Origin of the sequence: Agathobaculum faecis (genome assembly GCF_014287995.1) — a bacterium.
Classification (GTDB): domain Bacteria; phylum Bacillota; class Clostridia; order Oscillospirales; family Butyricicoccaceae; genus Agathobaculum; species Agathobaculum ammoniilyticum.
Genome location: NZ_JACOPL010000003.1, coordinates 217,377 through 267,334, shown reverse-complemented (window position 1 = coordinate 267,334; position 49,958 = coordinate 217,377). Strand labels below are relative to the sequence as shown.

Genomic DNA, 49,958 nt, shown 5'->3' with positions numbered 1-49,958 from the left:
ATCGCGTTATCCACCGGATTCTCCACCTTTTCCCCAAAGCTGTACAGGTTCAGGTGCAGCTTCCGCAGGGACTCGATATATTGGTCTTTGGTCATCATATCGATCAAGTATCCTTTCTTTTATCAGGTTGCTATAAAAACAGGGCGGGGAACGCGGGGGTCCCCGCCCTGTTCAGGCGATATGCTTACTGGGTTTAGAAGCACTCGCGGTATACGCGTTCGCTCAGCTCAATGCTCCACGGACGGTAAGAGTTGGTAATCAGGCGCTGCTGGTTCGCCTCGACCGAGAGTGGGAAGCTCTTGATATCCTCTTCCTTGAAGCCGTACTCATGCAGCGGCTTGAGCGGGAGGACCTTTTCGAGGGTCACATTCAGGGTGCGCAGCGCATCGTCCTTGGTGCAGCCGAGGCAGCGGGCGACGATCTCCTTGAACTTGCCAAGCTCACCGGCCGGCTCGTACTCGTCGTACAGCTCAAGGATCTTGCTGAACAGCGCATAGTTGGATTCGCCGTGCGGTACATGGTAGGTGCCGCCGAGCGGGAAGGACATGCCGTGTACGGTCGCGCAGCCGGCCTTGAGGAACGCGATGCCGGCGAACAGGGAAGCGGTGACAAACTCGCCAAGGTAATCGATGCGGGCGTCCGGCCCCTCGAGCGCGATGCGGCGGAAGCCTTCGAGGATCATTTCCATCGCCTTGACCGAGAACATCTCGGAGGTGACGGTCTTGCGGTGCGGGGACAGGAACGACTCGGTCGCATGGATGAGCGCGTCGATCGCGGAAGCGGCGAACGGCTTGTACGGCAGGGTCTTGAGCAGGTCGGGCACCAGACAGACCTTGTTCGGGATGATATCGTCGGAAACCAGGCCGAGCTTGGTTTCGCCGCCGGTCAGCTTACCGTCCTTTTCGTCCTTGACGATAGCGACCGAAATGTTGGTGACTTCGGAACCGGTGCCGCAGGTGGTCGGGATCGCGATGACTTCTTTTTCATGTACAACGGGCTCGCGCTTGAAATACAGTTCATGTACAGATGCCGGGCGCTTGCAGCCGAGCAGCTTGCAAAGGTCCATGATGGCGCCGCCGCCGACAGCGATGACGCGGTCGTAGGAGTCGTACGGGATCGCTTCGTACATGGTTTCGATCATGGCTTCGGAGGGTTCGCCTGCGCCGAACTTCTCCTGGAACACGAACTGGCTCTTCAGACCAAGCTCCGCCATAAAGGGCTTGTAGATGAACTCATTGGTCAGAACGACGTCGCGTTCGCCGAGCTTGAACTCCCCGGCGAAGTCGCCGAACGTTTCAAACTTGTAGATAGTGGGGGCAATGACGATCTCTCTTTTGTCCTTCATCAAAGAGGCACTGAAAGCATCCATAGCCATAGTTGAACATCTCCATTCATAAAATTTATAAAGGCCGTGCGGGCTTTTATGCGCATCATATCAGGCAATTTGCCCTGCGCTTTTATTGTAGCAAATCCCGTCCACAACTTCAACACAAACGAACAAAAAAATCACCAAAAAATAACCACCAAATCCTGTACAAAAAGACAATAAACAGCCCTGTATTTTGGAATACAGGGCTGTTTTAACGCATCGAAACCCGTCTGTAAAGAAAAAACGGGCAGAATAGCCGAAAAGAATGGGCGGATTCAAACAGGATTTAGTTGTTTTGCGAAAAACGGCTCAAAAAGGCGCGTGTACGCTCATTTTGTGTATTTTCAAACAATTCGCTGGGCGTGCCTTCCTCCACAATCACGCCCGCGTCCATGAACAGCACGTGGTCGGCCACATCGCGGGCGAAAGCCATCTCGTGCGTAACGATAATCATGGTGGTGTGCTGGTCCGCGAGCGAACGGATAACGCGCAGGACCTCGCCCGTCAGCTCCGGGTCGAGCGCGGAGGTGGGCTCGTCAAAGCAGAGGATGTCCGGCTGGAGCGCGAGCGCCCGCGCAATGGCCACGCGCTGCTGCTGGCCGCCGGAAAGCTGGTGGGGGTAGTGGCTCATGCGGCCCTCTAGGCTCATCTGGGCGAGCAGCTCAATGGCGTGGTTTTCAATCTCCTCATGGATGGCGTGCCGGTTCTGCTTGTAATCCGGCCGCTCCTTGGCGAGCATCAGGCTGGCCAGCATGACGTTTTCAAGCGCAGTGTACTGCGGGAACAGGTTGAACGATTGAAACACCATGCCGAAATGCAGGCGCCGGCGGCGGATTTCCGCGTCGCTCTTGGCGGCGCGGTCGGCGGCGTCAAACAGGGTTTCGCCGTTTACCAGGATACGGCCCGCGTTTGGGGTTTCCAGAAAGTTCAGGCAGCGCAGCAGGGTCGTCTTGCCCGAACCGGACGAGCCGATAATGGCCAGCGCCTTGCCGCGCTCCAGGGAAAAGCTGATGTCCTGTAGCACCTTGGTCGGGCCAAAGCTTTTTTCGATGTTTTGTACTTCAAGAATAGGCATTGCGGCTCGCTCCTTATACACGGAAATAGTCCATTTTCCTTTCCAGCCAGCCGAACAGCAGCGTCAGCACGCCGCAGAACACGAGGAAGAAAAGGGCGGTGGAGAACAACGGCCAGATCAGGCCGCGGTTGATGAATTCCTTGCTCATCATGATGATCTCCTTGGTGGCGATGATGTTGGCCAGCGCGGTATCCTTGATAAGCGTCATGAATTCGTTGCCCATGGGCGGGATCACGCGCTTGACGACCTGCAGCAGCGTGATCTTGAAGAAAATCTGCCGTTTGGTCATGCCGAGCACCTGGCCGGCCTCATACTGGCCGCGCGGGATAGACTGGATACCGCCGCGGAAAATCTCGGAAAAATAGCAGGCGTAGTTGATTGCGAACGCGGCGCAGGTCGCGACCACGCGCCCGTCCGTACCCATGGCGTTCCACGGCTGGCCCCAGTGCAGCAGGCCGGGGCCATAGTAGATGAAGATGATCTGCAGCATGAGCGGCGTGCCGCGGACGATCCACACAAAGAACTTGATGAGAAGGGCGATCGGGCGCAGCCCGACCAGCATGGCGCCCCATTTGCCGGACGCAAGGCGGCTGCCGCGCAGGCAGCGGAACGGTTCCCACCTGTTCATGGCGCCGAACGCCACAAGCAGGCCGACGGGCAGCGCGACCAGCAGTGTGACCACAAAGATCGTGCAGTTGATTCCAAAGCTTTGGAACAGATTGGTGAAGATAACCGAGGGGTTCATAGGATTCCTCCAAACAAAACCAAGCGGGGCAGCAGTAAGCTGTCCCGTTCGGTGTAAAATTTGTGTAGGTAAATTTGTTTATTCTGCTAGGGAAAGGCCGTATTTTTCAGCCAGAGACTGCAGCGTACCGTCTTCATTCAGTGTAGCCATGATCTCATTGACCTTGTCGCACAGGTCACTTCCCTTGCGGAAGCCGATGCCATACTGCTCCTCATGGAATACGCCGCAGATGGTCAGGTCCGCGAAGTCGGTACCCTCGCCGATCATGTTTTCCGCCATGGTCTGGTCAAAAATTGCGGCGTCCGCCGTACCCGACTTGACCTCGAGCAGCGCGTCGGTCTGCTTGCTGACCGTGACCAGGTTGGACTGGCTGAGGTTCTCGTCCTCCTCTGCCACGCTTTGTGCGGCCGAGCCGGCCTCTACCGCCACCGTCTTGCCGACCAGATTGGCGTAATCCGCGTAAGTATCCTTGTTTTCTGTCTTGGTGACGACCACCTGGGTATTCTGTACATAGGGGTCGGAAACCGAAATATTCTGCTTGAGGTCCTCCGTGATGGTCATGCCGTTCCACAGGCAGTCCACCTCACCACTTTCCAGGCTGACCTGCTTGGTATCCCAAACGATCTCGATGAATTCCGGCTCCACGCCGAGCTTTTCACAGACCGCCTGCGCGAACTCGGTGTCAAAGCCGGTGAATTCGCCGGTCTGCTCGTCGGTATAGTTCATCGGCTCATAGACCGTGTAGCCGATTTTCAGCTTGCCGGCGTCTTCGATCTGCGCCAGGTCGCTGTCTGCGGCGGCGGTGTCGGACGGATTGGCCGCGTCGTCGCCGCTCGTGGTATCGGCGGAGCTGTCGCTGCCGCAGCCTGCCAGCAGAGAGGCGCTCATCGCGCCGGCGAGCAACAGCGCCAGAAGCTTTTTGGTTTTCATGGGAATGCCCTCCTAAATTCATTGCATAATTACGGTACTGTGAAAGTCATTTATCATTGTACCACTTTATTTGAGAAAATCAAGAAAAACTTTCTGGTCACTTTCTGGGTGAATGGTTGTAAGTGTTGTAAATGGCAACTCCTTGCTTGACCTGTACAGGGGGAATATAGTATTATATACAATAGATATAATAGATAACAAGATTGTTAAAGAATAAACAAAGACGGAGGTTTGGGCAATCATGGATTACGAAGCTCTTTATCAGCAGAAGCTGACCACGGCGGATGAGGCTGTCAAGGTGGTCAAATCGGGCGACTGGGTGGACTACGGCTGGTGTACCGGCACGGCCTGCGCGCTGGACAAGGCGCTCGCCGGACGGATGAGCGAGTTGGAGGATATCAACCTGCGCGGCGGCATCCTGATGTGGCAGCCCGCTATATTCCAGATTCCGGACGTAGAAAAGAAGATCACCTGGAACTCCTGGCACATGGGCGGCGTCGAGCGCAAGGCCTGCACCGCGGGCTTCGGCTTTTATAATGCGCTGCGCTATTCCGAGCTGCCGCGCTACTACCGGGAGAATGTCAAGCACGTCAACGTGGCGATGTTCCAGGTTGCGCCGATGGACAGCCACGGCTACTTCAGCTTCGGCCCGAACGCGTCCCACCTGAAGGCAGTGTGCGACGTGTCCGACGTTGTCATCGTCGAGGTCAATAAGAACATGCCGCGCTGCCTGGGCGGCTTTGAGGAAGCGGTCCACATCTCCGAGGTAGATATGGTCGTCGAGGGTGAGAACCCGCCGATCGCGGAGTTGGGCGCCGGCGGTGCGCCGACCGACGTTGACCGCGCGGTGGCCAAGCTGATCGTGGAGGAGATCCCGAATGGCGCCTGCCTGCAGCTGGGCATCGGCGGCATGCCGAATACGGTCGGTTCCATGATTGCGGAATCCGACCTGAAGGATCTCGGCGTACATACCGAGATGTATGTGGACGCGTTTGTCGACATCGCCATGGCGGGTAAGATCAACGGCCTGAGCAAGGGGATCGATCGGGGCAAGCAGGTGTATGCGTTCGGCGCTGGCACCAAAAAGCTCTATGACTATATCGACAACAATCCGGAATGCTACGCGGCTCCCGTATCCTATACCAACGACGCGCGCACCATCGCCCAGATCGACAACTTCATTTCGATCAACAACGCAGTGGATATCGACCTGTTCGGCCAGGTGAACGCGGAAACGGCCGGCACCAAGCAGATCTCCGGCGCGGGCGGCCAGCTCGACTTTGTGCTGGGCGCGTACCTGTCCAAGGGCGGCAAGAGCTTTATCTGCTGTTCGTCCACATTCAAGCAGAAGGATGGCTCGATCGCTTCCCGCATCCGCCCGACGCTGGCGGACGGTTCGGTCGTGACCGACGCGCGCCCGAACGTACACTGGTTCGTTACCGAGTACGGCAAGGTGTGTCTCAAGGGCCTGTCATCCTGGCAGCGCGCGGAGGCGCTGATCTCGGTCGCGCATCCCGACTTCCGCGAGCAGCTCATTCAGGACGCGGAAAAAATGCACATCTGGAAGCGTTCCAACAAGCGCTGAGACGGAAAGTACCAGGCGGCCTATCTGCGGATGGGCCGCTTTTCTGCATGCAGTCTGGCATTATGAAAAATGTTTGATCTGGCGCTTTGTAAAAGGCCATACAGGGAGTACAATAGTACCAACAAAGGAAAAACAGAGAGGGTGTCACAATATGAAAAGCAAAAAAACCAGAACGATCATCCTTGCTGCTCTGCTCGCGGCGCTGACGACGGTCGCAACCATGATTATCCGTATCCCGACGCCGACGCTCGGCTATATTCACCTGGGCGACGGGCTGGTGCTGCTCTGCGGCATCCTGTTGGGGCCGGGGCTGGGCGCGGTCGCGGCGGGCATCGGCTCGATGCTGGCCGACCTGTTCGGCGGTTATATGGCCTGGGTGCCGGGTACGTTCGCCATCAAGGCGCTGACCGCGCTGGCGGGCGGCTGGCTCTACCACCACATGGCCGGACGGGAGCGGATGAATATGCCGGTACGCGTGGCGCTGTGCGGTATTCCCGCGGAAATCGTGATGGTCGCGGGCTATTATGTGTATGAGGTCGGCATGGAGCTGGTCGCGGGGAGCGCGGCGGGCGCTGCGGTTGCGGCTGTACTGGCCGGTGTGCCGTTCAATATCGTGCAGGGGCTGGCCGGCGTGATCGTATGCGCGGTGCTGTTGCCGGTGCTGGGGCATGCGAGCGCGGAGATGGGCGAACGCATCCGGACCTGAAGCACTGACCCGTTTTCCCAGATCGGTGAGGCGATGGAGATACGGGTATTCCTCGATGAACCATAAGAAGCGCTGTGGATCACTGTCCACAGCGCTTTTTCCGTTTACGAGAGCGTCAGGTACTGCTGCGGGTCAACCTTTTCGTCGTTGACCTGTATCTCAAAATGCAGGTGCGGACCGGTCGAATTGCCCGTGTTGCCGGAAAGCGCGATCCGGTCGCCCTTGGCGACCACGTCCCCGACCGATACCAGCAGCTCGGAATTATGCCCGTATAGGGTCTTGAAGCCGTTCTGGTGATCGAGGATGATATAGTTGCCGTACCCGTTGCCCGAATCCTCGGCAACGATGACCTTGCCGTTGTCCGCCGCGTAGACTGGCGTGCCTTCTCCCACCGCAAGGTCCACGCCGCCGTGCAGCCTGCCCCAGCGCCATTTGAACGCAGAGGTGAAGGTGTAGCTCGTCAGCGGCACGGAAAATTCGCCTGTGCCGATGCCGACATTCCTGGTGCCTACCTCGACGATCTCATTCCTCGCGTCGCTCAGCACCGTGCGCGCAAGGATGGTGCGGCCATGTTCCTGTCCGTCCACGGTTTCGATCTCGGCGGTGACGACCGCCTCGCCCGCGCAGCCCTCCTGCACGGTGGCGCGGTAGGTCTGGTCGAGCTGGTCGTTCTCGCGGGTGATCGTTTCATAGGGGATTTCCTCAGTATAGGTGACCGAGCGCGTCGCGGTCACATCCAGGCGGGGGGAGAGCGTGCTGTACAGCGCGCCGAAATCCGAAACCAGCGAGGTCTGGGCGACGACATTGTCCACACGCACCTCCTGCAGGAAGTCCGCGTCCTCATCGGTTGCGGTCGTGTACTGCGCCTTGACGCGGTCGAGCAGCGCCTGCGCCTCGTCCGCCGAGCGGCAGACGCCCGCCTGCTCGCCGTCGACCGAGATCACGGCAAGCGTGTCCAGTTCCCCGCTGGCGTCGATCAGCTCGGCCTTGAGCGTATCGCCGGTCAGGAATTGGTCCTCCAGTGCATAGGACGGTTTGGTTTCAATGCAGACGGGGAGCGTGTATTCCCCGCCCGCGAGCGCGCCCGCGCTCTGTTCGATTTCCGCGACCGCAGCGGAGAGCGTGTCCGCCTCCTCGACCAGGCCGAGCGGCCTGCCGTTCGCCAGTACCAGGGTGCCGCTGTGCAGCAGCAGCGCGCTGGGCACAAAGAACACGGGGAGGAACACGGCCGCTGCGCAGACCGCGCGCCGCTTTGCCGCCGCGCGGCATACGCGGGCAAGCGCCGCCCAGCAGGGCAGATCCCAGAACCAACAGATTAGGCGGTCAAGCAGCAATATGGCCCGCACAAGGGCAAATAACAGGCCGGAAAAAAGTCCGGCAAAAAATGATAACAGGTTTCGCATGACGGTAGTATGGAGAAAAGCGCTCCTCCATATTCCCTCCTTTCCAAATGTCCAAGGTTACAGTTTGGTAACAATGGATACCTTAACCGCTTTGGAGGGCGAAGTCATACGAAACCTGTCGATTGGCTCCAGAAAATTAAATTTACGTTGCAGCGCCGCAGAAATTCGTGGGGAAAAATCGCGGATCGAGGGGCTTTTGCTGATAATAGCGTTCGAGGACTGCGCGCTGAAGCGACACGGCGAGCGGCACGGCCGCGTCGAACAGGTCGCAGAAGGACTCGGTTCGTTCGCCGTTACCCGAGGACCAGGGGCGGTGCGACTGGTTGGCGCAGTCCGCGGCGAGCGGTTCGGCGGGACGGATCAGCGAGGAGGCGAGACCGGCCTTGCCCGCGAGCCGCTCCAGATGCACCAGGCGGCCGCGGATATGGCTGCCGCTGTGCGTCAGGTGCAGCACACGGCGCATGTCGTGCAGCGAGCGGTACACCGCGGCGGGGGAGACGCGCGCGCCGCACGCGCTTTTCGCCGCGCCGGCCAGCACGCGCGCCAGCACGGTGCATTCCGCGGCGCTGGGATCGAGCAGGCGGAACGCCTCAAACTCCGCGGGGGCGGCAGCGATGTAATTGGTGATCAGGATGCCGTCGATATCGCTTTCAACCAGCTTGCGCCGCGCCTCGGCGGAATAATTGGGCAGGTAGAGCGAGAGGCGGTCGGCCTGCGCCTCCAGGAAAGCGTGGGTCACGCGGTCGAGCGCGTAGTGTGTGCAGAAGCCGAATACATACGCGAGCGCGGCGGCGTCATGCTGCTGCACAGCGGCGTCGCACAGCGCTTCAAACAAAGCGCCGGGCGGCTCGGTGTGCATGCGGCGCGCCAGACGGCCCAGCGGGCCGGAGAATGGCGCGTGGTAATAGTAAAGCGGGTCCGGCCCCTGTGCGCCCCAGCGGTATCCCGCGGGGTAGGTGGCGGCGATGTGCGCGGCCGAGTCTCCTGTAACGCGCTGGACGGTCGCGGCAAAAATATGATGGGTGGCATAAGACGGCATAATGGTTCCCTTTCCGCAGCAGCCTGCAATGTTGATACCAGAAACGGTGACAATAGTATACCGCAAAAGATTGCAAAATGCCAGCGAAAGCGGTATACTATTTGCAAGACAAAAAACGGGGACAGGGCTTCCCTTATCCTAATTGGAGGAATGGCAATCATGAAACTCGGTATCGTCGGGCTTCCGAATGTCGGGAAATCGACTTTGTTCAATGCAATCACGCAGGCGGGCGCGGAGAGCGCGAACTACCCGTTCTGCACCATCGACCCCAACGTCGGTATGGTGGCCGTGCCGGACGAGCGCCTGCAGCCGCTGACCGACCTGTACCACGCGAAAAAGACCACCCCTGCGGTGGTGGAGTTTGTGGATATCGCGGGATTGGTGCGCGGCGCGAGCAAGGGCGAGGGGCTGGGCAACAAGTTCCTGTCCCACATCCGCGAGGTGGATGCGATCGTCCACGTCGTCCGCTGCTTTGACAATGAGAATATCGTCCACGTCGAAGGCTCGGTCGATCCCGCACGTGACATTGAAACCATCAACCTTGAGCTGATCCTGGCGGATATCGAGCATCTGGAGCGCCGCCTGGAGCGCACCCGCAAGGCTGCCAAGGCGGACAAAAAGCTGAGTCGGGATGTGGAGCTCCTCGAGGCGCTCAAGGCGCATCTGGAGGAGGGCAGGACCGCGCGCACGTTCGAGGGCTTCGGCGAGGATGAGGACGTTGACCGCGTGGTAAAAGAGAGCGACTTGCTTTCCGCGAAAAAGGTGATCTACGCCGCCAATATGGACGAGGCGGGCTTTACCGGCGACGCGGCCGAGAACGAGCGCCTGAAGGCAGTACAGGCGATCGCGGACGCGGAGGGCGCGATGGTGCTGCCGATTTGCGCCAAGCTGGAAGAGGATATCGCGGGCATGGACGCGGAGGAGAAGGAGATGTTCCTTTCCGAACTGGGACTGCACGAATCCGGCCTGGACCGCCTGATCCGCGTGTGCTACGACCTGCTCGGCCTGATGAGCTACCTGACTGCGGGAGAGCAGGAGGTGCGCGCATGGACGATTGAAAAGGGTACCAAGGCGCCGCAGGCCGCCGGAAAGATCCATTCGGATTTTGAACGCGGCTTTATCCGCGCCGAGGTGATCGGCTATCAGGATCTGATCGAGCTTGGGTCGCTGGCGGCGGCCCGCGAAAAGGGTCTTGTCCGCTCGGAGGGCAAGGAATATGTGATGCAGGATGGGGACGTCGTCCTGTTCCGCTTCAACGTATAAGGGAGTATTGCTCAAAAAGCGCCGTGAAAAACGGCGCTTTTTTGTATTTGAGGGTAGATTTGTTTACTTCTTGTGATTATATTGTGAATTTAACCGAATTGTTATTGCATATCCCACAAGCTCTGTATATAATGAGGATGGTATAGACCGTCGAAAAATGGCGAGCGGTGTGCTTGCCGTTTTATTTTGTATGATATTTTTCATTTACGCATATATAAAGACAGCGAAACAGGGGAAGATCATGTTAGAAAACCGGATCAATAAAACAAGGAAAGGGGCGCATATGGTGAAGCGTACGGCGAAGAGCGCCGCGCCGAAGGCGGAAAAGAAAACGCTCCGCGTGCCGCTCGCCCTGAAGATAGTCGGCGGCGTGGCAGCGGCTCTGCTGGTCCTGCTCTGCGGGTTCACCTACCTTTATCCGAATGTGTTCCCAGGGGTGACGGTCGGGCCGATCGCGGTCAGCGGGCTGAGCCGGAGCGCCGCCGCGGCGCAGATCGAAAAGCAGAGCGCGCCACTGTATGAGGACGCGGACGTTTCCGTCACAATTTATGAGCAGACCTACCGTATTCCGGTGCGCGACGTGCTGGAAAATGTGGACGCGGCGCAGTCCGCGGAGAACGCCTATGCGGTCGGACGCACGGGCAACCCGCTGGCCCGCATGTGGGATGTGGTCACAGCGGTTTTCGGCAGGGGCGAGGCGCAGCTGGCGGCCACCGTGGATGAGGAGGGGCTGAAAAAGGCACTGTCCGACATCGCCGCGGAGGCGTTGACCGAGCCGGTAGAACCCACTTGGGACATTGGCACGGATACCATGACCATCCATGCCGGCAAGCCTGGCGTACAGTTTGACACGGACGCGGTCGAGCAGGCGCTGACGGAAAAGATCCGCCTGATGGATTTCGAGCCGTATGAGGTTTCGACCGAGCTGACCGAGACGCCTGCGATCAATGTGGATAAGATCGCCGAGCAGGTGATCGGCGAGCCGGTGAGCGCGACGGTCAATAAAGAGGACGGCAAAACCATTGTGCCGGAAAAGCCCGGCGTGCAGTTCGATATCGACCAGGCGCGGGAGATCGTGGGGGACGGGACGGAGCAAAGCTATTCCGTCCCGATCACGACCACGCAGCCCAAGGTGACGGCGGTGGACCTGCAGGAAAAGCTGTTTCGGGATACGCTGGCGCAGGCGGTGACCTACCTGGACGAGAGCAATACCGCGCGCACCAACAACGTCAATCTGGCGTCGGCGGCCATCAACGGGACCATACTCAACCCGGGCGATGAATTTTCGTATAACGGTGTGGTCGGAGAGCGCACCGAGGCGCGCGGATATAAGCCGGCGCACGCATATGTCAACGGCCAGATCGTTGACGAGTTCGGCGGCGGCGTCTGCCAGCCCTCCTCCACGCTGTATATGGCCGTGCTGCGCGCGGACCTGGAGGTGACCGAGCGGTATAACCATTCCTATACAGTCGCCTATACGCCGCTGGGCGAGGATGCGACCGTGGATTACGGCAATCTGGATTTCCGGTTCAAGAATAATACGGATTATCCGGTCAAGATCCTGGCGCAGCAGAGCGGCGGGCAGATGGTTATGACGCTCGTCGGCACCAAGACGAGCGACAAGACGGTTACGACCCGCACCGAAGTGTTGGAAACCTATTCGCCGCAGACGATCGAGAAAAAGGATAATTCCATGAAGGTGGGCCAGACGCGCTTGGATGTGAGCGGCATCACAGGCTATTCCACCCGCACCTATAAGCAGATCACGGAAAACGGGAAGACGACCGAGGTGCTGGCGAACAGCTCGCGGTATGACAAGCGGGATAAGGTGGTCTACGTCGGCACGATCCAGCCGGAGCAGCCCAAAACCGAGGAACCGCCCAAGACGGAGGAGCCGTCCGGCGACGGCGGGGAAGCCGGAGAAACAGCGGAACAGGGCGCGTCCTCCGCAGCGGCGCCGGAAACGCCGGCGGGCGGCTCCGCGTGAGCGGACAGGGCGCGGTCCGGTAAAGACAGCGGGGAAACGATAGGAGGAAACAGCAGTTGCACGATAGAGTACAGGTGAGAAAGACGATCAAGCGGCAGTGTAAGCGCAGGGTCAAGGAGCAGATCGGCCGCTGTGTGGGGATACAGTTTTTGTATGCGGTGCCATATTTCCTGCTGGTGCTGATTCTGTACCTCACGATATTCGGAGATTTATTTGCGTTGTACGCAAATGGGTACAGGGGAAACGCGCTTAGCATGGCTATGGAGCGCAACCTGAATTCGGTATGGCTGGTGATATTCGTCATGCTGGTCGTCACCGGCCCGCTGATGTATGGCATGATGCGGTTTTATATTGGCCTTTTCCGTGGGGAGGAGCCGGGCGTTTCCGCGCTGTTCCAGCCGTTTACCTCGCTGCACTCGTTCTGGGCGGGTGTGCGGATGGAATTCTGCCTGTTTTTCCGGCAGCTCCTCTGGTCGGTCCTACCCACGGCGCTGTTTTTCTTTGTGGGCATGGGCCTGCTGGTGAATGCCGTTGCTTCGGGGCATTACCTGACGCAAACGGATTTGACGGTGGCGGTGGCGGTGCTTTATGTATTCTACCAGCTCGTGTTGATCCCGATCCGCATCAAGGTGATGACCTATCAGGCGGGCTGGGTCCTGATCAGCGAGCATGAGGCACTCGGCGCGTGGGATGCCACGCGCGACGGGAGCGGTGTGTTCCACGGGCATTATGGGAAGGTACTCCTGTTTGTTTTAAGCTTTTTCTGGTGGTATGTGCTGTCCGGCCTTGTCAGCGGGCTTTGCTGGCTGATTGCGATGTTCGGCTTTGTGTTTATCCCCGGCGCGTCGGGCTTCGTGGCGTTCCTGCTGGCGCTGGCCGCAGGGGCCTGCTTGGGCGTTGTGATCAACGGTTTTCTGGCGGCGTACATCAATACCTCTTTTATCGGCCTGTTTGAATTTTACGCGGGCAGGACACAGGATGTCAGTCAGCCTGAGCAGTAAGGGAAAAAACGGATAAAGCGGTGGCGGGAGCTGAAGGTGCCGCCGCTGTTTGCACGCTTGACAGGAAAATACCGTGATGCTATAATGGAACCGTTATACAGGTAAGTATGGCGATGAAAAGGAAAGTACGGCGTGGAAAACGGCAAAGCGAGTCTCGGATGGTGGGAGCGAGACGCGGGGGCCGCGGCAGAAAATGGCCTTGGAGTCCCGCACCGAGCCGCGGTACGCGGGTAGGCTGCGGCGGGTGGGCGCCCGTTACAGCGCTTCGGGTATGGAAGTACCTGATGAGGCGCGCCGCCGCGAGGGACGCGTGAAGCAAGGTGGTAACACGGAAGCGTTTTTGCTCTCGTCCTTGAATGGAAAACCATTCGGGAGGAGGGCTTTTTTCATGCCTGCCGCTCTGCGGACGTGGCGGCCTGCGCCCTAATGGCAAACGATGCGGGGGGCGGAAAACCTGAGGGACGTGTTCCCGTATCCATATACCGAACGGGACGCGCGTGATTGTAAGAATGGAGGGCTGCCGGATAGCGAGCTGTATGCGCTGGTGTGCGAAAGGAGATAAATGATTTTGCATCTGGAACGGTTGACAGATATACAGGATGGGCGGTATGATACTGCAATGGCTTTGTACGCGGAGAGCTTTCCACCGCATGAGCAACGACAGATAGCATCACAAGAGGCAATCCTGCGGGACAAACGGTATCGGTTTGAACTGGTCTTCGATGGGGTGGAATGGGTTGGCCTGTTACTGTGCTGGGAAACGAAAGACTTTATTTATGTGGAGCATTTCTGTATATTCCCTGAGCTGCGGAATCGCCATTACGGGCAAAGGACACTGTCGCTGCTACAGCAGAGCGGGAAGACCATTGTTTTGGAAATCGACCCCCCAGAGGACTGGGTTTCCTGTCGCCGCGCTGGTTTCTATGCGCGCTGCGGATACTGCACCAATCCGTATCCGCATGTACACCCGCCATATCATGTGGAAAACAGCGGACACAGACTGGTCGTGCTGTCCTTTCCGAAAGCGCTGACCGAGACGGCTTACCAATCATTCTACAAATTTTTGCAGGATGTGGTTATGTACGACTGTTTTTGATCTTATAAAATTTCATTTTCTATGAAGGAGAGCAAAGTGATGGACAAGAAACCCTATTATATCTCAACGGCGATCGCCTATACCTCGGCCAAGCCGCACATCGGCAACACCTATGAGATCGTGCTGGCCGACGCGATCGCGCGCTACAAGCGCCTGACCGGATACGACGTGTACTTCCAGACCGGTACGGACGAGCACGGCCAGAAAATCCAGGAAAAGGCCGAGGCCGCGGGCATCACCCCGCAGCAGCATGTGGACAACGTCGCGGGCCAGGTGAAGGACATCTGGGACCTGATGAACACCACCTACGACAAGTTCGTACGCACGACTGACCCCATGCATGAGAAAAAGGTACAGAAAATCTTCAAAAAGCTGTATGATCAGGGCGATATCTATAAGGGTGCGTACAAGGGCAAGTACTGCAAGCCCTGCGAGTCGTTCTGGACCGAGTCGCAACTCAAGGACGGATGCTGTCCGGACTGCGGCCGGCCGGTGGTGGACGCGGAGGAGGAAGCCTACTTCTTCCGCATGAGCAAGTACGCCGACCGCCTGATGAAGCATATTGAAGACCACCCCGAGTTCATACAGCCGGAGAGCCGCAAGAACGAGATGGTCAACAACTTCTTAAAGCCCGGCCTACAAGACCTGTGCGTGTCCCGCACCTCGTTCTCCTGGGGGATTCCGGTGGACTTTGACCCAGGGCATGTGGTTTATGTCTGGCTGGACGCGCTGACCAACTATATCACTTTCTGCGGCTACGATCCTGATGGGAACCACGATGAGCACTATAAGCGCTTCTGGCCCGCGGACGTGCATTTGATCGGTAAGGACATCATCCGTTTCCACACCATCTACTGGCCGATCTTCCTGATGGCGCTGGGCGAGGAACTGCCGAAGCAGGTGTTCGGCCACCCGTGGCTGCTCGTGGGTGAGGGCAAGATGTCGAAGTCACTCGGCAATGTGATCTACGCGGACGATCTGGTGCGCCTGTTCGGTGTGGACGCGGTGCGCTACTATGTGCTGCACGAGATGCCGTTCGCCAACGACGGCGTGATCTCCTATGAGCTGATTTGCGAGCGCATCAACTCCGACCTTGCCAACGTGCTGGGCAACTTGGTCAACCGGACAATCGCCATGACCAAGAAGTATTTCGGTGGCGTTATCCCCGCCCCGATTGCGGCGGAGCCGGTGGACGACGAGCTGAAAACGGTCGCGCTCGGCCTGCCCGCGGCACTCGAAAAGCGCATGGCCGACCTGCACGTCGCTGACGCGATCGACGAGGTGTTCACGCTTCTGCGCCGCTCGAACAAATATATTGATGAAACCATGCCCTGGGCGCTGGCCAAGGACGAGGCCAAGCGCGACCGCCTGGGTACGGTGCTGTATAACCTGCTGGAGTCCATCCGCTTTGCGGCGACCATGCTGCGCCCCTACCTGCCCGAAACGGCGGACAAGATCTTTGCGCAGTTGAACACCGCGGACAATGGTGTGGAGAGCCTTGCTTCGTTTGGCGGCATACAGGCGGGCGCGCAGGTGGGCGAGGCGTCCATCCTGTTCGAGCGCATCGACATCCCGAAAAAGCTCGCGGAGATCGAGGCGGAGAAGCAGGCCGCGCAGACGGCGGAGCAGCCGGTGGTCACTTTCCTGCCGGATATCCCGTTCGACGACTTCTGCAAGGTGGATATGACCGTGTGCAAGGTGCTCGCGTGCGAGAACGTCAAGAAGAGTGAGAAGCTCTTAAAATTCCAACTCGACGACGGATCGGGTACGCCGCGCCAGATCCTGTCCGGCATCGCCAAGTATTACAAGGCCGAGGAATTGGTAGGCAAGACGGTCGTTGCGGTCACCAACCTGCCGCCGCGCAAGATGATGGGGCAGGAGTCATGCGGCATGCTGCTCTCCGCGGAGAAGGACGGCAAGCTCGATCTGCTCATGCTGGATGATGGTATTGAAGCGGGTGCAAAGCTCTGCTGACAGAGTATAGTGGGCTTCACAAGCCCACTATATGCGAAAGGCGGTTCCAGTAGAAACCGCCTTTCGATACCCGAATGACGCCGCCTAAGGCGGCTGGGTCGGGGCATCCAAACACCCGGCATAGCGGGGGAGGGATGCGCGCTGCGGCGCGGTGGAACGGCGGTTCAGAGAGCCGCCGTTTTGCTGTTTGGAGGCGGGGATTGCAGGCGGCGCGAAGCTGTGCTACAATAAAAGAGCGAAGGGCTGCGGCTGGCGCCGCGGCTCGCTTTTTATGGGTGGGGGTCTGGATGATGTATCAAGACGAATACGTTTCGCTGTACAGGGGCGGCGGCTTTTGGATCAACAATGCGGAATGTAAGCATCGGAAAATTATCGACCGGTATGCGGCGCAGAGGTGGCGGTATGCCGGCTGTTTGCCGATAAAGCTTTCCGGCGATAGTGGCCTGATGAAAGAGGCCGATCTGGTGCTTGGAAGGCCTGTGGAGGATGAAAAATGAACGCGGCAAACATTCCGATGGCAGTCATCCTGTGCTTCTGCGCGGCGGTATTTGCTGTCGGCGGCTGCTGGGCGGCCATACGGCGCGACTCGATGCACTTCTGAGCGGGCAGCACGGTCAAACCGGAGGAAATCCGCGATATCCCAGCTTATAACCGCGTCTGTGCGCGGCTGTGGAGGGGGTACGGTGCGGGCTGGACGCTTTGATCGGCATTTACAGATATATCTACAAAAAATACAAGCGATAAGGATGAACCCATGCGAAAGAAATACCTCTTTTTTGATATTGACGGCACGCTGGCGACCGGCCTGACGACCGTGATGCCGGAAAGCGGGGCGCGCTGCCTGGAGCGGCTACGCGCGAACGGCCATTTTACCGCGATCGCAACCGGCCGGCTGCAGGCTTCCGCCGCCGTGGTCGCACAGCGGTACGGCTTTACGCATATCGTGGCCGACGGTGGTTACAGCCTGACGCTGGACGGAGAGGTCATTGAAATGCAGAGCCTGCCCGTGACGGATTGCGTCGCCCTGCTGGACCGGCTGGAGCGGCAGCGCGTCCCCTGGGCGGTAACGCTCGAAAACGAGCGGGTCTGCCTTACGGCGGATGAGCGGTATCTGGCTGTCGCGCCAAGCAATTATTTTCCGGTCACGGTCGATCCGGCCTTTGATTACCGCGGGATGGACAAGCTGTATAAGGTATATATCGCCTGCACGCCGGAAAACCAAGGGGAGATCGACCTCGGCGGCCTGCCGACGGTCCGCTACAACCAGGATGTGCTGTTTATCGAGCCGGTCTGCAAGCAGCGCGGCATCCGGCGCATGCTGGACGTGCTGGGCGTGCCGGATGAGGACGTCGCAGTCTTCGGAGACGGTACGAACGATGTTTGTATGTTCGGGCAGGGCTGGCTTTCGGTGGCGATGGGGAACGCCTGCGCGGCGCTGAAAGAAAAGGCGGATTACATTACGACATCGGTTGACCAGGACGGACTGTGGAATGCCTGCCGGCATTTCGGCTGGATATGAGGAGGAAAGTAAAACGATGCTGTTTGATACCCATGCGCATTATGATGACGAGCGCTTTGACGAGGACAGGGATGCGCTGCTGCCGGCCATGACGGAAAACGGTGTAGGGCTGATCCTCAACCCGGGCTGTGATTTGGAGAGCTCTCGCAAGGCGGTCGGCTATGCACAAAAATACCCTTTTATATACGCTGCCGTGGGGATACATCCTGAAAATATTGACGAAAATTGGAATAACGACCTTGCGGTCATCAAAGAACTGGCGCAGACGGAGCCGAAGGTGCGTGCGATTGGCGAGATCGGGCTGGATTATTACTGGGAAAAGGACGAGCGGGCGCGCGCGCGGCAGCAGGTGGTGTTTGCGCGGCAGATGGAGCTTGCGCGCGCGCTGGGCAAGCCGGTTATCGTGCATGACCGCGATGCGCACGGCGACTGCATGGAGATCGCGCGCCAGTATGCCGGCGTCACAGGTGTGTACCATTGCTTCGCGGGCAGCGTGGAGATGGCGCGAGAGCTGCTCAAGCTGGGATACTATCTGTCATTCACCGGTGTGATCACGTTCAAAAACGCGCGCAAGGCATTGGAGATTATCAGGGAGACACCGCTCGACCGGCTGATGATTGAAACGGACGCCCCCTATATGGCGCCCGAACCGTATCGCGGACGCCGCAATTCGTCGCTATATGTACACCGTATGGCGGAAACGATTGCGCAGGTCAAAGGGATGGAAGCGGAAGCGGTCGAAAGGATCACAACAGAAAACGGCAAAAGATTGTTTGGGATTGCGTGACGAAAAATTTGCATTTTTTCTTGACAGGGAAAGTGTATTTGTGTATAATATATTTCGTCGTCAGAACAAAGCGGACGACCTTTTGGGGGCGTAGCTCAGCTGGGAGAGCGCCACACTGGCAGTGTGGAGGTCATGAGTTCGATCCTCACCGTCTCCACCAGAAGCCGCACTTTTTCATTCCGAAAAAGTGCGGCTTTTCTTTTTTCGGAAGCCGGACCCCTACAAGGCGCCATGTGCTGCCCGGCAAGGCGGGGAAAGGGGATTTTTCCGTTCTTCATGTAAAATCCATAAAGCCCTGTTATACTACCGGATGAGGGGGGACTTGGATGAAACGCATATTGATTGTGGAGGACGACCTGGATATTCAGGAGCTACTGGACGCCTACCTGCGGGATGCGGGCTATGACACGGTACTGGCGTCGGACGGGGTGGAGGCGCTCGACCGCTTCCATGAAGCGCCGTTCGATCTGGCGCTGCTCGATGTGATGCTGCCCAAGATCGATGGGTTCGGCGTGTGCGAGCTGATCCGGCGGGAATCGCGCCTGCCAGTCATCATGCTGACCGCGCTCGACGGGGAGGCCGAGCAGCTCCGCGGTTTCGACCTGGAAATAGACGATTATATTGTAAAGCCGTTTTCCATGCCCATCCTGCTGCGCAAGGTGGCGGCGGTGCTGCGCCGCGTGGGAGGCGGGATCGGCGTTTCGCATGTGATACGTTACCGCGGGCTGACGCTCGATCCGGACATGATGGAGGCGCGGCTGGAGGGCCGCCCGCTGGAGCTGACTGCGCGTGAGTTCGAGCTGCTCCGCGCCTTTATATCCAGCCCAGGGCGGGTGTTCACGCGCGAGGTGCTGCTGGCCAAGATATGGGGCTATGATTTCTTTGGGGACGAGCGCGTGGTGGACAGCCATATCAAAAACCTGCGCCGCAAGCTCGGCGTGGATTATATTGAGACTGTGAGAGGGGTGGGCTACCGTGCTGCGAAAGAAAATCCGTGAAAGCCTGACCGCGCGTATCTTCCTGATGACTTTCGCCCTGCTGCTGGGCGCGGGCGCGATCACTTTCGGCTGCATCGCCTGGGCGACGCCGATCACCTATACGGCGGTCATAAGCAGCGCGATAGAGGAACAGATGAACGAATTGGTCGACCGGCTGGCGCAAACAGAGCGTGAGGACTGCGGGCCGCTGCTTGATGAATTTATCCGCAGCGCGGGCGCGGAAGCCATGCTGCTGGGTGCGGATGGCAAGGTGGTGGACACCGGCTCGCAGCTTGCGGTCTATTCGCTGTATGAAAACGACAATGTGGTGGTTGTGGCCGCGGAGGATAGCGGAAAAAGCGACGGTATAGCGTTTGGGATGGCGGACAGCATGTGGGAGGACAGCGTGCTGTCAATCACCGGAACGGCAACCAGCGCCCTGACTGCGGAGGTCACCTTCCTGCACGACGCCACCTCCTACGAGCTGTACGTCCAGCCGTATGCGCAGCCGGAGAATCAGGCGGTGCAGGCACTGCTGCGCGCCGCGCCATGGCTGCTGCTCGCAATGCTGGTGTTTTCGGCGGGCTGCGCGCTGCTGTATTCTCGCTACATCACGCGGCCGATCATCCGGCTGAGCGGCATCGCGCGCCGCATGGAACATCTGGATTTCGACTGGCAGTGCGAGGAAAAACGCCGCGACGAGATCGGCGTGCTGGGCCGCAGCCTGGACGGCATGGCGCAAAAGCTGAAGGAGGCCCTGACCGGCCTGCAGGCTGCGAATGAGGCGCTCCGCAGCGATATGGAGCGCGAGCGGAAGCTGGAACGGCAGCGACTGGCGTTTTTTTCCGCCGCGTCGCATGAGCTGAAAACGCCGGTTACGATCCTCAAGGGACAGTTGACCGGCATGCTGGACGGGGTTTCCGTATATCGGGACCGTGACAAATATCTCGCGCGGTCGCTTGCGGTGACCGCGCGTATGGAAGAGCTGATACGCGAGATCCTGACCGTTTCGCGGCTGGAATCGGACGGCGAGCCGGTAAAAATGGAGCGTCTCGACCTGTCCGAGCTGGTGCAGGAGCAGTTGGAGCAGGATGAAGCGCTGTTCGAGCAGCGCGGCCTGCGCTTTCGGGTGTCCCTGTCGGATGGGGTGACGGTGCTGGGGGAGCGCGCCCTGCTGGGCAGGGCGGTAGAAAACCTGCTGTCTAACGCCGCGCATTATTCGCCCGCGGGAGCCGAGGTCCGCGTCAGCACCCGACTACGGGCCGGCCGGCCGGTGCTGACGGTCGAAAATACCCGCGCGCACCTGTCGGAAGGGGATATCCCGCATCTGTTTGAAGCGTTTTACCGCGCCGAGCAGTCCCGCAACCGCCGGACGGGCGGTAGCGGGTTGGGGTTGTATCTGGTGCGTATGATTTTGCAGCGGTGCCATGCCGTTTGCACGGCCTGCAACACGCCGGAGGGGGTATCCTTTACCATTACGTTCCCGCCGCTCGATTGAGCGGCGGGCTTCTTCATATAAAACACACATTCGCTTCAAACTGGTTCCATGCGGCGCGTATATACTGGGCGTCAGAAATCGCAAGAAAGGACGCTGACATATGAAAATCAGTATCAACAGCCTGTCCATGACCTATCCCAACGGCAAGCAGGCGCTGCAGGACATCTCCCTTGAACTGGAAAGTCCCAGCCTGGTCGGCCTGCTGGGGCCGAACGGCGCGGGAAAATCCACCCTCATGAAGCTGCTCGTGGCAGGGCTGACCGAATCGGCAGGGACGATTCTGGCCGACGGCGCGCCGCTGCGGAAAAACGAAACCGCCTATAAGCGGCGACTGGGCTATCTGCCGCAGAGCTTCGGCCTGTATGACGAACTGACGGTCGAACGGTTTCTGGAGTACATGGCCGCCCTCAAGGGACTGCACGACCAGAAAAAGGCGGTGCAGGCCGTGCTGTCGGATGTCAATTTGGAGGAAAAACGGCGCGCGCGGATACGCACGCTGTCCGGCGGGCAGCGGCAGCGGGTCGGCATCGCGCAGGCCCTGCTGGGGGAGCCGCGGTTCCTGATCTTTGACGAGCCGACCGTCGGGCTGGATCCGGAGGAGCGCATCCATTTCCGCAACCTGTTTTCGCGCGCGGCGCAGGATAAGCTGGTGCTGCTGTCCACTCATATCATCGAGGATGTGCAGTCCGTATGCAACCGGCTTATCGTCATCCATCATGGCCGTATTCGCTTTTCGGGTACGCCGCAGGAGCTGATCCGCATGACGCGGGGACATGTCTGCACCTTTTCCGAACGGCCGGAGGAGGACGCGGCGCTGCATATCACCGCGCGCGTCAATACCGCGGACGGGGTCCAGTGCCGCGCGGTGGCGCGCACGCTGCCCGCCTACGCCCAGCCGGCTGAGCCGACGCTGGAGGACGCCTACCTCTACCTGATCGAGGAGGCGGAAACATGAGCCTGCGTGCATTGTTCCGCGTTGAGCTGGGTCGGCTGTTGTGCGGGCGGTTGACTTGGCTGGCGGTCGCGGCGACCCTGCTGGGGCCGCTGGCGGGATACGGGCTGTACCGACCGGCGTATGGGGATTCCATGGCGTCCCTGTATCTGGCCAACCCCATGCTGACCGGCGGGCTGATCGGGGCGGCGGCTTTCGCGCTGCTGATGCTGGCGAGCCTGGAAAAGCCGCGCCGCAGCCGGATCGCCGCAATCACCGACGCGGCGCTGTCACCGCTCCGGCTCGCAGCCGTGCGGCTGTTCTCCGTGCTGGCTATGGCCGTGTTGACCGTGCTGGCAACCGGCCTGCTGTACCTGCCCTATACCTGGTACAAGCTCGACATTGTCTTTTCCCTGGGGGATTACTGGCTCGCGACTGCGCTGATCCTGCTGTCCGGTCCGGTCATGGGAACGCTGCTGGCGGCGGCGGTCGATCAGTTCGCGTACCGGCTGGATATCAGCCTGGCTGTTGTGCTGGCATGCATCGTTTTCTCACAGGGCGCGTGGTGCAGCCGCTTTTTCCTCGCCCAGTGGTGCGTGCCGCTTGTTACCGCCTTGTCGGATGCGTTCGGCAGCGCGGTGATTTGGCGCACCGCACTGTACAGCCGTATCGTCTGGCTGTGTCTGCTGACCAGCCTGTACTTGCTGTCGCTGCTGGGGGTGCGGCAATATGGCCGCGGGCTGATAGGATCGTTTGCACGCCATCTGCGGTTTGCCGCCCTGCCGCTGCTGGCGGCCACGTTGGCGGCCGGAGGCGGCATCCTGTGGGCGCGGCAGCCGTTTATCGACCACAGCCCGGCGGATTGGATGAGCTACCAGCCGGAGGACCGCAGCAACACGGCTCTGACGTTGGCCGGCACGGAGATCGAAGCGCGTATTGAAAGCTACCTGCTGGGTACGCTGTCCGGCACAGCCTCCTATCGGATTACCAATACGTCGGGGGAGTCGCAGGAGCTGTATTTCGAGCTGGATTCCGGCTATCGGGTGCGGGAGGTCACGGCCAATGGCAACCCTGTGGAATGGGAGGATATGTGCAACGATTATATCGCCGCGCGCGAGGTGCGCTGTGTACTCCCCGCAGAGGAACAGATCACGCTGGTCGTGGAGTACGGCGGCATGCCGAAAATGTGGAACGCACAGGAAGAACTGATGAGCAGCGCCGGATTCATCAGCGGAAAAGGGATCGAGCTGTTCGGGTCGCATCTCGCCCCGTCCCTGCTCCTGCAGCTGGCGGGGGAGGAAACGCCGGTCACGCTGGATATCGCGCTGCGGGATTCGATGACGCTGGTGTCCTCCGGAACGACGCGCAGGGGGGCGCCGAATGGCGACGGGACGACCAACTGGCATGCCGAGGACGCAGGCGCAGGCGAACTACGCGTTTTCGCGGGCGACTATATGTGCCGGACGCTGGAGGGCGGCGGCTTCCCAATCGAATTCTGGTACAGCGCTAAATACGAGCCGCGCCTTGCGGGCGAGGGGATTGACATCATGCAGGAGGCGATTGACTATTGCACCGAACACTATGGCCCGCGTACCTTTACGCAGGACAAGCCGTTCAAGATTGTGCAGAGCACGGTGTTCCAGTTTGGCGGGAGCGCGAGTGGGAACATCAGCCAAATGGGGGAGAGCTATTTCAGCGATCAAAACCTGGCCTCTCCGGACAAGGGCGCGGACAGCGCCGAGGTGCTGGCGCATGAGATCATCCATCAGTGGTGGGGGCTGGGCGTTTCCCTGGCCGATATGGAGGACGCGAACTGGACGGACGAGGGCATGACGACCTACTCGACCTACCGGCTGATGGCTGAACTGAAAGGAGAGGAGTATGCCCGCGCAAATTATGTCGAAAAGTGGGAGCGCACCACGTCGCAGAACGCGCAGTCGTTTTATATGCGGCATCCGGAATATCTGGCGATCCTGCCTGAAGCATATGCGGCAGAGGTAAAGGCTGCAGCCGATTCGGTCAACTGGTACGACGGCACGGCGCTGATGATCTACCGCGCGGAGCAGAAGATCGGGCGGGAAAGGCTGGACGCGGCGCTGGCGCGGCTGTATACGCAGGGGGGCGGCGAGTTGCCGCCGTATATCACGCTGGGCGATTTTCTGAACGCCTGCGACTTGGAGGAAGGAGAGATCGGACGTGCGTAAGGTGTTTGTGTGCGAGCTGCGCCGGCTCCTGCTGAATAAATTTTTCTTCGGCATATTGGCGGCGGTGCTTCTCTACGGCTGGCTGCTACTTTCCGGAGAGGTGATACTGGGCGTTGCGTACACCGCGCCGTTCTCGCCGTGGAGCTTTGGATATTATCTGGCGCGGCTGCTGCCCCTTTTGTGGGTGGGTACGCTGTTTTTCCTGACCTTCTTCACCTCGGAGGGCGAACGGCGGACCGCGGTGCTGACCGGCGCGACTGCGGTGGACCCGCGCCGCTTTGCGGGCGTGCGCTGCATGGCGCTGCTGCTAGGGATGCTTCTGCTGCTTGGCGCCGCCGTGCTGCTGGCCGCGGTATTCTTTGCCTATACGCTGCACTGGCACGATTGGGGGAGCCTGCTGCTTCCTCTGCTGGCAGTCGCGGTGCCGCCGCTTGTGTTTGCGGCGGGGAGCGGTTGGCTGCTGGGCGGCGCATGCCCGTGGCTGGTATACGGGTGGATGCCCGCGCCGTTTATCCTGTCCGCGCTGCCGCTGCCCGAGGCGCTCGGCCTGTGGAACGGCACGCTGCTGCGGAGCTATCCGCTCACCCTGCCGGCTGACCCGCCTTTCACGCTGCCGGCCGCGGTGTGGGTGGCGCAGGGGCTTTTGCTGCTGGCCGGAATCCTGCTGCTGGGCATGCGGATTTTCCGGCGCGGCAGACTCGCATGAATACGGAAAGCCCGCACTCCATTCGGAGTGCGGGCTTTCCGCTTTGTTAGGATAGGGGAGGTATCAAAATGATGAGGAAAACGGCAAATGCCGTTGCTATGGGTAAGGTTTAGCGCTGGATGCGGCCGGAGCCGTCGCCGCCGGCGAGCTTCTCGACTTCGGCGACCGTAACCATGTTGTAGTCGCCCTCGATGGTGTGCTTGAGCGCGGAAGCCGCGACAGCAAACTCCACCGCGTCCTGGGTGGACTTCCCGTTCAGCAGCGCGTAGATCAGGCCACCGCCGAAGCTGTCGCCGCCGCCGACGCGGTCGATGATGCGCAGCTCATACTTCTTGGAGAAGCAGTACTCGCCGGTCTTCGCGTCGAACAGCATCGCGCTCCAGCCGTTGTCGGAAGCGGAGTGGGACTCGCGCAGGGTGATGGCAACCTTTTCAAAACCGAACTTGTCCGCCAGCTGCTTGGCGACAGACTTGTAGCCCTCGTGGTTGATCTCACCCGCGTAGATATCGGTGGATTCAGCCTCAATACCGAACACGTCCTTGGCATCCTCCTCGTTGGAGATGCACACGTCCACATACTGGCACAGATCGGTCATGGCCTCGCGCGCCTGCTCGCGGGTCCAGAGCTTGCCTCGGTAGTTCAGGTCGCAGGAGATCTTGACGCCGTGCGCCTTGGCCGCCTGGCAGGCCTCGCGGCAGATATCGACAACATTCGGGCCGAGCGCCGGAGTGATGCCGGTGAAGTGGAACCAGTCCACGCCCTCAAAGATTTTGTTCCAGTCAAAATCAGCGGTGGTCGCTTCCTGGATCGCGGAATGCGCGCGGTCGTAGATGCAGACCGAGCCGCGCTGGGAAGCGCCCTTCTCGTTGAAGTAGATGCCGACACGGTCGCCGCCGCGGACGATCTTGCTGGTATCCACACCGTAGCGGCGCAGGGAGTTGACCGCGCACTGGCCGATGGTGTGCGCCGGCAGTTTGGTGACGAACGCGGCGTCCATGCCGTAGTTCGCCAGCGAAACAGCAACGTTGGCCTCGCCGCCGCCAAAGGTGAATTCGAGATGGTCAGCCTGTACGAAGCGTTCGTAATTGTACGGCTGCAGACGGATCATAAGCTCGCCAAAGGTTACGATTTTCATGATTTTCCCTCCGTAAAGATAGGTTGTGATTATTTCTTGCCGACCAGGTGTACGGCGAAGCCGCAGATTTCGTCGGTCAGGTAAATTGCGTTGAGCGTGCCATCAGCCTTGAACTTGGCGGTCGCGTCGTCGAATGTAAAGCCGCGCCCCTCCAGATCCGCTTTGGCGGCGGCGACGTCCGGCGTCCCGATGGCGATGTGTCCGTTCCGGCCCTTATAGGGCTCCTTCATCACCTCGATGCCTGTTCCGGCGAAGACCGAGCTGTTGCCCGGCTTTACCGCAAAGCCAAACAGGGCGGAAAACATTTCAGCGGTCTTGAGGGCTTCCTGCTCATTCGCGGCGTTGATGCCGATGTGCGCCAGAGAATACTCAGCCATTGCGCGCCTCTTTCACGATCTCGACCGACTTCTTGCACAGGTCGGTGATCTCATCCCACTTGCCGCCCTCGATCAGGTCGGCGGTGACCATGTAGGAGCCGCCGCAGGCAGCGATGACAGGATTTTTGGCATAGTCCGCCAGGTTCTTCAGCGAGATGCCGCCGGTCGGCATAACCTTGAACATCGGGAACGGGGCGCTCATAGCCTTGATCTTGGCGATGCCGCCGGACTGCTCGGCGGGGAAGAACTTGAGGACCTCGAGGCCGAACTTATAGGCGGTGTGATAATCGGTCGGGGTGGTGCAACCGGGGAAGATCTGCACGCCGACTTTCTTGCAGTAGGCGACGATTTCGGGATCCATGCCAGGGGTGACGATGAACTGCGCGCCAGCGGCCATCGCCTCGTCTACCTGGTCGGTGGTCAGGACAGTACCCGCGCCCACGAGCATTTCCGGATAGGCGTCGTGCATGGCCTTGATGGCCTTGGCGGCGCCCGCCGCACGGAACGTGACCTCGGCAACCGGTACGCCGCCGTCGATCAGCGCCTTTGCCAGCGGAACCGCGTCACGGTCAGGGTTGTTGAGCTTGATTACCGGTACGACACCGATGGACTGGACCTTTTTCTCGATTTCATTCATTGCGATCATCCTCCGTGTTTCATATTGTGGAATATTGTTTCACGAATTCACTTGCTGATTTAATTATATTACTTTACCGTCAGATTGCAAGAGTTTTCTGCTAACAATCTGTGCAAAGTTTCTCTTGTGTTTTTGTGTAAAATCTATTAAAATGAAACAAGGTTTTATAATGCGGAACAAAAGGGAGGAAATTCCATGGCAGAATCCTCGTCGGTCCAGTCGTTGGAGCGGGCGTTTGACCTGCTGGAAAAGCTGTGCCGCAGCCGGAACGGCATGACGATCGGCACGCTGTCGGCGGAAACCGGCCTGCATAAAAGCACGGTACACCGGCTGCTGGCAACGATGTGTACGCGTGGCTATGTGCAGCGGGACGCGGAAACCAGCGTTTATCGCGCGGGCATGCGCCTGTGCGAGCTGAGCAGCTATATTGTGGAGAACATGGATGTGATCGAGCGCGCCCGCGCGCCGTTGGAGCGTCTGGGGCATGAAACTGGAGAGACTGTCCACCTGGTCCTACAGGAAGAGCGCGATATTGTTTATATTCATAAGGTAGAAAGCGTGAGCGGCGCGATCCGCATGTTTTCGCGTATCGGCATGCGCCGCCCGCTGTACTGCACGGGCGTGGGCAAGGCCATCCTGGCCACCTGGCCGGACGAGGAAGCGCGCGCGCTCTGGCGCGCCAGCGACGTCCGTCCGTGGACACCCTATACGATCGTGGATGAAGCCGCGTTTTTTCAGGAGCTGGCGCAGGTCCGGCGGCTGGGCTACGCGATGGATAACGAAGAAAACGAGCTGGGCGTGCGCTGCATCGCGGCGGCGATTCCGGATTATCGGGGGCGCGCCTCGTATGCGATCTCGGTTTCCGCGCCGCTGACGCGCATGTCGGACGAGCGCATCGCCGCGCTGCGTGTGCCGCTGCTTGAAACGCGGGACGAGATCGCGGAGGCGATCGGCGGCGGCATGTACGGAAAGCGGTAATCGCGGAAAGGGAGAAGGTAAGATGCCACAGGTACTCACGCTGCCGCACGGCAAGCTGACCCGCTATGCCGCCGCGCAGCACGGTCCCAAGCCCGCGCTCATTTTGTGTCCGGGCGGCGGGTACGAATTCTGCTCGATTCGGGAGGGCGCGCCTGCAGCGCGCGCCTTTGCGCGGGACGGCGTCGAGTCGTTCGTGCTAGAATACGACTGTGCGCCCGTGCCGCTGGACACGATGCCGCTGCATACGCTGGCCGCGGCGGTCGCGTGGGTGCGGCGGAATGCCGCGCAACTCAGGATCGCTCCAGACCGCATCGCGGTCGGGGGCTTTTCCGCGGGCGCGCACCTGGCGGGGATGCTGGCGGCGGTCTGGCACCGGCCGGAATGGTTTGAGCCCGATACCGACCTGCAGTGCCACCGGCCGAACGCGGCGGTGCTGTGCTATCCGGTGGTGACGGCGGGGGAATACGGCCATCGCGGCAGCTTTGCTCGTCTGGCCGGCACGGATCCGGAAAAACAGCGTGCGTTTTCGCTGGAAATGCTGGTGGACGCGCGAACGCCGCCGGTGTTCCTGTGGCACACGCTGGAGGATCAGACCGCACGGGTCGAGAACACGCTGCTGCTCGAAGCGGCGCTGCGGAAAGCGGGTGTGCCACATGAGGTACACCTGTTCCCGCATGGCGTGCATGGGCTGGCGCTGGCGGATTTGGAAACCTGTGACCCGGCAAGAGGGCGCCGGCCGGATCGGCATGTGAACCGCTGGCAGGCGCTCTGCGCGGAATGGATAAAGGAGCTGTAAAACATGGAAATACGGCATGCGGCGCCGGCCGACCTGCCCGACCTGCTCGCGCTGTTCGACGCGGCGCGTCGGTTTATGGCGCAAAACGGCAACCCGCATCAATGGGGCAGACGCTTCCCCACGAAAGAGATGCTCGAAGCGGATATCAGCGCGCAGCGCAGCTACATCTGCGAGGACGAGGGGCGGCTCGCGGCGGCGTTCTGCTTTACCACGGAGGAGGAGCCGACCTATCGGGTGATTCGGGAGGGCGCCTGGCTGGACGACGCCCCCTACGGCGTGGTACACCGGATTGCGGCGGCGGAGCACGGGCGCGGTGCGGCGGCGTTCTGCCTGGAATGGTGCCTGGCGCGGTGCGGCAACATCCGTATCGACACCCACCGCGACAACCAGCCTATGCAGCGCCTGCTGGCGCGGCTGGGATACACGTTCTGCGGCCTGATCGACCTGAAAAACGGGCGCGGCGAGCGATTGGCCTATCAGAAACGGAGTCGATAAAAAAATCCTGTCTTTTATAGACAGGATTTTTCTTCGATATAAATAAAATTAAAGATTGACTTTTATAAAATTAAATATTATACTAAGGCCACAGGAAAGGAAGTGATGGCGTGGCGATCGAGGTCGTACCGGAGTGGATGGCGCAGCTTGACGATGAGGACGTCTCTTTCATCAAAAAATTTATTTTGGCCTCGGGCTCGCTCAAAGAGGTCGCGGGCGTGTATGGCGTGACCTATCCGACCGTGCGCCTGCGGCTTGACCGGCTGATCCAGAAAATCGAGATCGGCGAGCGCGAAGGGGAGGAGCCGTATATCGCGCTCATCAAACGGCTGGCGGTCAACGACAAGCTGGATTTCGACACGGCGAAAATCCTGATTAACGAGTATAAGAAGCAAAAGAACGAGGAGGGGTAGCATGATAAATCCAATTAAGTTGGTTTTCTGTTTGGCGCTGTTCGCGGCGGTCTGCGCGTTGGAGGTGTTTCTGTCCAAGCGGCGGGCGTGGTGGCCCGGGCTGGTGCTGCCCCTGTGTCTGCTGCCGCCTGTACTGTTTGTCCTGCCGAACGTGGTGCTGAACGCGCTCGGTGTGGCGGAAAATTCGCTGCAAAAGGTGCTGTCGCTGCTCATGGGGCTGCTCTTTTTCGCGCCGGCGCTCGTTTTGCTGGCGATTTACTGGCACTGCCGCCGCAGCGGGAAACACCGCGAGCAGGTGGAAAAGATAAAGATACAGGATTTGTAAGGGGGAATCGTTTTGGCGGGAATAATGACAATGTCAATCGTGGTGACCGTGCTGAACACGCTGGTGCTGGTGGCGGTGCTGGCGGGCGTGATCGTGCTTGAGGTCTGGCTGTCGCGCCGCAAAAGCCGGTGGCCGGGGCTGATTATGCCTGCTCTGTCGCTTATGCTGTCGCTGCTGCTGGTGCTGGGCGGCGTGGTGTTTACCTCCATAGGCGGCGCGGCGAGCGGGCTGCAGGTGGTCGATGAAGAGACCGGCGAGGTACTCTATGAGGAGCGGCGGGTGGAACAAACGTCGGACTGGACACTGGGCGATACCGTGCAGGTCGGGATTATCCTGCTGGTAAGCAACATCCCAACCTTCGTGCTGTTGGGGGCGTATTATATCGGGCGGGAAAAGCTCCGGCGGGAAAGGCTGCTGGAAAAGATGAACATACAGGATCTGTAAAACAGAAAAACGCCGTTCCAGACAGACGCATCCGGACGGCGTTTTCAGTTATAAGCAAACAGCTTGCGGCAGGCAAGGGATATATAGCCGCCAAGCGCAGCGGCCATCTCTCTGGAAGCAACGGCTTTGTCCGCCAGCGTCACGATCCATGCGATCCGCGTGCGCGGCATGGCCGCGAGCGGGAACATGTGCCGCGCGATTGCCTCGCATTCGCGCTCGGTCAGGCCGAACGTATGCTTCGCGCGGTCGGCCGCGATATGGCCGTGTACAAACGCGTGCATGCGCATCACACGCCGCAGGCCGGAATACCGGCGCAGGTAACGGCGAAAACGCTCGCCGTGCCAGTCGTAACCGAAGAAATCGTGCAGCAACGCCGCGCGGATTACAGAGGCGGTTTCGTCCCCGGACAGACGCATCCGGCGGGCGATGGCATACGCCGCCTGAGCCACGGCGACCGAATGGTCGTACACGGAATTTTCCGCGCCGTGGTGCTGGAACTGCAGAAGCTGCAGATAGCGGGGATGCTTCAGGATATCCCCTCCAAGCCGCTGTATCTCACTCTCCATGGGACTCACCCCTTTCCGGTTTTCTGTCTTTATTATATGCCGCAGAATGCACAAAAACAAGAGGGCGTTTGTTACATTTTTGTGACGTTTATTCGGACAAGCCTGATAAAAGCCGGCGGCATACCCGCCGGTGGAGCAGTACCGCCGCGGCAAGGCCGCAGGCCTCCGCAAGCGGGAACGCCAGCCAGAGGGCCGAAAGGCTGACGTGCGAGAGCAGCACGGCGGCGGGCAGGAGGAGGACAAGCTGACGCAGCAACGCCACGATAAGCGACTCGCTCCCGCGGCCCAATCCCTGCATGCAGCCGGACAGGATGACGGAAACGCCGGCAAGGCAGAACGAAGCGGAGATGATGCGGATGGCGGGGACGCCGAGGGCGAGCATGGCATCCGAGGCGTCGAACAGCCGCAGAAGCGGTACGGGCAGAGCTTCGAACAGCAGCGTACCCGCCGCCATGATGCCGAGCGCGAGCAGCAGCGCATATCGGGTGATCCGCTCGATGCGGCGGCGGTTTTTCGCACCATAGTTGAAGCCAATCATGGGGATGAGCGCGTTGTTGAGACCGTAGACCGGCATGAACAGGAAGTTCTGCAGCTTGTAGTACACGCCGTAAAAGCCGACCGCGGTCTGGGAGAACGGCATCAGGATGCGGTTGAGGCCGACCGTGAGCACGCTCAGCAGGGATTGCTGCAAGGCAGCGGGCAGGCCGATGCGCACGATCTCCGCAAGGATGCGGACATCCGGCCGGAAGCCTCGTACATGGATGCGGACATCCCGATTGAAGCGCACATTGATGAAAAAACCGATTGACATGGCGGTGATCTGGGAGAGGACGGTCGCGAGCGCCGCGCCCGTGGTACCGAGCGCGGGACAGCCGAACAGCCCGAAAATCAGGATCGGGTCGAGGACGCAGTTGAGCAGCGCGCCGATGAGCTGCGTGACCATGTGGTAGACCGTGTTGCCGGTCGCCTGCATGAGCCGTTCCGCGACAAACAGCAGGAAAACGCCGCAGGACGCGGTAGTCACCACCGTCACATAGCCGGCGCCCATATCGACGACAGCGGGTACATCGGTGAACAGCGCGATAAAGTCGCGCCCGAACAGCAGCCCCAGCACAGCGAACACCAGCCAGAAGCAAATGGAAAGAAAAATGCCGTTGACCGCGACCGCGTCCGCTTCCGCCTGCTTTTTCTGTCCCAGCCGGCGCGACAGCAGCGCGTTGACGCCCACGCCCGCGCCGGTCGCAACCGCGATCATTAAAAGCTGCACCGGAAACGCAAGGGAAACGGCGGTCAGGGCGTCCTCACTGATGCGCGCGACAAAAGCGCTGTCCACAATGTTGTACAGCGCCTGCACGAGCATGGACAGCATGATCGGAAACGACATGGTAACGATCAGCCGCCCTTCGGGCATGGTCCCCATTTTATTTTCACCGGCCATATGCTTCACCCCGTTTTTACTATTATAACAGATAAACCGGCAAAGAAAAAGCCGCAGCTTTAAACTGCGGCTCTGTTCGGCTCACAGGCCGACCGGCGTGTCCATAATCATCTGGCGGTAGGCCAGCTCCTCGAAGCCGAGCATCCGGTACAGCGCGGCGGCGCGCACATTGCTTTCGGTCACCTCCAGCCGGTAGCGCGCGGCGCTGTTGTATTTTTCGTGTGCGGCAGCGATCATTTTGCGGCCGATGCCCGTGCCGCGCACGGCCTCGTCCACCATCAGCTCGTCCAGCCATACGCACAGCCCGCCCGCCTCATTCGACCAGGTGAGCGCGAGCAGCAGGTAGGCGCAGGGCGCGCCGTCGTCGTCCTCCGCGATCAGGCAGTCCGCGTAGGGCGTGCCGTGCAGCAGCAGTTCGAACGTGCGCTCGGCGTTCTGCGGCGGGATTGCATGGTCGCAGGCGGAAGAGCGGTAGAACGCCGCGTTGCGGCTGAGGAAAAAGTCGCGGTCGCGCGGCTCGATCGATCGGATATGCATAGGAAAACCTCCTGTTTGACAAAAAACGGTGTTTCGCGTGCCTTTGCTTCCAGACAGCGGCTTCAGCCGAGCTGAGCGAGAGCCTGGTCAAGGTCCGCGATAATGTCCTCCACATTTTCCAGGCCGACCGAAACCCGCACAAGGCCCGGCTCGATACCTGCGGCGACGAGCTGCTCGTCCGTGAGCTGGCGGTGGGTTTCGCTGGCCGGATGCAGCACGCAGGTACGGATATCCGCCACATGGACCTCGTTGCAGGCAAGCTGCAGGCTGTCCATGAACTGCATGGCCGCGCCGCGGCCGCCCTTGATATCGACCGACATCACGCCCGAGGTGCCGAGCGGCAGATACTTCTGCGCGCGTTCGTAATGTTCGTTGCCGGGCAGGGCGGGGTAGCGCACGGAAGCGATCCTGTCCGACGCCTGTAGGTACTCGGCGACCGTGAGCGCATTTTCACAGTACCGCTTCATGCGCACGGGCAGGGTTTCCAGGCCGAGGTTCAAAAGGAATGCGGAGTGCGCCGCCGGATAACAGCCGAAATCACGCATAAGCTGCATGCGCGCCTTAATGATATAAGCCATGCTGCCGAATTCACGGGTATAGACAACGCCGTGATAGCTCTCGTCCGGCTCGGTGAAGTCGGGGAATTTGCCTGAGGCGGCCCAATCGAACCGGCCGCCGTCCACGATGACGCCGCCGCCCTGGACCGCGTGGCCGTCCATATATTTTGTGGTGGAATGGATGACGATATCCGCGCCCCATTCGATCGGGCGGCACAGGATGGGCGTGGCAAACGTATTATCGATGATTAGCGGCACGCCGTTTTTGTGCGCGATATCCGCCCACTTTTGGATATCGAACACGGTCAGCGCCGGATTGGCGAGCGTTTCACCAAACACAGCCTTGGTGTTGGGCTTGAACAGCTTCTGGATTTCTTTCGCGTCTGCTTCCGCATCCGCCCAGATACACTCGATGCCGAGCTTTTTGAGCGTCACGCCGAACAGGTTGATCGTGCCGCCATAGATCGTGGAAGCCGCGATGAAGCTGTCCCCCGCGGAACAGAGGTTGAGGATGGCGAGCAGGCTCGCCGCCTGGCCGGAGCTGGTGAGCATCGCGCCCACGCCGCCCTCCAGCGCGGCGATTTTCTTTTCCACCGCGTCGCAGGTCGGATTGGCAAAGCGCGAGTACATGTACTCGGTCGGCATATCGAACAGGGATGCGATCTTTTCGGTCGAATCGAACCGGTAGGTGGTAGACTGAACGATGGGCATGACGCCTGGGCCGCCGTTTTCGGGCTTGTAGCCCTCATGCAGGCATTTTGTTTCGATCTTCATATTTATTATAGCTCCTTTGCAGGAATTTTTTGCACAAGGGTATTTTAACACGCGGGGGAGGGAGGGTCAAGGGAATTGCGCCCCTTGACGTGGGAACGACGCGCCGCCCGGTGCGGGGGCAAAAGGGGAGGACAACCCGCATGGGGTTTCCTCCCCTTTTGAATTTCCCTGCTTTCCTTATCACGGTAAGCGCAACGGCTTCCACCCTAGGGGGTGCAGGGAAACCCAGGCAGCATCTCCTCCCTCCCGCGCGCGCTGTTACGCGCGCATAGACCGTTTCGGACAGGCGGCACCCGTTTTCCCGCTATCCCGCTCTAACCTCCGCGCGAATAGAGCTCCCGCAACAGCCCCCGTATTTTTTCAGAGCGGTCCTGGTCAGAAATAGGAACGGCGCAGCCGTTCCGGCCTCCGGCCTGTGCATCAGGGAAAAGGGGTGATTGGCAAGAGGGGAGAAACCGTTGGTTTCTCCCCTCTTGTCCGCCCGCGCCGCGCAGGCGCAGCGTTCCCTGCTTGGCCAAAGCGGAAACGCTTACCGTTTGCGCGGCGGCGCGGGATCGTTGGTGCGCTCAAGAATAAAATCAGTACTGGTATGATAGAAGTCTGCAATTCGGCATAGCATTTCTAAAGATACGTCGCGAAAGCCTCGTTCGTAACCACTGTATGTGGTTTGGGCAATACGCAATTGCGTGGAAAGCTCGGTTTGCGTTAATCCGGCTTCCTCGCGCAAATCCCGCAGCCTGCATAAGTACATCAATATCACCACCTGGCAATTATTATAGCTTAACTCAAAATGAGCTATTGATTTTTAATTCGAAAAGAATTAAAATATAAGCGAGGTGATTTGTATGAACCGATCCATTTATCAGGAATTACAGGCCGCCGCCGAGCGTGTATGCGTCAGCAAGGACGGCCCAGCATGGCAAAACCTGAACCAGGCGCAGGATGAATTTGACGCGCTTCTGCCGCGCGTCCTCCACCGCAGCTTCCGTCGGGTGTGCGACCAGGCGGTTGCCGCGGCCGCAGAGCATGGCGAGGATTGCTTCCTGCTCGGGCTGCGCTGCGGCCTGCTGCTGATGGCGGACGCGCGGGCGCTCGACGGAGCATAGCCGCGCAAGGATTTCCGTGGACTTTGCCCGCCCGCTTTGCTATAATAGGGGCATAGAAAAATCTACGGAGGAATACGGCAATGACCGATGAAAAAATCGCGCGCATCAACGAGTTGGCGAAAAAAGCCAAGGCCGAAGGGCTGAGCGAGGCGGAAAAGGCCGAGCAGAAAGCCCTGCGCGAGGAATATATAGCGGGCTTCCGCAAAAGCTTGAAGGCACAACTGGACCGGACGGTCGTCCTCAATCCGGACGGCACCTCCTACAAGCTGCGGCAGAAAAAAGGCGGGCATTGATGCGCCTGCCGGAGCATGTTGCCGCCGCGATCATGCGCCTGGAGGCGGCGGGGTTTGAAACCTGGGCGGTCGGCGGCTGTGTGCGCGACAGCCTGCGAGGTGCTCCGCCGCATGATTGGGATTTGTGTACCGCCGCGCGGCCGGAGGAGATGCGGGTGGTGTTTGCGGGCGCGCGCGTGTTGGAAACCGGCCTGAAGCATGGCACGCTGACCCTGCTGACGGAAGAAGGTCCGCTGGAAATCACGACCTTTCGCGCGGATGCCGGTTATTCGGACGGGCGGCATCCAGACACCGTGTTGTTCGTGCCGGAGGTGCGCGCTGATCTGGCGCGGCGCGATTTCACGGTAGGAGCAATGGCATGGCACCCGCAGCGCGGGCTGTGCGACCCGTTCGGCGGGCGGGACGACCTGAAAAATGGTATCCTGCGCGCGGTCGGCGATCCGGATGCACGCTTCCAAGAGGATGCGCTGCGCATTCTGCGCGCGGTGCGGTTTGCCGCCCAGCTCGGCTTTACAGTGGAGCCGCGGACCGCAGCCGCCATGCACCGCCAGACAGGGCGACTGGAATGCATTGCCGCCGAGCGCGTGCGCGCGGAGCTGACCGACACGCTGTGCGGACGGTTCGCGCAGCGCGCGCTGATGGGCTTTTCCGATATTTTTGCCGCGGCGCTGCCCGAACTGCGGCCGATGCTCGGCTGCGCCCAGCAAAACCCGCACCATCGGTACGATGTGTGGGAGCACAGCGTCCGCGCGGTCGGGCAGGTGCCGGCAGAACCTGTGCTGCGCTGGTCCATGCTGTTGCACGACTGCGGCAAGCCCGCCTGCAAAACCGTGGATGCAAATGGCGTCGGCCATTTTTACGGCCACCCCAAGGCCAGCCGTGAAATCGCGGCTGGTATCTTGCGCCGCCTGCGTTTTTCGGGAGAGGATACGGCCCGCATCCTGCTGCTGGTCGAACAGCACGACCTCCCTCTGGGCGATAATGGTCGGCAGGTGCGCCGCCGTCTGTCGCAGATCGGGGAGGCCAGGTTCCGCGACCTGCTGGCCATCAAAAAAGGGGACGCGGTCGGACAGGGGACGCATCCGGAGGATATCGCTTGGCTGCATGCGATCGAAAAACGGCTGAACGGCGTGCTGGCGGCGGAGGATTGCTTTTCTCTGCGCCGGCTCGCGGTGGATGGAAACGACATCAAGACGCTCGGCCTGTCCGGCCCTGCGGTCGGGGAGATGCTGCGCGCATTGCTCGACGCGGTGATCGAGGAACAGGCCGCAAACACGCGGGAGGCGCTCCTCGCGCTCGCCCGCGCCCGAATGGAGGAACGACATGACGAGCAAAGAACTGTTTATCGAGACTTATAACAAGAATATCCGCCGCCCGGGCGCGGAAAAGCTGCTGGCGTGGATGGAAAGCACGGACTTTTTCACCGCTCCCGCGTCCACGCGCTTTCACGCCGCGTATGAGGGCGGCCTGCTCGACCACTCGCTTAACGTATACAATGTGCTGATCTCCAAGCACTACGATCCGGCGGGCGATGATATCGAGAGCTTTACGATCGCCTCGCTGCTGCATGATCTGTGCAAGGCGGGCTTTTACAAGACCGAGCTGCGCAACCGCAAGAACGACCGCGGCGAGTGGGAAAAGGTGCCGGTTTACGCGATCGACGACCAGTTTCCCTATGGACACGGCGAGAAATCGGTGTACCTGATCGAGCGCTTCATGCGCCTGAAAACCGAGGAGGCAATGGCGATCCGCTGGCATATGGGCGGGTTTGACGATTCCGTGCGCGGCGGCAGCTTTTCGCTTGCGCACGCATTCGAAAAGTATCCGCTCGCGGTCAAGCTGCATCTGTCCGATCTGGAAGCTACTTATCTGCATGAGAATAGGAGCGAGTAAGGCATGAAAACAAAGGAATATACCCTGCATACCGAACGGGAGGGCCTGTACGACGTGACCGCGCAGGTGCGCGAAGCAGTGCGGGAAAGTGGCGTGCAGAGCGGTGCTGCGGTCATATACTGTCCGCACACGACCGCCGGCATCACGATCAATGAAAACGCTGATCCGGACGTGCGGCACGACTTGCTGCTGGGGTTGCGCGAAGCCTTTCCCGACCGGCGCGCGTTCCGGCATGCGGAGGGGAACTCCGCCGCGCATTTGAAGTCGAGTTGCGTTGGCACGAGCCAACTGGTGCTGGTCGAGGACGGATGCCTGCTGCTGGGGACTTGGCAGGGTGTGTATTTCTGTGAGTTCGACGGCCCGCGCACCAGACGCTTTCAGGTAAAGGTGCTGGGGGATAGCGCCGTCGGATGAGCCTGTTCCGCAGAGGGGATACCGCTGACGGATAGGAAACGGGAAGCATGCTGCAGACCGGCCGTATCCGGCCGGTCTTTGTGCTGCGGATACAAGCAGGACTGTCAGAAAAATGCACAGAATAAAAATATGGTTTTGGGTGAGAAAAAACAAAGAATCACTCCTGCGGAAAATTCTCAGAGAAATTTGAAAAAAGTACTTGACATTTTGGTTAGCTTATGCTAACTTATATTCAGGTTAGCCGAGGCTTACTGATATGCTCGATGACCGGTGCCGCTTTCGCGGAACGGAGCGGCGCACCATACATACACAGCTTCCTCTGTATTTTGCGCATCTATCCGAACAAAACAGACCGTTAAGACTGCGCGGCCGTATGGCTAACCGCGGCCGCGCTGTTCGGAACGTTGCGGATAAAGGAAACTGATCCGGTAAAAATACAGGGCAGGAGGTGCGTGACAAGATGATGAACCAACTGGACCGACAGCTCGCGGCGTATTGCTCGCCGACGCTGGCGGGGATTAAACCAGCAAGCCTGGTATCGTTCGACCGCGCGCTGTATCCCGATCTGCCACAGCGTCTGAAAACTTACCGCGAGGCGTTTGCCCCGCGCGGCATGTGCTTTGAGATCGTCTGTGCCTGCCGCGGGCGGTATCTGCTGATGGTCTACCAAAAGCAGGCGCTCGAGCGGCATATGGCGGAGCCTTGTGTGCAGCATGTGCTGGCGTCGTTCGGCTACCCAGCCGGCCAGCCGTTGCAGGACCTCTTGCGGGAGCTGAAGCGCAGGATCGCGCTTTCCGAAACCTTCCCGCATGAAATCGGTCTGTTCCTGGGATATCCGATCGAAGATGTCGTGGGGTTTATCCGGAATGCCGGACGGGGCTGCAAGCTCAGCGGCTACTGGAAAGTATATGGCGACGCGCAGGCTGCGTCGCGGTTGTTTGACCGCCTTTCGCGGGTGTGCCGCGCGGTGACAAAACGGATCGAGCAAGGGGAAACGCTGCTCGAGGTGTTTGCCGCGGCATAGGCGCAAAGCGTTTCATAATGCATCTAAAATAATCAACAATAATCAACAGGAGGATTTGACAGAAATGAGCAAAGCTGCAGTAATTTATTGGAGCCAGACCGGCAATACCGAGCAAATGGCAACCGCGATCGCGGAAGGAATCCGCGAGGGCGGCATGGAATGCGATCTGCTGAACGTGGCGGATACCAACGCCGGCGCTGCGGCAGGATACGATAAGATTGCGCTTGGCTGTCCGGCGATGGGCGCGGAGGTGCTCGAGGAAGCGGAGTTCGATCCGTTCTTCACCGAGCTGGAGAACAGGCTCGCGGGCCGCAAGGTCGCGCTGTTCGGCTCCTACGGCTGGGGCGACGGACAGTGGATGCGCGACTGGGTGCAGCGCACCAACGATGCAAACGCCAATATTTACACGGACGAAGGCCTGATGATCAACGAGACGCCCGACGAAGACGGGCTGGCCAAGTGCAGGGAGTTCGGCAAAGGCTTCGCCGCTTACTAAGACAATTTCCCGCGCCGGCGCGCCTTTTCGCGCGAAGCGCGTATTCGATTGGCTTTCCGCGGTTTTCCGCGGAAAGCCGCGGAAACACACAGCGTGTGTTTGAATACCCGTGCGGAGAAAGGCTTCGCGTGCCGGAGCGTTTCGAAGCAGCAGGCGCATCCGCGCGCAGCGCGGTGCGTCCCTCGATGGAAGCCGTCGGCTTCCATCGAAAATAAACCGGTCATACCCGCCGCGACGGCGGTGGTTATGATACAAATATCCTTTCTTGTCCCGGGGGAAACCCCAGGGTATACTGCCCGGTATGCCCAACATAACATGAGCCCGCGGCTGTCCGGAACAACGGCTGCGGGCTTCCTCCTGCCCGACTGGCAGGAATGGGAAGCACTGTACAAATTAGCTGCCGCAAACCCTGCTGTTCTTGGTGAGAATTGACAAACCTGTTCCGGTCCGCTTGACAAATAAAGTTAGCGATGGTAAACTTAGCACGGTTAAGGGGTTAGAAAGAGCTAACCCCTGCTTTACAGGGTTTGGGTTAGCTCCTACTAACAAAGAAAAGGAGAGGATTGCTATTATGCCGCTTACGATGATAGACGCCGGTGTGGAGACTACGGTAAAACAGATCCACGGTCGGGATCAGACACGCCGGTTCCTGCAGAACCTTGGTTTTGTCGAGGGGGCGAAGGTGAGGGTCGTCTCTTCTTTGCAGGGCAACCTGATCGTATCCGTAAAAGACGTCCGCGTTGCGATTTCGCAGCAGATGGCGTCTCGTATCTATGTCTGAAGGGGGAAAAACAATGGGCAATCTGAGAACTACGCCGTGCGGCGCAACTGTTACCGTGCGTAAGATCGAGGGCGAGGGCGCGACCCGCCGCCGCATCATGGATATGGGCCTGACGCGCGGGGCTGAGGTATATGTTCGCAAGGTGGCGCCGCTGGGCGATCCGATCGAAGTTACGGTGCGCGGCTACGAGCTTTCGCTGCGCAAGGCGGATGCGGAAAAAGTACTGGTTGACTAAAAAATTTTGCACATAGGTTAGCGGAAGCTAATTGAAAGGAAGGGGAAGCAACATGTCTATTCGTTTGGCGCTTGCCGGCAACCCGAACTGCGGCAAGACCACGATGTTCAACGACCTGACCGGCGCGACGCAGTATGTCGGCAACTGGCCGGGCGTTACCGTGGAAAAGAAAGAGGGCCGCTGGAAAGCGGACAAGGAGATCCGCATCACCGACCTGCCGGGTATTTACTCGCTTTCGCCGTATACGCTGGAGGAAGTGGTCGCGCGCGACTATCTGGTGGGGGAAAAGCCGGATGCCATCATGGATCTGGTGGATGCGTCCAACATAGAGCGCAACCTGTACTTAACCACCCAGCTGCTCGAAATGGGTATTCCGGTCGTCGTGGCCCTGAACATGATGGACATTGTGGAGAAGCGCGGCGATGTGATCGACGTGAAGAAGCTGTCCAGCCTGCTGGGCGTGCCGGTCGTGGAAACCGCGGCGGTCAAGGGCAAAGGGACAAAGGAACTGGTGGAGGCCGCGAAGAAGGCGGTGTCTGCCGGCAAGCTCCCGCCCCAGCATGAATTTCCGGAGAATATTGAAAAGGCGCTGCAGCAGATCACGGACATGATCGCGGGCGTGACCGAGGAAAGCCAGCGCCGCTGGTATGCGGTCAAGCTGTTCGAGCGCGATCAGAAGGTGATGGCCCGTTTCCAGTTCAGCGTGGATACGCAGGCAAAGCTAGAAGCCATCATCAGCGCCGTCGAGGAGGAACTGGACGATGACGCGGAATCCATCATTACGGATGCGCGCTACCAGTATATCGGCGGCATTGTCAAGGCCTGCGTCAAAAAGAAAAAGACCGGCATGACCGTGTCGGACAAGATCGACCATATCGTGACCAACCGCATCCTGGCGCTACCGATCTTTGCGCTGGTCATGTTCATTGTGTATTATGTATCGGTGACCACGGTCGGCACCATCCTGACCGACTGGGCCAACGACGGCGTGTTCGGCGACGGCTGGCATCTGGCCGGCTATGGCGCGGGCGCGTATGAGGAAGCCGGATCGGAATACGAAACGCAGACCGCTTACCGCGACGCATGGCTGGCGGCCGCGGAAGAGGGCGGCGTGGATGTTTCGGCCATTACCGAGCAGTTGGAGGCCGAGGAGCCTGATGCCGACGTGCTTGCGGGCGCAACCGCCGCGCTGGCTGCGGACGCTTCCGCAGCCGATATCGTAGGCACCGCGGCGTTTGAGGACGAGGAGACCGGCACGGTCACCGAGGAAGCGGTTGACTTCGGTATGTTTGAAACCGCGATGGCGGCCGAGGAGCCGGATCCGGCGAACTATGGCATTTGGGTGCCTGGCATTCCCGTGTTGCTGGAAGGCGCGCTGGGCGGCCTTGGCATCGCTGACTGGCTGTACAGCCTGATTATGGATGGCATTATTGCCGGCGTCGGCGCGGTGCTGGGCTTTGTCCCGCAGATCCTGGTGCTGTTCATCTTCCTGGCGTTGCTGGAGGACTGCGGCTACATGGCGCGCGTCGCGTTCATCATGGACCGTATTTTCCGCAAGTTCGGCCTTTCGGGCAAGTCCTTTATCCCCATGCTGATCGGCACGGGCTGCGGCGTACCCGGCGTCATGGCGTCGCGCACGATCGAGCAGGAGCGCGACCGGCGCATGACGATCATGACGACTACGTTTGTACCCTGCGGCGCGAAGCTGCCAATCATCGCGCTGATCGCGGGCGCGCTGTTCGACAACGCGGGCTGGGTTGCGTTCTCCGCCTATGTGATCGGCGTGCTGGCCATTATTGTTTCGGGCATCATGCTCAAAAAGTTCAGGATGTTCGCGGGCGAACCGGCGCCGTTTGTTATGGAGCTGCCTGCCTACCATACGCCCACTCTGGTCAACGTGCTCCGCTCGATGTGGGAGCGCGGCTGGTCGTTCATTAAAAAGGCCGGTACGATCATTCTGCTCTCCACCATCGTCCTCTGGTTCCTCCAGAGCTATGGCTGGGAGAACGGCGCGTTCGGCGCGGTCGAGAATATCGACAACTGCATTCTGGCCGGCATCGGCAACGCGCTTGCACCGATCTTTGCGCCGCTTGGCTGGGCAAGCTGGCAGAACGTGGTGGCAACCGTCACCGGCTGGATCGCCAAGGAGAACGTCGTCGCCACCTTTGGACAGACCTATGGCTTTGCCGAGGTCGCGGAAGATGGCGTGGAAATCTGGGCCAACCTGCAGGCTTCCTTCACCGCGGTCAGCGCGTATTCGTTCATGTGCTTCAACCTGCTTTGCGCGCCGTGCTTCGCGGCGATGGGCGCAATCAAGCGTGAGATGAACAACGCCAAGTGGACCTGCTTTGCGATTGGCTATATGATGGTGTTTGCGTATGCGGTTGCCCTGATGGTTTACCAGTTCGGCGGCCTGCTCACGGGCGAGCTTTCGTTCGGCGTGGGTACCATTGCGGCGGTTATCGTCCTGGCGCTGATGATCTACCTGCTGGTCCGTAAGCCGGCCAAGGCCGACGGTGCCGAGGGGCTTCGCAAAATGAGCGTGCAGGCGTAACGCCGCGCGGCACCCTGGAAAGGAAGCGTGACTATGTTATCTATCGTTTCTAACCTTGTGGTCGGCGCGCTCGTTGCCGCCGCCATATTCTTCGCAGCGCGCAGTGTTTACCGCCAATTCCAATCCGGCGGCTGTTCCGGTTGTTCGGGCGGCTGCGGCAAATGCAGCGGTGGAAGCTGCCACTGCGAGCCGAAAAAGTAAAGAAACGCCCATCCGGCAGTGCCGGATGGGCGTTTTATCATGTCAACGGAACAGGTCGGGCAGGAACAGGTCGCGCCGGGGGATACGCGCCCAGGAAAAGTGGGGGATCAGTTCGCGCGCGGCGGCCGGCTCTGGCCGTTCGGTCAGGCCGGCGGCATAAGCCAGCGCGCCGACGACCTGCTCGGGGGAGAACCGCTGGCGCAGCCGACCGAGGTCAAGGTCTTCGTCCCGCTTGCTCAGCCTGCGCCCGTCATGGTCGCAGAGCAGCGGGATGTGGAAGAACGCGGGCGGCGGAAAGCCGAATAGCCGGTGCAGCCAGATCTGGCGCGGCGTGGAGGAGAGCAGGTCAGCCCCGCGCACTACCTCGGTCACGCCCGAGAGCGCGTCGTCCACAACGACCGCAAGCTGGTAGGCGAACACACCGTCCGACCGGCGGATAATAAAGTCCCCGCACTCCCGCGCGAGGTTTTCGCTGTATGCGCCGAACACCCCGTCCGTGAACGAAACGGTTTCGTCCGGCACGCGCACCCGTGTTGCCGGGGCGCGTGTTTTCCACTTTTCCGCAGCCTGCTCAGCCGTCAGCCCGCGGCAGGTGCCGGCATAGACCACGCGCCCATCGGAAAGATGCGGGGCGCTGGCGGCGTGCAGCGCGGCGCGCGAGCAGAAGCAGGGGTAGAGCAGCCCCTTGCCGCGCAACATAGTCTCGTATGTTTCGTAAACAGCGGCGCGCTCGGATTGATAGGGAACCTCGCCGTCCCAATCCAAACCGAGCCAGCGCAGGTCGTCCAGGATCAGGTCCGCATAGCGGCGCGGGCAGCGCATTGCGTCCAGATCCTCAATGCGCAGCAGATAGCGCCCGTTTTGACGCCGCGCGCTCAGCCATGCCAGCAGCGCGCACAGCACGTTCCCCAGGTGCATGCGCCCGCTCGGGCTGGGCGCAAAGCGTCCGATGGTATGCATGGGCAAAGCCCCCTTTCGCCTCCCTATCTTACCATAAATGGAATGGGCTTTGCAACGGCGGTTTTTTTCGGTATAATAGAAACAATATTCAGGAGGTGGAAAAATGAAAAAGAAATGGCTTTCCCTATTGCTCGCCGTGCTGTGCCTGTGCGGGCTGGCAGCGTGCAAGGGGGATACGCCGGCGGATACGGCGCCGCCGGACGCGCCTGCGCAGGTAGAGACGGGAACCGGCGGCGAAGCGGCGGAAGACAGCGTGGAAGCAGCGGCGGGCGTTGCGGAAGAGGATATCTCCGCGGCCGAGCATTATGTCAATAACCTGCCGCTCGAATCCCAGGTCGCGCAGATGTTTTTTGCGCGCTGTCCGGAGGCCGACGCGGCGGTACTCGCCGGTCAGTACGATATCGGCGGCTATATCCTGTTCGGCCGCGACTTTGAGGGGCAGACCAAGGAGAGCGTGGCCGCGGTCATCCAATCCTATCAGGATGCGGCGGCGACCCCCATGCTGATCGGCGTGGACGAGGAGGGCGGAACGGTCGTCCGTATTAGCTCCAACCCCAATTTCCGCGCGGACAGGTTCTGGTCGCCGCAGGCGCTGTATAACGAGGGCGGCTTTGCGCTGATCACGAGCGATGCCAAGGAAAAGGACGAGCTGCTCGCCTCGATCGGTGTAAACGTCAACTTTGCGCCTGTGTGCGATGTATCCACCGACCCCGCGGACTTCATCAACGCCCGCGCTTTCGGCAGGGACGCAGCGCAGACCAGCGAATACGTCCGCACGGTCGTCGCGCAGATGCTGTCCGACCAGATCGGCATGGTGCTCAAGCATTTCCCAGGCTATGGCAATAATTTGGACACGCATACCGGCATCGCCATCGACGAGCGGCCCATCGAATCATTTCGGGAAAGCGATTTCCTGCCGTTCCGAGCGGGGATCGACGCGGGCGCGCAATCGGTCCTGGTCAGCCATAATATCGTGACCTGCATGGACGCCGAGCTGCCCGCCTCGCTCTCCCCCGCGGTGCATCAGGTGCTGCGGGACGAACTGGGCTTTGACGGCGTGGTCATGACCGACGACCTTATCATGGAGGCGATCACGGACTATACGGGCGGCGCGGACGCGGCGGTGCTGGCGGTGCAGGCGGGCAACGATATGCTGGTTTCCTCGGATTTCGTTACGCAGTATAACGCGGTGCTGGCGGCGGTGCAGGACGGTACGATCAGCGCTGACCGGATACGGGAATCCGCGATCCGCGTGATCCAGTGGAAAATCGATCTCGGCCTGCTGGCGGTTTGATAAAAAATCTCCCCTCGGGGAGATTTTTTATTACCAGTCTGTAGCTGAGCGGCTTTTCCTGTTTTTTTGCAAATACTACTTGACAAATGCTGCAAACCCCTGTATCCTAATTCATATAAAACACCTATGAATAGTGGAAATAAAGGGAGGCGGCAGTCCATGATGCTTCCGCGAGGGAAACGATGTACCGGCGGGCTGTAACATAGACAGGCCCTGGTTCGATAAATATTCACATAACGGAAAGGCGGTAATTCACCATGTCTGATATTAAAAGAAGCTTTGCCGAACTGATCGGCAACACCCCGCTGTACGCGGCGGATAAATTTGCTCAGAAGTCCGGCGCGGGCGCCGAGATCCTGGCAAAGCTGGAGTATTTCAATCCTGCGGGCTCGGTCAAGGACCGCATCGCCAACGCGATGATCGACGACGCAGAGGCGAGCGGCGCGTTAAAGCCCGGCGCGACCATCATCGAGCCGACGAGCGGTAACACTGGCATCGGCCTGGCGGCGGTCGCGGCGGCGCGTGGCTACCGGATCATCCTCACTATGCCGGAAACCATGAGCGTCGAGCGTCGCAATATGCTGAAAGCATACGGCGCGGAGCTGGTACTGACCGAGGGGGCGAAGGGTATGTCCGGCGCGATCGCGCGTGCGGATGAGCTGGCAAAGAACATCCCGAACAGCTTTATTCCCGGCCAGTTTGTCAACGCGGCCAACCCGGCGGCGCACCGTGCGAGTACGGGACCGGAGATCTGGAGCCAGTCGGGCGGCAAGGTGGATATTTTTGTCGCGGGCGTCGGCACGGGCGGCACGGTTACCGGCGTCGGCCAGTATCTCAAGGAGCAGGACCCGAACGTCAAGGTCGTGGCGGTGGAGCCGGATGAATCCCCCGTGCTGTCCACTGGAAAGGGCGGTCCGCATAAGATACAGGGCATTGGCGCGGGCTTTGTGCCGCAGGTGCTGGATACCAAGGTGTATGACGAGGTCATGCGCGTCAAGGGCGAGGACGCGTTCGCGACCGCGCGGGTGTTCACGCACAGCGAGGGTCTGTTCGTCGGTATTTCGTCCGGCGCGGCGCTGTGGGCGGCGGTCGAGCTTTCCAAGCGACCGGAGAACGCAGGCAAGACCATTGTCGCGCTCCTGCCCGATACGGGCGACCGGTATCTGTCCACCCCGCTGGTCAGCGATTGAGCCTGCGGCTCTTCCATTCGATACAGCAAGCGGCGGAGCATATGCTCCGCCGCTTTTTACGCCCACAAAAGGGCGGGGAAAGAAAAATTTTTGAAAGGCCGAACCAAAGCCCCGCCTGTTCCATCTAATGAAGCGAAAGCAGGTTGAGGCGGCCGCCAAACGCTTTCGGAAAGGAACGACCCGTCTATGATGGACAAAGCAGAATTCACCGCCGCAGTGCTGGAAGCAGAGCCGGCGCTATACCGCGTCGCAAAGGCCATGCTCCGCAGCGAGCAGGACTGCGCGGACGCAGCGCAGCAGGCTATCCTGCGCGCGTGGGAGCAGTTGGATACGCTGCGCCGGCCGAAATATTTCAAAACCTGGTTGACGCGCATCCTGATTAATGAATGCCGCGCGATCCTGCGCCTGCGGCAGCGGCTCGCGCCCTATAAGCAGGAGCAGGCCGAGTGTATCCCCGCACCGGCGGCGGACGACCACAGCGACCTGTATGAAGCGCTGCTGTCGCTGGATGAAAAATACCGCCTGCCGGTGGTGCTGTTTTACCTGGAGGGCTTCAAAACGCGCGAGATCGCCGGACTGCTCGGTGTGCCGGAGGGTACGGTCAAAAGCAGGCTGCGGACAGCGCGCGAGCTGCTCCGCAAGGATTTGGAAGGAGCGTGTTTTGCATGATGCACCCGAATGATTTTCCCCAGATGACCCCGCAGTTTGACCAGCGCGTCCGCGCGGCGCTGGAGAGCCTGCCCGAGCGTCTGTGCCGGACGCGGCGTTTCCCATGGAAGCGCGTGGTATCGATCGGCTGTGCCGCCGCGCTGTGCATCGGCGGCACAGCGTTTGCGGCGGGCGTCAGCGGCGGCTTTCCGCTGCTTTTCCCCAACGGCACGGACGCGCCCCTCACGGACTATGTCGCCGCCTCCGAGCCGGGTACGCTGACGGATGAGAACGACCAATACCGCCTGTCGGTGGAATCGGTTCTGTTTGACGAGAGCGCGGGCGTGGGCATCGTCAGCCTGCACCTGCAGAATAAGTCGGGCGATGGGGTGATGCCGTTCGCCGTGATCGAGCTGCTGCCAGAGTATCAAAACCAGCCCGATCTGGTTTGGAGCAATCTGTCCGAATGCTGCGCCGTGCAGGATGGGCAGTACAATTTCAGCGTGATGTACGGCGAATATGGCTTCTGCGGCAGCCGCTTCTATCTGGATAAGAGCCGTTCGACCGAAAACGATTACTATTTGGAAGGCGCTTTCATTCCCAGCGGCGACTACTCGGCGGGTACGCCCCTGCGCCTTGTTATGCAGGAACAGGGCAGGGAGCAGGTGGTTTCCAACGGTGCAAGCATCGGCCTGGTCGCGCTGGAGGTGCCTCTGCCGGAATTCCAGCGGATGCCCAGCTACACGAGCGCGGACAGGGCCGTCACGCTGTCTCAGATCGGCCTGCGCATCACCTCGCAGCAGACGGGGGATATAATCGTGGACGCGGTGGGATACATTGCGGTGAAGATGCGGGATGGCTCTGTAGTAGTTATCACCGACCAGGCAAACCATATCGACCGCACCCTGTATGCGCTTGGCTTTGGCGCGGATGCCGGCTTTGACTACGAAGCCGCCGTGTATGTGCTTGCGCGGACCTTTGACCTTGCGGATGTGCAGGCGGTCGTTATAAACGATACCGAGTATCCGCTTTCCGCCTGACCTAGAGGGAAAAGCAAAACAGGCCGCGGTTAGGGGCGGCTCAATAAAACAGTATCATATTGTTTTCGGGGAGGCGGCATGAGTAAATCATGCCGCTTTTCCGTTCATAATGTCATAGAGTAAATTGGCGGGGAGTATGCCGATGTGATTGTAGCTGATGTCTACATCCTGCACCCTGTGTCCACTGGACTTGTCCGGTGCATGAACATACACGGCTTTCACCATATCGTTTAGAACCTCGGGTGTCAGCTTCTCCAGATACAAGTGCTTCTTCGCCAAGCGAATGAAGGTATCGACACTCTCCACATGATTTTCTTGGTTCTGTATTTCGTTTTCAAGCATTTCAATCTTGGCTCTCAGTTCATCCTGTTCCTGCTCATAATCATCAGATAACATCTGGAAACGAGCTTCGGAGAGCTTTCCGTTGACCATATCCTCGTAAATACGTTTGAACAATCTGTCCAGTTCAGACATGCGATTTTCAGACTTCTGCAAGGCTCTCTTTTTAGCAGAAAGCTCTTTCTTTGATTCGGCTGTTCGCTTTGCACCCAATGCCTTGCGGAACTCATCCTCATAGTTTGCGATGCAGAGGAAAAGCAAACGCATATGCTGCAAAGTTCCTTCCTCTAACACGACCGCACGGATGAAATGTGTTTCGCACACATCTTTGCCACGCTTGCGGGAGGTGGAGCAAATGAAGTGGTCTTGTCGGGTTTCAAAACTCTTGCTGGTGCAGTAGTACAATTTCTCACCGCAATCGGCACAGCGAGCGAGACCGGAGAACATATTGGTTTTGCCTGTTTTGGTAGGTCTGCGTTTGTTCTTGCGAAGTTCCTGCACACGGTCAAAGGTATTTTGTCAATAATTGCTTCGTGGGTGTTCTCGAAAATCTTCCATTGGTTGGGAGGGGTTTCGAGTTTCTTTTTGCTCTTGTACGATAACCTGCGAGTTTTGAAATTAACTGTGTGTCCAAGGTATTCCTGCTTCTCCAGTATGCCTGAAACAGTGTCAGGCACCCAACCATACGGGTCATCGGGTGTTTTGGCGGGAGCATTGCGGCCTAACTTCATCCAATGAACAGTAGGACATTCTACCTTTGCGTCCTTCAGCTTCTTAGCAATCTGAGATGGGCCATAGCCCTCCATGCACCATGCGAAAATCTGACGGACAACGGCTGCGGCTTCATCATCCACAATCCAATGCTTCTTTGGATTGTCGGGGTCTTTCATGTAGCCGTAGGGCGGGTTGGTGGTCAGATACTCGCCAGCTTCGCCTTTTTGCCTCATAACGGCACGGACTTTCTTACTGCTGTCCTTGACGTAAAATTCGTTGATGATATTCAAAAACGGCGTAAAATCGTTGTCCTGCTGATTGGCGCTGTCCACACCGCTGTTTACGGCGATGAAACGGACATTGTGTTCGGGGAAAAGCATCTCGGTATAGATGCCAACCTCCAGATAGTTTCTACCGATACGGCTCATATCTTTGGCGAGGATGATACCAACTTTATCATTCTCCACCAGTTCGATCATGCGTTGCCAATCGGGTCTATTAAAGTTTGC

53 protein-coding genes and 1 tRNA gene (1 of these 54 only partly in view) are annotated in these 49,958 nt (G+C 59.6%); 37 read left to right on the top strand and 17 right to left on the bottom strand.

The window, feature by feature from the left end; genetic code table 11:
* Nucleotides 1-193: 193 nt before the first annotated feature.
* The 4 genes from H8S45_RS04970 to H8S45_RS04955 form a co-directional block, all read right to left on the bottom strand.
* Nucleotides 194-1,375 (bottom strand): 4-hydroxybutyrate dehydrogenase, encoded by a 1,182-nt coding sequence (locus H8S45_RS04970; protein ID WP_242977827.1) that lies wholly within the window; start codon nucleotides 1,373-1,375, stop codon nucleotides 194-196.
* 280 nt (nucleotides 1,376-1,655) lie between these two features.
* Nucleotides 1,656-2,444, bottom strand: a complete 789-nt coding sequence (locus H8S45_RS04965; protein ID WP_054328303.1) for an amino acid ABC transporter ATP-binding protein — start codon at nucleotides 2,442-2,444, stop codon at nucleotides 1,656-1,658.
* A gap of 13 nt (nucleotides 2,445-2,457) precedes the next feature.
* The gene (locus H8S45_RS04960) at nucleotides 2,458-3,189 is read right to left on the bottom strand and encodes an amino acid ABC transporter permease (RefSeq protein WP_054328304.1); all 732 of its coding nucleotides are present in this window, start codon (nucleotides 3,187-3,189) and stop codon (nucleotides 2,458-2,460) included.
* Nucleotides 3,190-3,267: 78 nt separating this feature from the next.
* Complete coding sequence (locus H8S45_RS04955) at nucleotides 3,268-4,119, bottom strand: transporter substrate-binding domain-containing protein (RefSeq protein WP_054328305.1); 852 nt, start codon at nucleotides 4,117-4,119, stop codon at nucleotides 3,268-3,270.
* 241 nt (nucleotides 4,120-4,360) lie between these two features.
* Between H8S45_RS04955 and H8S45_RS04950 the strand changes: the two genes are divergently transcribed.
* Complete coding sequence (locus tag H8S45_RS04950) at nucleotides 4,361-5,704, top strand: butyryl-CoA:acetate CoA-transferase (RefSeq protein ID WP_054328306.1); 1,344 nt, start codon at nucleotides 4,361-4,363, stop codon at nucleotides 5,702-5,704.
* Nucleotides 5,705-5,855: 151 nt separating this feature from the next.
* Nucleotides 5,856-6,410 carry an ECF transporter S component gene (locus H8S45_RS04945; RefSeq protein WP_107630926.1) on the top strand — a complete coding sequence of 185 codons (555 nt, stop codon included), beginning with the start codon at nucleotides 5,856-5,858 and terminating at the stop codon, nucleotides 6,408-6,410.
* Between the two features lie 104 nt (nucleotides 6,411-6,514).
* Here the strand turns inward: H8S45_RS04945 and H8S45_RS04940 are convergent, their stop codons facing one another.
* Both H8S45_RS04940 and H8S45_RS04935 read right to left on the bottom strand, forming a co-directional pair.
* Nucleotides 6,515-7,744 carry a M23 family metallopeptidase gene (locus H8S45_RS04940; protein WP_159068069.1) on the bottom strand — a complete coding sequence of 410 codons (1,230 nt, stop codon included), beginning with the start codon at nucleotides 7,742-7,744 and terminating at the stop codon, nucleotides 6,515-6,517.
* A 211-nt stretch (nucleotides 7,745-7,955) separates the two neighbouring features.
* Nucleotides 7,956-8,852: a hypothetical protein gene (locus H8S45_RS04935; RefSeq protein WP_186949725.1), complete on the bottom strand. Its 897-nt coding sequence runs from the start codon at nucleotides 8,850-8,852 to the stop codon at nucleotides 7,956-7,958.
* A gap of 159 nt (nucleotides 8,853-9,011) precedes the next feature.
* Here H8S45_RS04935 and ychF point away from each other — a divergent pair, with 159 nt between their 5' ends.
* The 14 genes from ychF (at nucleotide 9,012) to H8S45_RS04865 (ending at nucleotide 24,795) form a co-directional block, all read left to right on the top strand.
* A complete protein-coding gene (ychF, locus tag H8S45_RS04930) occupies nucleotides 9,012-10,115 on the top strand; it encodes a redox-regulated ATPase YchF (protein ID WP_186949735.1) in 1,104 nt (367 codons plus the stop codon).
* A 283-nt stretch (nucleotides 10,116-10,398) separates the two neighbouring features.
* On the top strand, nucleotides 10,399-12,102 hold the full coding sequence (locus tag H8S45_RS04925) for a VanW family protein (RefSeq protein WP_161804788.1): 1,704 nt from the start codon (nucleotides 10,399-10,401) through the stop codon (nucleotides 12,100-12,102).
* Between the two features lie 56 nt (nucleotides 12,103-12,158).
* Nucleotides 12,159-13,103 (top strand): DUF975 family protein, encoded by a 945-nt coding sequence (locus H8S45_RS04920; RefSeq protein WP_107630921.1) that lies wholly within the window; start codon nucleotides 12,159-12,161, stop codon nucleotides 13,101-13,103.
* A gap of 562 nt (nucleotides 13,104-13,665) precedes the next feature.
* Nucleotides 13,666-14,199 carry an N-acetyltransferase gene (locus H8S45_RS04915; RefSeq protein ID WP_054328312.1) on the top strand — a complete coding sequence of 178 codons (534 nt, stop codon included), beginning with the start codon at nucleotides 13,666-13,668 and terminating at the stop codon, nucleotides 14,197-14,199.
* A 21-nt stretch (nucleotides 14,200-14,220) separates the two neighbouring features.
* Nucleotides 14,221-16,173, top strand: a complete 1,953-nt coding sequence (metG, locus tag H8S45_RS04910) for a methionine--tRNA ligase (RefSeq protein WP_082397391.1) — start codon at nucleotides 14,221-14,223, stop codon at nucleotides 16,171-16,173.
* A 287-nt stretch (nucleotides 16,174-16,460) separates the two neighbouring features.
* Nucleotides 16,461-16,670 (top strand): hypothetical protein, encoded by a 210-nt coding sequence (locus H8S45_RS04905; RefSeq protein ID WP_054328314.1) that lies wholly within the window; start codon nucleotides 16,461-16,463, stop codon nucleotides 16,668-16,670.
* A gap of 257 nt (nucleotides 16,671-16,927) precedes the next feature.
* The gene (locus H8S45_RS04900; RefSeq protein WP_147573867.1) at nucleotides 16,928-17,692 is read left to right on the top strand and encodes an HAD hydrolase family protein; all 765 of its coding nucleotides are present in this window, start codon (nucleotides 16,928-16,930) and stop codon (nucleotides 17,690-17,692) included.
* A gap of 16 nt (nucleotides 17,693-17,708) precedes the next feature.
* The gene (locus tag H8S45_RS04895; protein WP_147573868.1) at nucleotides 17,709-18,479 is read left to right on the top strand and encodes a TatD family hydrolase; all 771 of its coding nucleotides are present in this window, start codon (nucleotides 17,709-17,711) and stop codon (nucleotides 18,477-18,479) included.
* Between the two features lie 84 nt (nucleotides 18,480-18,563).
* Nucleotides 18,564-18,639 (top strand) — tRNA-Ala (locus H8S45_RS04890).
* 166 nt (nucleotides 18,640-18,805) lie between these two features.
* On the top strand, nucleotides 18,806-19,477 hold the full coding sequence (locus H8S45_RS04885) for a response regulator transcription factor (RefSeq protein WP_054327718.1): 672 nt from the start codon (nucleotides 18,806-18,808) through the stop codon (nucleotides 19,475-19,477).
* On the top strand, nucleotides 19,455-20,954 hold the full coding sequence (locus tag H8S45_RS04880) for a sensor histidine kinase (RefSeq protein WP_107630916.1): 1,500 nt from the start codon (nucleotides 19,455-19,457) through the stop codon (nucleotides 20,952-20,954). Before H8S45_RS04885 ends, H8S45_RS04880 begins: the two co-directional genes overlap by 23 nt.
* 100 nt (nucleotides 20,955-21,054) lie before the next feature.
* Nucleotides 21,055-21,909 (top strand): ATP-binding cassette domain-containing protein, encoded by an 855-nt coding sequence (locus H8S45_RS04875; protein ID WP_054327719.1) that lies wholly within the window; start codon nucleotides 21,055-21,057, stop codon nucleotides 21,907-21,909.
* Nucleotides 21,906-24,089, top strand: a complete 2,184-nt coding sequence (locus tag H8S45_RS04870) for a M1 family aminopeptidase (protein WP_054327720.1) — start codon at nucleotides 21,906-21,908, stop codon at nucleotides 24,087-24,089. The genes H8S45_RS04875 and H8S45_RS04870 overlap by 4 nt, the downstream gene beginning before the upstream one ends.
* Nucleotides 24,082-24,795, top strand: a complete 714-nt coding sequence (locus H8S45_RS04865; protein WP_054327721.1) for a hypothetical protein — start codon at nucleotides 24,082-24,084, stop codon at nucleotides 24,793-24,795. Before H8S45_RS04870 ends, H8S45_RS04865 begins: the two co-directional genes overlap by 8 nt.
* A 109-nt stretch (nucleotides 24,796-24,904) precedes the next feature.
* Here H8S45_RS04865 and H8S45_RS04860 read toward each other — a convergent pair whose 3' ends face one another.
* Genes H8S45_RS04860 through eda form a run of 3 tightly spaced genes read right to left on the bottom strand, consistent with a single transcriptional unit; the run spans nucleotide 24,905 to nucleotide 26,944 of the window.
* A complete protein-coding gene (locus H8S45_RS04860) occupies nucleotides 24,905-25,930 on the bottom strand; it encodes a sugar kinase (protein WP_107630912.1) in 1,026 nt (341 codons plus the stop codon).
* 29 nt (nucleotides 25,931-25,959) lie between these two features.
* Nucleotides 25,960-26,307, bottom strand: coding sequence for a VOC family protein (locus H8S45_RS04855; protein ID WP_054327722.1), 348 nt, complete (start codon nucleotides 26,305-26,307; stop codon nucleotides 25,960-25,962).
* Nucleotides 26,300-26,944, bottom strand: coding sequence for a bifunctional 4-hydroxy-2-oxoglutarate aldolase/2-dehydro-3-deoxy-phosphogluconate aldolase (gene eda / locus H8S45_RS04850; protein WP_054327723.1), 645 nt, complete (start codon nucleotides 26,942-26,944; stop codon nucleotides 26,300-26,302). The genes H8S45_RS04855 and eda overlap by 8 nt, the downstream gene beginning before the upstream one ends.
* Before the next feature lie 195 nt (nucleotides 26,945-27,139).
* Between eda and H8S45_RS04845 the strand changes: the two genes are divergently transcribed.
* From H8S45_RS04845 to H8S45_RS04820, 6 genes are all read left to right on the top strand, one after another.
* Nucleotides 27,140-27,922: an IclR family transcriptional regulator gene (locus H8S45_RS04845; protein WP_054327724.1), complete on the top strand. Its 783-nt coding sequence runs from the start codon at nucleotides 27,140-27,142 to the stop codon at nucleotides 27,920-27,922.
* Between the two features lie 22 nt (nucleotides 27,923-27,944).
* Nucleotides 27,945-28,718, top strand: a complete 774-nt coding sequence (locus H8S45_RS04840; protein WP_054327725.1) for an alpha/beta hydrolase — start codon at nucleotides 27,945-27,947, stop codon at nucleotides 28,716-28,718.
* A gap of 3 nt (nucleotides 28,719-28,721) precedes the next feature.
* Nucleotides 28,722-29,213 (top strand): GNAT family N-acetyltransferase, encoded by a 492-nt coding sequence (locus tag H8S45_RS04835; RefSeq protein WP_054327726.1) that lies wholly within the window; start codon nucleotides 28,722-28,724, stop codon nucleotides 29,211-29,213.
* Between the two features lie 110 nt (nucleotides 29,214-29,323).
* A complete protein-coding gene (locus H8S45_RS04830) occupies nucleotides 29,324-29,626 on the top strand; it encodes a DUF2089 family protein (protein WP_054327727.1) in 303 nt (100 codons plus the stop codon).
* Nucleotide 29,627: 1 nt separating this feature from the next.
* Nucleotides 29,628-29,951 (top strand): hypothetical protein, encoded by a 324-nt coding sequence (locus H8S45_RS04825; protein ID WP_054327728.1) that lies wholly within the window; start codon nucleotides 29,628-29,630, stop codon nucleotides 29,949-29,951.
* Between the two features lie 12 nt (nucleotides 29,952-29,963).
* Nucleotides 29,964-30,395, top strand: coding sequence for a hypothetical protein (locus H8S45_RS04820; RefSeq protein ID WP_147573870.1), 432 nt, complete (start codon nucleotides 29,964-29,966; stop codon nucleotides 30,393-30,395).
* 44 nt (nucleotides 30,396-30,439) lie between these two features.
* Here H8S45_RS04820 and H8S45_RS04815 read toward each other — a convergent pair whose 3' ends face one another.
* From H8S45_RS04815 to H8S45_RS04795, 5 genes are all read right to left on the bottom strand, one after another.
* Nucleotides 30,440-30,961 (bottom strand): HD domain-containing protein, encoded by a 522-nt coding sequence (locus H8S45_RS04815; protein WP_054327730.1) that lies wholly within the window; start codon nucleotides 30,959-30,961, stop codon nucleotides 30,440-30,442.
* A gap of 88 nt (nucleotides 30,962-31,049) precedes the next feature.
* The gene (locus tag H8S45_RS04810) at nucleotides 31,050-32,399 is read right to left on the bottom strand and encodes an MATE family efflux transporter (protein WP_186949723.1); all 1,350 of its coding nucleotides are present in this window, start codon (nucleotides 32,397-32,399) and stop codon (nucleotides 31,050-31,052) included.
* 81 nt (nucleotides 32,400-32,480) lie between these two features.
* Nucleotides 32,481-32,936: a GNAT family N-acetyltransferase gene (locus H8S45_RS04805; protein WP_186949721.1), complete on the bottom strand. Its 456-nt coding sequence runs from the start codon at nucleotides 32,934-32,936 to the stop codon at nucleotides 32,481-32,483.
* A 62-nt stretch (nucleotides 32,937-32,998) separates the two neighbouring features.
* Nucleotides 32,999-34,267: an O-acetylhomoserine aminocarboxypropyltransferase/cysteine synthase family protein gene (locus H8S45_RS04800; RefSeq protein WP_054327733.1), complete on the bottom strand. Its 1,269-nt coding sequence runs from the start codon at nucleotides 34,265-34,267 to the stop codon at nucleotides 32,999-33,001.
* A gap of 529 nt (nucleotides 34,268-34,796) precedes the next feature.
* Entirely contained in the window at nucleotides 34,797-35,018 is a 222-nt protein-coding gene (locus tag H8S45_RS04795; RefSeq protein WP_082397252.1) for a helix-turn-helix domain-containing protein, read from the bottom strand.
* 94 nt (nucleotides 35,019-35,112) lie between these two features.
* Here H8S45_RS04795 and H8S45_RS04790 point away from each other — a divergent pair, with 94 nt between their 5' ends.
* The 11 genes from H8S45_RS04790 (at nucleotide 35,113) to H8S45_RS04740 (ending at nucleotide 43,264) form a co-directional block, all read left to right on the top strand.
* On the top strand, nucleotides 35,113-35,373 hold the full coding sequence (locus tag H8S45_RS04790) for a hypothetical protein (RefSeq protein ID WP_054327734.1): 261 nt from the start codon (nucleotides 35,113-35,115) through the stop codon (nucleotides 35,371-35,373).
* An 80-nt stretch (nucleotides 35,374-35,453) separates the two neighbouring features.
* Entirely contained in the window at nucleotides 35,454-35,666 is a 213-nt protein-coding gene (locus H8S45_RS04785) for a DUF896 domain-containing protein (RefSeq protein WP_054327735.1), read from the top strand.
* Nucleotides 35,666-37,024 carry a CCA tRNA nucleotidyltransferase gene (locus tag H8S45_RS04780; RefSeq protein WP_054327736.1) on the top strand — a complete coding sequence of 453 codons (1,359 nt, stop codon included), beginning with the start codon at nucleotides 35,666-35,668 and terminating at the stop codon, nucleotides 37,022-37,024. The genes H8S45_RS04785 and H8S45_RS04780 overlap by 1 nt, the downstream gene beginning before the upstream one ends.
* Nucleotides 36,990-37,559 carry an HD domain-containing protein gene (locus H8S45_RS04775; protein WP_054327737.1) on the top strand — a complete coding sequence of 190 codons (570 nt, stop codon included), beginning with the start codon at nucleotides 36,990-36,992 and terminating at the stop codon, nucleotides 37,557-37,559. The genes H8S45_RS04780 and H8S45_RS04775 overlap by 35 nt, the downstream gene beginning before the upstream one ends.
* 3 nt (nucleotides 37,560-37,562) lie before the next feature.
* The gene (locus tag H8S45_RS04770) at nucleotides 37,563-37,973 is read left to right on the top strand and encodes a secondary thiamine-phosphate synthase enzyme YjbQ (protein ID WP_054327738.1); all 411 of its coding nucleotides are present in this window, start codon (nucleotides 37,563-37,565) and stop codon (nucleotides 37,971-37,973) included.
* Nucleotides 37,974-38,433: 460 nt separating this feature from the next.
* Nucleotides 38,434-38,997, top strand: a complete 564-nt coding sequence (locus tag H8S45_RS04765) for a DUF3793 family protein (RefSeq protein ID WP_054327739.1) — start codon at nucleotides 38,434-38,436, stop codon at nucleotides 38,995-38,997.
* A gap of 64 nt (nucleotides 38,998-39,061) precedes the next feature.
* The gene (locus tag H8S45_RS04760) at nucleotides 39,062-39,493 is read left to right on the top strand and encodes a flavodoxin (RefSeq protein WP_054327740.1); all 432 of its coding nucleotides are present in this window, start codon (nucleotides 39,062-39,064) and stop codon (nucleotides 39,491-39,493) included.
* A 571-nt stretch (nucleotides 39,494-40,064) separates the two neighbouring features.
* A complete protein-coding gene (locus H8S45_RS04755) occupies nucleotides 40,065-40,274 on the top strand; it encodes a FeoA family protein (protein ID WP_207724445.1) in 210 nt (69 codons plus the stop codon).
* Between the two features lie 13 nt (nucleotides 40,275-40,287).
* Nucleotides 40,288-40,509 carry a FeoA family protein gene (locus tag H8S45_RS04750; RefSeq protein ID WP_054327742.1) on the top strand — a complete coding sequence of 74 codons (222 nt, stop codon included), beginning with the start codon at nucleotides 40,288-40,290 and terminating at the stop codon, nucleotides 40,507-40,509.
* A gap of 52 nt (nucleotides 40,510-40,561) precedes the next feature.
* Nucleotides 40,562-43,063 (top strand): ferrous iron transport protein B, encoded by a 2,502-nt coding sequence (gene feoB, locus H8S45_RS04745; RefSeq protein WP_147573873.1) that lies wholly within the window; start codon nucleotides 40,562-40,564, stop codon nucleotides 43,061-43,063.
* 33 nt (nucleotides 43,064-43,096) lie between these two features.
* Nucleotides 43,097-43,264: a FeoB-associated Cys-rich membrane protein gene (locus H8S45_RS04740; protein WP_082397256.1), complete on the top strand. Its 168-nt coding sequence runs from the start codon at nucleotides 43,097-43,099 to the stop codon at nucleotides 43,262-43,264.
* Nucleotides 43,265-43,306: 42 nt separating this feature from the next.
* On the opposite strand, the gene gluQRS is transcribed toward H8S45_RS04740, so the two are convergent.
* Nucleotides 43,307-44,224: a tRNA glutamyl-Q(34) synthetase GluQRS gene (gluQRS, locus tag H8S45_RS04735; protein ID WP_054327743.1), complete on the bottom strand. Its 918-nt coding sequence runs from the start codon at nucleotides 44,222-44,224 to the stop codon at nucleotides 43,307-43,309.
* Between the two features lie 103 nt (nucleotides 44,225-44,327).
* Between gluQRS and H8S45_RS04730 the strand changes: the two genes are divergently transcribed.
* The 4 genes from H8S45_RS04730 to H8S45_RS04715 all read left to right on the top strand — a co-directional run bounded on the left by H8S45_RS04730 (nucleotide 44,328) and on the right by H8S45_RS04715 (nucleotide 48,396).
* Nucleotides 44,328-45,518 carry a glycoside hydrolase family 3 N-terminal domain-containing protein gene (locus H8S45_RS04730; protein ID WP_107630901.1) on the top strand — a complete coding sequence of 397 codons (1,191 nt, stop codon included), beginning with the start codon at nucleotides 44,328-44,330 and terminating at the stop codon, nucleotides 45,516-45,518.
* A gap of 257 nt (nucleotides 45,519-45,775) precedes the next feature.
* Nucleotides 45,776-46,708 carry a cysteine synthase A gene (gene cysK / locus H8S45_RS04725; protein ID WP_054327746.1) on the top strand — a complete coding sequence of 311 codons (933 nt, stop codon included), beginning with the start codon at nucleotides 45,776-45,778 and terminating at the stop codon, nucleotides 46,706-46,708.
* A 186-nt stretch (nucleotides 46,709-46,894) separates the two neighbouring features.
* On the top strand, nucleotides 46,895-47,377 hold the full coding sequence (locus H8S45_RS04720; RefSeq protein WP_243182378.1) for a sigma-70 family RNA polymerase sigma factor: 483 nt from the start codon (nucleotides 46,895-46,897) through the stop codon (nucleotides 47,375-47,377).
* Complete coding sequence (locus tag H8S45_RS04715) at nucleotides 47,374-48,396, top strand: hypothetical protein (RefSeq protein WP_147573874.1); 1,023 nt, start codon at nucleotides 47,374-47,376, stop codon at nucleotides 48,394-48,396. Before H8S45_RS04720 ends, H8S45_RS04715 begins: the two co-directional genes overlap by 4 nt.
* Nucleotides 48,397-48,483: 87 nt before the next feature.
* On the opposite strand, the gene H8S45_RS16215 is transcribed toward H8S45_RS04715, so the two are convergent.
* Nucleotides 48,484-49,140 carry a DUF4368 domain-containing protein gene (locus H8S45_RS16215; protein ID WP_243182377.1) on the bottom strand — a complete coding sequence of 219 codons (657 nt, stop codon included), beginning with the start codon at nucleotides 49,138-49,140 and terminating at the stop codon, nucleotides 48,484-48,486.
* Nucleotides 49,023-49,958, bottom strand: the 3' portion of a protein-coding gene (locus H8S45_RS16210; protein ID WP_243182376.1) for a recombinase family protein. Its footprint extends 240 nt past the window's final position; the window shows 936 of its 1,176 coding nt (coding positions 241-1,176); the start codon falls outside the window, past its right edge; its stop codon occupies nucleotides 49,023-49,025. The genes H8S45_RS16215 and H8S45_RS16210 overlap by 118 nt, the downstream gene beginning before the upstream one ends.

Coding starts and splice junctions, on each gene's coding strand:
- H8S45_RS04970 (WP_242977827.1), bottom strand. CDS start 1,375: ATGGCTATGGATGCTTTCAGTGCCTCTTTGATGAAGGACAAAAGAGAG.
- H8S45_RS04965 (WP_054328303.1), bottom strand. CDS start 2,444: ATGCCTATTCTTGAAGTACAAAACATCGAAAAAAGCTTTGGCCCGACC.
- H8S45_RS04960 (WP_054328304.1), bottom strand. CDS start 3,189: ATGAACCCCTCGGTTATCTTCACCAATCTGTTCCAAAGCTTTGGAATC.
- H8S45_RS04955 (WP_054328305.1), bottom strand. CDS start 4,119: ATGAAAACCAAAAAGCTTCTGGCGCTGTTGCTCGCCGGCGCGATGAGC.
- H8S45_RS04950 (WP_054328306.1), top strand. CDS start 4,361: ATGGATTACGAAGCTCTTTATCAGCAGAAGCTGACCACGGCGGATGAG.
- H8S45_RS04945 (WP_107630926.1), top strand. CDS start 5,856: ATGAAAAGCAAAAAAACCAGAACGATCATCCTTGCTGCTCTGCTCGCG.
- H8S45_RS04935 (WP_186949725.1), bottom strand. CDS start 8,852: ATGCCGTCTTATGCCACCCATCATATTTTTGCCGCGACCGTCCAGCGC.
- ychF (WP_186949735.1), top strand. CDS start 9,012: ATGAAACTCGGTATCGTCGGGCTTCCGAATGTCGGGAAATCGACTTTG.
- H8S45_RS04925 (WP_161804788.1), top strand. CDS start 10,399: ATGGTGAAGCGTACGGCGAAGAGCGCCGCGCCGAAGGCGGAAAAGAAA.
- H8S45_RS04915 (WP_054328312.1), top strand. CDS start 13,666: ATGATTTTGCATCTGGAACGGTTGACAGATATACAGGATGGGCGGTAT.
- metG (WP_082397391.1), top strand. CDS start 14,221: ATGAAGGAGAGCAAAGTGATGGACAAGAAACCCTATTATATCTCAACG.
- H8S45_RS04905 (WP_054328314.1), top strand. CDS start 16,461: ATGATGTATCAAGACGAATACGTTTCGCTGTACAGGGGCGGCGGCTTT.
- H8S45_RS04900 (WP_147573867.1), top strand. CDS start 16,928: ATGCGAAAGAAATACCTCTTTTTTGATATTGACGGCACGCTGGCGACC.
- H8S45_RS04895 (WP_147573868.1), top strand. CDS start 17,709: ATGCTGTTTGATACCCATGCGCATTATGATGACGAGCGCTTTGACGAG.
- H8S45_RS04885 (WP_054327718.1), top strand. CDS start 18,806: ATGAAACGCATATTGATTGTGGAGGACGACCTGGATATTCAGGAGCTA.
- H8S45_RS04875 (WP_054327719.1), top strand. CDS start 21,055: ATGAAAATCAGTATCAACAGCCTGTCCATGACCTATCCCAACGGCAAG.
- H8S45_RS04870 (WP_054327720.1), top strand. CDS start 21,906: ATGAGCCTGCGTGCATTGTTCCGCGTTGAGCTGGGTCGGCTGTTGTGC.
- H8S45_RS04860 (WP_107630912.1), bottom strand. CDS start 25,930: ATGAAAATCGTAACCTTTGGCGAGCTTATGATCCGTCTGCAGCCGTAC.
- H8S45_RS04855 (WP_054327722.1), bottom strand. CDS start 26,307: ATGGCTGAGTATTCTCTGGCGCACATCGGCATCAACGCCGCGAATGAG.
- eda (WP_054327723.1), bottom strand. CDS start 26,944: ATGAATGAAATCGAGAAAAAGGTCCAGTCCATCGGTGTCGTACCGGTA.
- H8S45_RS04845 (WP_054327724.1), top strand. CDS start 27,140: ATGGCAGAATCCTCGTCGGTCCAGTCGTTGGAGCGGGCGTTTGACCTG.
- H8S45_RS04840 (WP_054327725.1), top strand. CDS start 27,945: ATGCCACAGGTACTCACGCTGCCGCACGGCAAGCTGACCCGCTATGCC.
- H8S45_RS04835 (WP_054327726.1), top strand. CDS start 28,722: ATGGAAATACGGCATGCGGCGCCGGCCGACCTGCCCGACCTGCTCGCG.
- H8S45_RS04825 (WP_054327728.1), top strand. CDS start 29,628: ATGATAAATCCAATTAAGTTGGTTTTCTGTTTGGCGCTGTTCGCGGCG.
- H8S45_RS04815 (WP_054327730.1), bottom strand. CDS start 30,961: ATGGAGAGTGAGATACAGCGGCTTGGAGGGGATATCCTGAAGCATCCC.
- H8S45_RS04810 (WP_186949723.1), bottom strand. CDS start 32,399: ATGGCCGGTGAAAATAAAATGGGGACCATGCCCGAAGGGCGGCTGATC.
- H8S45_RS04805 (WP_186949721.1), bottom strand. CDS start 32,936: ATGCATATCCGATCGATCGAGCCGCGCGACCGCGACTTTTTCCTCAGC.
- H8S45_RS04800 (WP_054327733.1), bottom strand. CDS start 34,267: ATGAAGATCGAAACAAAATGCCTGCATGAGGGCTACAAGCCCGAAAAC.
- H8S45_RS04795 (WP_082397252.1), bottom strand. CDS start 35,018: ATGTACTTATGCAGGCTGCGGGATTTGCGCGAGGAAGCCGGATTAACG.
- H8S45_RS04790 (WP_054327734.1), top strand. CDS start 35,113: ATGAACCGATCCATTTATCAGGAATTACAGGCCGCCGCCGAGCGTGTA.
- H8S45_RS04785 (WP_054327735.1), top strand. CDS start 35,454: ATGACCGATGAAAAAATCGCGCGCATCAACGAGTTGGCGAAAAAAGCC.
- H8S45_RS04780 (WP_054327736.1), top strand. CDS start 35,666: ATGCGCCTGCCGGAGCATGTTGCCGCCGCGATCATGCGCCTGGAGGCG.
- H8S45_RS04775 (WP_054327737.1), top strand. CDS start 36,990: ATGACGAGCAAAGAACTGTTTATCGAGACTTATAACAAGAATATCCGC.
- H8S45_RS04770 (WP_054327738.1), top strand. CDS start 37,563: ATGAAAACAAAGGAATATACCCTGCATACCGAACGGGAGGGCCTGTAC.
- H8S45_RS04765 (WP_054327739.1), top strand. CDS start 38,434: ATGATGAACCAACTGGACCGACAGCTCGCGGCGTATTGCTCGCCGACG.
- H8S45_RS04760 (WP_054327740.1), top strand. CDS start 39,062: ATGAGCAAAGCTGCAGTAATTTATTGGAGCCAGACCGGCAATACCGAG.
- H8S45_RS04755 (WP_207724445.1), top strand. CDS start 40,065: ATGCCGCTTACGATGATAGACGCCGGTGTGGAGACTACGGTAAAACAG.
- H8S45_RS04750 (WP_054327742.1), top strand. CDS start 40,288: ATGGGCAATCTGAGAACTACGCCGTGCGGCGCAACTGTTACCGTGCGT.
- feoB (WP_147573873.1), top strand. CDS start 40,562: ATGTCTATTCGTTTGGCGCTTGCCGGCAACCCGAACTGCGGCAAGACC.
- H8S45_RS04740 (WP_082397256.1), top strand. CDS start 43,097: ATGTTATCTATCGTTTCTAACCTTGTGGTCGGCGCGCTCGTTGCCGCC.
- gluQRS (WP_054327743.1), bottom strand. CDS start 44,224: ATGCATACCATCGGACGCTTTGCGCCCAGCCCGAGCGGGCGCATGCAC.
- H8S45_RS04730 (WP_107630901.1), top strand. CDS start 44,328: ATGAAAAAGAAATGGCTTTCCCTATTGCTCGCCGTGCTGTGCCTGTGC.
- cysK (WP_054327746.1), top strand. CDS start 45,776: ATGTCTGATATTAAAAGAAGCTTTGCCGAACTGATCGGCAACACCCCG.
- H8S45_RS04720 (WP_243182378.1), top strand. CDS start 46,895: ATGATGGACAAAGCAGAATTCACCGCCGCAGTGCTGGAAGCAGAGCCG.
- H8S45_RS04715 (WP_147573874.1), top strand. CDS start 47,374: ATGATGCACCCGAATGATTTTCCCCAGATGACCCCGCAGTTTGACCAG.